Origin of the sequence: Propioniciclava sp. MC1683, assembly GCF_014164675.1 — a bacterium.
GTDB lineage: Bacteria > Actinomycetota > Actinomycetes > Propionibacteriales > Propionibacteriaceae > Propioniciclava.
Window position 1 is genome coordinate 57,549 of the sequence record NZ_JACJFX010000009.1, and the last position, 56,013, is coordinate 113,561.

Annotated in this window: 54 protein-coding genes, 1 tRNA gene, 6 pseudogenes and 1 riboswitch (2 of these 62 running past the window's edge); of the genes and pseudogenes, 28 read left to right on the forward strand and 33 right to left on the reverse strand. The window is 72.8% G+C overall.

From position 1 onward, the window contains the following. Together H5397_RS07905 and H5397_RS07910 are read right to left on the reverse strand one after the other, a co-directional pair. Positions 1–55: the start of a glycosyltransferase family 39 protein gene (locus H5397_RS07905; RefSeq protein WP_220492111.1), read on the reverse strand. It extends 1,451 nt beyond the left edge of the window; the window shows 55 of its 1,506 coding nt (coding positions 1–55); it begins with the start codon at positions 53–55; its stop codon lies beyond the left edge, outside the window. A 47-nt stretch (positions 56–102) separates the two neighbouring features. Continuing rightward, a complete protein-coding gene (locus tag H5397_RS07910; protein ID WP_182816333.1) occupies positions 103–2,109 on the reverse strand; it encodes a DUF6541 family protein in 2,007 nt (668 codons plus the stop codon). Between the two features lie 271 nt (positions 2,110–2,380). Here H5397_RS07910 and H5397_RS19085 point away from each other — a divergent pair. From H5397_RS19085 to H5397_RS07920, 3 genes and pseudogenes are all read left to right on the forward strand, one after another. Beyond that, positions 2,381–2,824 (forward strand): annotated as a pseudogene (locus tag H5397_RS19085) (chorismate-binding protein); the annotation flags it as partial. 16 nt (positions 2,825–2,840) lie between these two features. Continuing rightward, the gene (locus H5397_RS18110) at positions 2,841–3,275 is read left to right on the forward strand and encodes an MFS transporter (RefSeq protein ID WP_255438722.1); all 435 of its coding nucleotides are present in this window, start codon (positions 2,841–2,843) and stop codon (positions 3,273–3,275) included. 50 nt (positions 3,276–3,325) lie between these two features. Further along, positions 3,326–4,066, forward strand: a complete 741-nt coding sequence (locus H5397_RS07920; RefSeq protein ID WP_182816337.1) for an SDR family NAD(P)-dependent oxidoreductase — start codon at positions 3,326–3,328, stop codon at positions 4,064–4,066. Here the strand turns inward: H5397_RS07920 and H5397_RS17610 are convergent. The 3 genes and pseudogenes from H5397_RS17610 to H5397_RS18120 all read right to left on the reverse strand — a co-directional run bounded on the left by H5397_RS17610 (position 4,059) and on the right by H5397_RS18120 (position 5,945). Beyond that, entirely contained in the window at positions 4,059–4,829 is a 771-nt protein-coding gene (locus H5397_RS17610) for an aminotransferase class IV (protein WP_220492112.1), read from the reverse strand. The two genes, H5397_RS07920 and H5397_RS17610, sit on opposite strands and share 8 nt — an antisense overlap. Positions 4,830–4,953: 124 nt before the next feature. Beyond that, positions 4,954–5,229: pseudogene (locus H5397_RS19090) on the reverse strand (chorismate-binding protein); the annotation flags it as partial. A 17-nt stretch (positions 5,230–5,246) separates the two neighbouring features. After that, complete coding sequence (locus tag H5397_RS18120; protein WP_255438724.1) at positions 5,247–5,945, reverse strand: MFS transporter; 699 nt, start codon at positions 5,943–5,945, stop codon at positions 5,247–5,249. A gap of 75 nt (positions 5,946–6,020) precedes the next feature. Here H5397_RS18120 and H5397_RS07930 point away from each other — a divergent pair, with 75 nt between their 5' ends. After that, positions 6,021–6,566 (forward strand): GDSL-type esterase/lipase family protein, encoded by a 546-nt coding sequence (locus H5397_RS07930; protein ID WP_182816464.1) that lies wholly within the window; start codon positions 6,021–6,023, stop codon positions 6,564–6,566. Between the two features lie 9 nt (positions 6,567–6,575). Here H5397_RS07930 and H5397_RS07935 read toward each other — a convergent pair whose 3' ends face one another. The 5 genes and pseudogenes from H5397_RS07935 to H5397_RS07945 form a co-directional block, all read right to left on the reverse strand. Continuing rightward, complete coding sequence (locus tag H5397_RS07935) at positions 6,576–7,001, reverse strand: DUF2177 family protein (protein WP_182816339.1); 426 nt, start codon at positions 6,999–7,001, stop codon at positions 6,576–6,578. Then, complete coding sequence (locus H5397_RS17615) at positions 6,998–8,080, reverse strand: AMP-binding protein (protein ID WP_220492113.1); 1,083 nt, start codon at positions 8,078–8,080, stop codon at positions 6,998–7,000. The genes H5397_RS07935 and H5397_RS17615 overlap by 4 nt, the downstream gene beginning before the upstream one ends. A gap of 64 nt (positions 8,081–8,144) precedes the next feature. After that, positions 8,145–8,288: pseudogene (locus H5397_RS19095) on the reverse strand (hypothetical protein); the annotation flags it as partial. Between the two features lie 73 nt (positions 8,289–8,361). Beyond that, a pseudogene (locus tag H5397_RS19100) lies at positions 8,362–8,667 on the reverse strand (hypothetical protein); the annotation flags it as partial. Between the two features lie 166 nt (positions 8,668–8,833). Further along, on the reverse strand, positions 8,834–9,709 hold the full coding sequence (locus H5397_RS07945) for a MerR family transcriptional regulator (RefSeq protein ID WP_182816341.1): 876 nt from the start codon (positions 9,707–9,709) through the stop codon (positions 8,834–8,836). Positions 9,710–9,793: 84 nt separating this feature from the next. Here H5397_RS07945 and H5397_RS18800 point away from each other — a divergent pair, with 84 nt between their 5' ends. After that, a complete protein-coding gene (locus H5397_RS18800; RefSeq protein ID WP_309224316.1) occupies positions 9,794–11,965 on the forward strand; it encodes an ATP-dependent DNA ligase in 2,172 nt (723 codons plus the stop codon). Positions 11,966–11,967: 2 nt separating this feature from the next. On the opposite strand, the gene H5397_RS07955 is transcribed toward H5397_RS18800, so the two are convergent. Beyond that, a complete protein-coding gene (locus tag H5397_RS07955) occupies positions 11,968–12,312 on the reverse strand; it encodes a TraR/DksA C4-type zinc finger protein (protein ID WP_182816344.1) in 345 nt (114 codons plus the stop codon). A gap of 102 nt (positions 12,313–12,414) precedes the next feature. On the opposite strand from H5397_RS07955, the gene H5397_RS07960 reads away from it, so the two are divergent. Further along, positions 12,415–13,164 carry a phosphoglyceromutase gene (locus tag H5397_RS07960; protein WP_182816346.1) on the forward strand — a complete coding sequence of 250 codons (750 nt, stop codon included), beginning with the start codon at positions 12,415–12,417 and terminating at the stop codon, positions 13,162–13,164. Positions 13,165–13,224: 60 nt separating this feature from the next. Here the strand turns inward: H5397_RS07960 and phoU are convergent, their stop codons facing one another. Next, positions 13,225–13,890, reverse strand: coding sequence for a phosphate signaling complex protein PhoU (gene phoU, locus H5397_RS07965; protein ID WP_182816348.1), 666 nt, complete (start codon positions 13,888–13,890; stop codon positions 13,225–13,227). A 187-nt stretch (positions 13,891–14,077) separates the two neighbouring features. Here phoU and H5397_RS18805 point away from each other — a divergent pair, with 187 nt between their 5' ends. The 3 genes from H5397_RS18805 to H5397_RS07980 are packed head-to-tail and all read left to right on the forward strand — an operon-like array spanning position 14,078 to position 16,892. After that, entirely contained in the window at positions 14,078–15,208 is a 1,131-nt protein-coding gene (locus tag H5397_RS18805) for a cell wall metabolism sensor histidine kinase WalK (protein WP_182816350.1), read from the forward strand. 8 nt (positions 15,209–15,216) lie between these two features. After that, the gene (locus tag H5397_RS07975) at positions 15,217–15,894 is read left to right on the forward strand and encodes a response regulator transcription factor (protein WP_182816352.1); all 678 of its coding nucleotides are present in this window, start codon (positions 15,217–15,219) and stop codon (positions 15,892–15,894) included. Between the two features lie 41 nt (positions 15,895–15,935). Beyond that, positions 15,936–16,892, forward strand: coding sequence for a ribose-phosphate pyrophosphokinase (locus H5397_RS07980; protein ID WP_182816354.1), 957 nt, complete (start codon positions 15,936–15,938; stop codon positions 16,890–16,892). Positions 16,893–16,950: 58 nt separating this feature from the next. Here the strand turns inward: H5397_RS07980 and H5397_RS07985 are convergent, their stop codons facing one another. Then, complete coding sequence (locus H5397_RS07985; RefSeq protein WP_182816356.1) at positions 16,951–17,475, reverse strand: hypothetical protein; 525 nt, start codon at positions 17,473–17,475, stop codon at positions 16,951–16,953. 369 nt (positions 17,476–17,844) lie between these two features. On the opposite strand from H5397_RS07985, the gene H5397_RS07990 reads away from it, so the two are divergent. The 3 genes from H5397_RS07990 to ispF are packed head-to-tail and all read left to right on the forward strand — an operon-like array spanning position 17,845 to position 19,520. After that, a complete protein-coding gene (locus H5397_RS07990; RefSeq protein ID WP_182816358.1) occupies positions 17,845–18,330 on the forward strand; it encodes a CarD family transcriptional regulator in 486 nt (161 codons plus the stop codon). A 6-nt stretch (positions 18,331–18,336) separates the two neighbouring features. Further along, entirely contained in the window at positions 18,337–19,056 is a 720-nt protein-coding gene (ispD, locus tag H5397_RS07995; RefSeq protein ID WP_182816360.1) for a 2-C-methyl-D-erythritol 4-phosphate cytidylyltransferase, read from the forward strand. Beyond that, positions 19,053–19,520 carry a 2-C-methyl-D-erythritol 2,4-cyclodiphosphate synthase gene (ispF, locus tag H5397_RS08000; RefSeq protein WP_260519435.1) on the forward strand — a complete coding sequence of 156 codons (468 nt, stop codon included), beginning with the start codon at positions 19,053–19,055 and terminating at the stop codon, positions 19,518–19,520. Before ispD ends, ispF begins: the two co-directional genes overlap by 4 nt. A 3-nt stretch (positions 19,521–19,523) precedes the next feature. Here ispF and H5397_RS18810 read toward each other — a convergent pair whose 3' ends face one another. Continuing rightward, positions 19,524–20,750, reverse strand: a complete 1,227-nt coding sequence (locus tag H5397_RS18810) for a neutral zinc metallopeptidase (protein WP_182816363.1) — start codon at positions 20,748–20,750, stop codon at positions 19,524–19,526. A 36-nt stretch (positions 20,751–20,786) separates the two neighbouring features. Here H5397_RS18810 and H5397_RS08010 point away from each other — a divergent pair, with 36 nt between their 5' ends. Then, positions 20,787–22,460: a DUF2207 family protein gene (locus H5397_RS08010; protein ID WP_182816365.1), complete on the forward strand. Its 1,674-nt coding sequence runs from the start codon at positions 20,787–20,789 to the stop codon at positions 22,458–22,460. A 9-nt stretch (positions 22,461–22,469) separates the two neighbouring features. Here the strand turns inward: H5397_RS08010 and H5397_RS08015 are convergent, their stop codons facing one another. Then, on the reverse strand, positions 22,470–23,912 hold the full coding sequence (locus tag H5397_RS08015) for a glycine hydroxymethyltransferase (protein ID WP_182816367.1): 1,443 nt from the start codon (positions 23,910–23,912) through the stop codon (positions 22,470–22,472). 167 nt (positions 23,913–24,079) lie between these two features. Between H5397_RS08015 and H5397_RS08020 the strand changes: the two genes are divergently transcribed. Beyond that, positions 24,080–25,318: a S49 family peptidase gene (locus H5397_RS08020; RefSeq protein WP_182816369.1), complete on the forward strand. Its 1,239-nt coding sequence runs from the start codon at positions 24,080–24,082 to the stop codon at positions 25,316–25,318. A gap of 10 nt (positions 25,319–25,328) precedes the next feature. Here the strand turns inward: H5397_RS08020 and rlmB are convergent, their stop codons facing one another. The 4 genes from rlmB to H5397_RS08040 form a co-directional block, all read right to left on the reverse strand. Then, on the reverse strand, positions 25,329–26,327 hold the full coding sequence (rlmB, locus tag H5397_RS08025; protein ID WP_182816371.1) for a 23S rRNA (guanosine(2251)-2'-O)-methyltransferase RlmB: 999 nt from the start codon (positions 26,325–26,327) through the stop codon (positions 25,329–25,331). A 1-nt stretch (position 26,328) separates the two neighbouring features. After that, positions 26,329–27,765, reverse strand: a complete 1,437-nt coding sequence (cysS, locus tag H5397_RS08030; protein ID WP_182816373.1) for a cysteine--tRNA ligase — start codon at positions 27,763–27,765, stop codon at positions 26,329–26,331. 34 nt (positions 27,766–27,799) lie between these two features. Beyond that, entirely contained in the window at positions 27,800–29,179 is a 1,380-nt protein-coding gene (locus H5397_RS08035; RefSeq protein ID WP_182816375.1) for a DUF4032 domain-containing protein, read from the reverse strand. A gap of 68 nt (positions 29,180–29,247) precedes the next feature. Next, entirely contained in the window at positions 29,248–30,345 is a 1,098-nt protein-coding gene (locus tag H5397_RS08040) for an ABC transporter ATP-binding protein (RefSeq protein ID WP_182816377.1), read from the reverse strand. A gap of 190 nt (positions 30,346–30,535) precedes the next feature. Here H5397_RS08040 and H5397_RS08045 point away from each other — a divergent pair, with 190 nt between their 5' ends. Genes H5397_RS08045 through H5397_RS08055 form a run of 3 tightly spaced genes read left to right on the forward strand, consistent with a single transcriptional unit; the run spans position 30,536 to position 33,278 of the window. After that, entirely contained in the window at positions 30,536–31,282 is a 747-nt protein-coding gene (locus tag H5397_RS08045) for a DedA family protein (RefSeq protein WP_182816379.1), read from the forward strand. Positions 31,283–31,335: 53 nt separating this feature from the next. Further along, positions 31,336–32,619: a sensor histidine kinase gene (locus tag H5397_RS08050; RefSeq protein ID WP_182816380.1), complete on the forward strand. Its 1,284-nt coding sequence runs from the start codon at positions 31,336–31,338 to the stop codon at positions 32,617–32,619. Further along, on the forward strand, positions 32,580–33,278 hold the full coding sequence (locus tag H5397_RS08055; protein ID WP_182816382.1) for a response regulator transcription factor: 699 nt from the start codon (positions 32,580–32,582) through the stop codon (positions 33,276–33,278). Before H5397_RS08050 ends, H5397_RS08055 begins: the two co-directional genes overlap by 40 nt. A gap of 24 nt (positions 33,279–33,302) precedes the next feature. On the opposite strand, the gene H5397_RS08060 is transcribed toward H5397_RS08055, so the two are convergent. Then, positions 33,303–33,956 carry a class I SAM-dependent methyltransferase gene (locus tag H5397_RS08060; RefSeq protein ID WP_309224318.1) on the reverse strand — a complete coding sequence of 218 codons (654 nt, stop codon included), beginning with the start codon at positions 33,954–33,956 and terminating at the stop codon, positions 33,303–33,305. Between the two features lies 1 nt (position 33,957). After that, positions 33,958–34,030: transfer RNA gene (locus H5397_RS08065), tRNA-Thr, on the reverse strand. Positions 34,031–34,086: 56 nt separating this feature from the next. Then, positions 34,087–34,154: riboswitch (guanidine-III (ykkC-III) riboswitch) on the forward strand. A gap of 55 nt (positions 34,155–34,209) precedes the next feature. Between H5397_RS08065 and H5397_RS08070 the strand changes: the two genes are divergently transcribed. Then, complete coding sequence (locus tag H5397_RS08070; RefSeq protein WP_309224319.1) at positions 34,210–34,524, forward strand: SMR family transporter; 315 nt, start codon at positions 34,210–34,212, stop codon at positions 34,522–34,524. A 1-nt stretch (position 34,525) separates the two neighbouring features. Next, entirely contained in the window at positions 34,526–34,879 is a 354-nt protein-coding gene (locus H5397_RS08075) for a multidrug efflux SMR transporter (RefSeq protein WP_182816386.1), read from the forward strand. A gap of 24 nt (positions 34,880–34,903) precedes the next feature. On the opposite strand, the gene H5397_RS08080 is transcribed toward H5397_RS08075, so the two are convergent. Together H5397_RS08080 and manA are read right to left on the reverse strand one after the other, a co-directional pair. After that, positions 34,904–35,995 carry a DUF808 domain-containing protein gene (locus H5397_RS08080; RefSeq protein ID WP_182816387.1) on the reverse strand — a complete coding sequence of 364 codons (1,092 nt, stop codon included), beginning with the start codon at positions 35,993–35,995 and terminating at the stop codon, positions 34,904–34,906. Between the two features lie 118 nt (positions 35,996–36,113). After that, on the reverse strand, positions 36,114–37,301 hold the full coding sequence (manA, locus tag H5397_RS08085; protein WP_182816389.1) for a mannose-6-phosphate isomerase, class I: 1,188 nt from the start codon (positions 37,299–37,301) through the stop codon (positions 36,114–36,116). Positions 37,302–37,443: 142 nt separating this feature from the next. Between manA and H5397_RS08090 the strand changes: the two genes are divergently transcribed. Continuing rightward, complete coding sequence (locus H5397_RS08090) at positions 37,444–37,743, forward strand: DUF3263 domain-containing protein (RefSeq protein WP_182816391.1); 300 nt, start codon at positions 37,444–37,446, stop codon at positions 37,741–37,743. On the opposite strand, the gene H5397_RS08095 is transcribed toward H5397_RS08090, so the two are convergent. Then, positions 37,664–38,218: a hypothetical protein gene (locus H5397_RS08095; RefSeq protein WP_182816393.1), complete on the reverse strand. Its 555-nt coding sequence runs from the start codon at positions 38,216–38,218 to the stop codon at positions 37,664–37,666. The two genes, H5397_RS08090 and H5397_RS08095, sit on opposite strands and share 80 nt — an antisense overlap. Positions 38,219–38,400: 182 nt before the next feature. Here H5397_RS08095 and groL point away from each other — a divergent pair, with 182 nt between their 5' ends. Then, entirely contained in the window at positions 38,401–40,032 is a 1,632-nt protein-coding gene (gene groL / locus H5397_RS08100) for a chaperonin GroEL (RefSeq protein WP_182816395.1), read from the forward strand. Positions 40,033–40,226: 194 nt separating this feature from the next. Here the strand turns inward: groL and H5397_RS18140 are convergent. The 5 genes and pseudogenes from H5397_RS18140 to H5397_RS18815 form a co-directional block, all read right to left on the reverse strand. Continuing rightward, positions 40,227–40,454, reverse strand: a pseudogene (locus tag H5397_RS18140) (multicopper oxidase domain-containing protein); the annotation flags it as partial. Between the two features lie 64 nt (positions 40,455–40,518). Next, positions 40,519–40,923 (reverse strand): annotated as a pseudogene (locus tag H5397_RS18145) (multicopper oxidase domain-containing protein); the annotation flags it as partial. Positions 40,924–41,034: 111 nt separating this feature from the next. Next, positions 41,035–41,898 carry a Cof-type HAD-IIB family hydrolase gene (locus H5397_RS08110; protein ID WP_182816397.1) on the reverse strand — a complete coding sequence of 288 codons (864 nt, stop codon included), beginning with the start codon at positions 41,896–41,898 and terminating at the stop codon, positions 41,035–41,037. A 4-nt stretch (positions 41,899–41,902) separates the two neighbouring features. Beyond that, complete coding sequence (locus tag H5397_RS08115) at positions 41,903–43,207, reverse strand: M1 family metallopeptidase (protein WP_182816399.1); 1,305 nt, start codon at positions 43,205–43,207, stop codon at positions 41,903–41,905. Positions 43,208–43,234: 27 nt separating this feature from the next. Next, complete coding sequence (locus tag H5397_RS18815; protein WP_182816401.1) at positions 43,235–47,083, reverse strand: Pls/PosA family non-ribosomal peptide synthetase; 3,849 nt, start codon at positions 47,081–47,083, stop codon at positions 43,235–43,237. Positions 47,084–47,328: 245 nt separating this feature from the next. On the opposite strand from H5397_RS18815, the gene H5397_RS08125 reads away from it, so the two are divergent. From H5397_RS08125 to H5397_RS08135, 3 genes are all read left to right on the forward strand, one after another. Beyond that, positions 47,329–48,165: a helix-turn-helix domain-containing protein gene (locus tag H5397_RS08125; RefSeq protein WP_243760809.1), complete on the forward strand. Its 837-nt coding sequence runs from the start codon at positions 47,329–47,331 to the stop codon at positions 48,163–48,165. A 74-nt stretch (positions 48,166–48,239) separates the two neighbouring features. Further along, entirely contained in the window at positions 48,240–48,719 is a 480-nt protein-coding gene (locus H5397_RS08130) for a DedA family protein (RefSeq protein ID WP_182816405.1), read from the forward strand. A 10-nt stretch (positions 48,720–48,729) separates the two neighbouring features. Then, a complete protein-coding gene (locus tag H5397_RS08135; RefSeq protein ID WP_182816407.1) occupies positions 48,730–49,134 on the forward strand; it encodes a hypothetical protein in 405 nt (134 codons plus the stop codon). Positions 49,135–49,144: 10 nt separating this feature from the next. On the opposite strand, the gene H5397_RS08140 is transcribed toward H5397_RS08135, so the two are convergent. Genes H5397_RS08140 through H5397_RS08150 form a run of 3 tightly spaced genes read right to left on the reverse strand, consistent with a single transcriptional unit; the run spans position 49,145 to position 51,684 of the window. After that, complete coding sequence (locus H5397_RS08140) at positions 49,145–50,113, reverse strand: cation diffusion facilitator family transporter (protein WP_182816409.1); 969 nt, start codon at positions 50,111–50,113, stop codon at positions 49,145–49,147. A gap of 54 nt (positions 50,114–50,167) precedes the next feature. Next, complete coding sequence (locus tag H5397_RS08145; RefSeq protein WP_208090983.1) at positions 50,168–50,755, reverse strand: NUDIX hydrolase; 588 nt, start codon at positions 50,753–50,755, stop codon at positions 50,168–50,170. Continuing rightward, positions 50,752–51,684, reverse strand: coding sequence for a hypothetical protein (locus H5397_RS08150; protein ID WP_182816411.1), 933 nt, complete (start codon positions 51,682–51,684; stop codon positions 50,752–50,754). The genes H5397_RS08145 and H5397_RS08150 overlap by 4 nt, the downstream gene beginning before the upstream one ends. A gap of 127 nt (positions 51,685–51,811) precedes the next feature. Between H5397_RS08150 and H5397_RS08155 the strand changes: the two genes are divergently transcribed. The 3 genes from H5397_RS08155 to H5397_RS08165 are packed head-to-tail and all read left to right on the forward strand — an operon-like array spanning position 51,812 to position 54,540. Then, positions 51,812–52,198, forward strand: coding sequence for a cold-shock protein (locus tag H5397_RS08155; protein ID WP_182816413.1), 387 nt, complete (start codon positions 51,812–51,814; stop codon positions 52,196–52,198). Between the two features lie 2 nt (positions 52,199–52,200). After that, positions 52,201–52,998: a DUF3027 domain-containing protein gene (locus H5397_RS08160; RefSeq protein WP_182816414.1), complete on the forward strand. Its 798-nt coding sequence runs from the start codon at positions 52,201–52,203 to the stop codon at positions 52,996–52,998. A gap of 57 nt (positions 52,999–53,055) precedes the next feature. Next, positions 53,056–54,540, forward strand: a complete 1,485-nt coding sequence (locus tag H5397_RS08165; protein ID WP_182816416.1) for an NCS2 family permease — start codon at positions 53,056–53,058, stop codon at positions 54,538–54,540. Here the strand turns inward: H5397_RS08165 and H5397_RS08170 are convergent. Beyond that, entirely contained in the window at positions 54,537–55,193 is a 657-nt protein-coding gene (locus H5397_RS08170) for a hypothetical protein (protein ID WP_182816418.1), read from the reverse strand. The genes H5397_RS08165 and H5397_RS08170 overlap by 4 nt on opposite strands. Positions 55,194–55,260: 67 nt before the next feature. Here H5397_RS08170 and H5397_RS08175 point away from each other — a divergent pair, with 67 nt between their 5' ends. Further along, positions 55,261–56,013: the 5' portion of a hypothetical protein gene (locus H5397_RS08175; RefSeq protein WP_182816420.1), read on the forward strand. 213 nt of this gene lie beyond the right edge of the window; the window shows 753 of its 966 coding nt (coding positions 1–753); it begins with the start codon at positions 55,261–55,263; the stop codon falls past the right edge of the window.

Below are 56,013 nucleotides of genomic sequence, written 5' to 3' on the forward strand. Positions count from 1 at the left end.
CGACGCCCGCCACAAATACCGTCAGGACGGCACCCCCGGGCAACCACGTGCGCACGGTCAGCTGCTCAGCCCACTTGGACACGGACGCAGCCTATCGGGTCCTCATCGGCAGGCGACCACCTCATAGAGGGCCGCCGCGCCGTGGCGCTCCACCAGGCGGACTGCGGGGGACTCATCGAGATGGTCCAGACCGGGGGTCTCCACCCAGCGCGAGTGAACGTTTTGGCGTCCGAAATCGAGAACATGGGTGATGCCGGTCGACTGGATGGCCGGGCACACCCCGGGCTGTTCTGGGCCGGCTCGCAAGTGTTCGAGCAGTAGTTGCTCGGCGTCCGTGACGGTCGCGCCGATGTAGGGGCGGAGCACGCGGCGTCCGGTGAAGGCGTACGCGAGGGAGGCGCCGGTCTCGGGGTCGGCCAGCAGCACCGCGTCAGGAGGCGTGAGATTCTCCACGGCCCGCAGCATCTGGAACTCGTCAGGCGTGAGAAGACAGGTCACGTCGCCCTCGGCACACTCGAAGTCGGCGAAGTCGTACGCGGTGTGCGCATGCGTGACGGCGTGGTGGATGGAAGGGCTCCACTGGCTCGACACCACCAAGAGCGCTGGGATGATGGTCGTGGTGGCGAGCAGGCGGCGACGGAGCCGCGTGGTGGGCGCCATCGCCGCTCGATCAGTCTGGGCCCTGCGGGGAATGGGTGTGGGGTGCACCCACCGTACGGCGCGGTCGACCGCGTACGCGGCTGCCGGAACCGACAGCAGGGCGAGGATGGGGGCGAGGCGGTAAGAGTCGCTGTACCACGCACCGGTGAGCAGTTCGCGCACGGGTCCGTCCGGGGCGCCGGAGCCGACGACCCAGAGTGTGAGCCCGACCAGGGCCGCGCCGATGTACCACCGGTGCTGCGGGCGCAGGGCCAGCAGCGCGAAGCCGATCGCGGCCAGGAACGCCGGGATGGGCCCGGGCGGGCCCATGATCGGGTTGCCGTACAGCGCCTGCCCGAGGGCGGTCGGGATGTCGTGGAGGGGCTCCCAGGGCCGGCTGCTGGGCCGTGCGAACAGCCACAAGCGCACGAAGGCGGCCAGCGCGCCGGCGGCCACGACCCACCACACGGCGGCCCGCACCCAACTGGTTTCGCGTCGCCGGGCCAGGTGCCACGTGGTGAGCGCGCCGCTGCCGACGGCGGGCAGCGCGAGGGCGAGCACCAGCAGGGCGCCGTTGGGGTGCGCGACCGCGGTGCCGAGCACGGCCACCCCCGACACGAGCAGGAGCGGGACCAGCGGCGTCCGGGTGTCGGGCCCGGCACACACCAGCGCCGCCAGCAGGGCCAGCGTGGCGGGGATCACCGCGTACGACAGGAGGTTCGGGTAGAGCACGCCCCAATCGAGCATCAGGAACGGGTAGCTGGAGAAGGCGCCGGCCAGCACGCCGGCGCCCAGCAGCGCCGCGGGCGTGCGCACGCCCAGGGCGAGGCACAGCTCGAGCGCGCACAGGGGCCACACCACGGCGCACACGACGAACAGCAGCGCATTGGACGCCAGCTGCACCGACCCGCCGGTCAGCGGCATTGCCAGGGCGGCGAGCTGGTGCCAGGCCGTCGGGTAGAGGATCGTGCGGCCCTCGGCCGGGTTCAGGTCGCGCGGCAGCCACGGCCCGGGGTCGCCGGTGTCGGAGATGAACCGGATGACGTTGAGGTGGAACACGTTGTCATAGGTCTGCGAGATCGAGGTCGGTTCGGGCAGGACGTTGGTGAGGTGGCGGGCCCACAGCAGGAGGCTGCCGACCACCATGAGGGCGCCGGCCCACGCCGTCGGGTTGCGCCAACGCCAGGCGAGGTCCTGGGCCGCGCCCAGGTCGGGACCGGTCCATCGGCGGACGGCGAACGCGACGGCCGCGACGATGAGGCTCGTGAGCGCGATGGGCACCAACCCCCAGCGCCAGCCGGTGGCCTCCACCAGCAGGGCGGCGAGCACGACGATGCCCAAGGAGACCGCCGGTGCGGCGGTCAGCGCGGCCAGCCCCGAACGCCCCAGCAGCGTGAGCACCCCCCAACCCGGCACCACCAGCACGGCAATGAGGAGGATCGAGGGTGCTGCCAGTACCAGCCACTCCACCCTGCTCACTCCTCGCCTGGGCCCGCTCCTGCCCGCCGATGCTAGCGCACGGGTGGCGTGACACAACCCCTGCGTGACCAGCGCCCGCTTCGACGACCTGCGCCCGGGGAGGCGCCGGTCGTTCCAGCTCACGGGCCTGGTGGGGGAGTTCGCCGCCCACACGGTCGAGGGCGTGCTCCCCGCCTTGGAGCGTGCGGCGGACGCCGTGGCCGCCGGACGGTGGGTGGCCGGCTGGGTCGCCTATGAGGCGGCACCCGCGTTCGACCCGGCGATGGTGGTGCGCGCTCCCCGGGGGCCCGGTTCCTCCGCCGAGGGCTTGGGTTTTGCCGATCTCCCGCTGGTGTGGTTCGCCGTGTTCGAGCGGCGCGAGCAGGTGGGTGGCCCTGCGACAGGCTCAGGGACCCGTTCGACAGGCTCAGGGGGCTGGGCCCCGACCATCGACGCCGCCCGCCACGCCGCCGACGTCGCGGCGATCCGCGATCGGATCGAGCGGGGCGACACCTACCAGGTCAACCACACGTTCCGGCTCAGCGCCCCCTTCGACGGCGACCCGGCGGCCCTCTACGGGCGGATCGCGGCGGCCCAGCGCGGCGGCTACGGGGCGTTCCTGCAGACCGATCGTTGGGCGGTGGCCTCCGCCTCACCGGAGCTGTTCTTCGAGTGGGCCGACGGGCGCCTCACCACCCGCCCGATGAAGGGCACGCCGCGCGTGGCTGGCCACCCTCGGCCTGATGGCCCTGAGCGCGACGTCGGCGCTGACCCGCTGGCAGGTCGGGGGGCTGGCCGACCGCGTCGGCTCCGGACGCCTCACGTGGCCGTTCGTCCTCGTCTCCGTCGTGGGCCTGGGCGGGGTCGCTTGGATGGTTCGCACCCCGGTCGAGCCGGGCCAAGTGGTCGGGTGGCTGCTGGCGTGCGCGCTCGTGGGCGTGGGGTACGGCGGCCTGCAGAACCTCACGATGCTGCGGGCCTTCGAGGCCGCCGGCCCGCAATCGGTCGGCGTCGCCAGCACCGTGTGGAACGCCGGCTACGACACCGGGTCCGCCCTCGGCTCGGCAGCCATGGGGGCCGTGGCCGTGGCGTCCGGTTTCGGGGTCGGGATGGCGCTGACCGCCGCGTTGTGCCTGGCCACCCTGCCGCTGGCGTTGGCCGCCCGCCCGCGTCGCTAGGGTGAGGGCGAGGGCGCCCACCCGGCGCGCCCGGCCCTCGAGGAGGAGACATGTCCCAGCCCGTCGCGGTCGTCACCGGCGCCTCCAGCGGTATCGGTGCCGCCACCGCCCGCGCGCTCGCCGCCGCCGGCTACCGCGTGGTCTGCGCCGCCCGCCGGCTCGACCGCATGGAATCGCTCGCCGCCGAGATCGGCGGCGTCGCGGTCGCGTGCGACATCACCGACCCCGCGCAGGTGGCCGCGCTCGCCGAGGCCGTCGGCGACCGGTGCGACCTGCTGGTGAACAACGCCGGCGGTGCGGTCGGGCTCGAACCGCTCGCCGACGCCGACCTCGAGGCCTGGGAGACGATGTTCCAGACCAATGTGCTGGGCACCGGCCGGGTCACCAAGGCGCTCCTACCGGCCGTCGAGGTCGCCGAGGGCACGATCGTGTTCGTCACGTCGACCGCTGCCGAGGCGGCCTACGAGGGCGGCTCGGGCTACAACGCCGCCAAGGCCGGCGAGCGCATGCTGGCCGGCGCCCTGCGCCTCGAGCTCGTCGGACGCCCCGTGCGGGTCTGCGAGGTGGCCCCGGGCCTGGTGCACACTGAGGAGTTCTCGCTGGTCCGCTTCGGCGGCGACCAAGCCAAGGCCGACGCGGCCTACGCCGGCGTCCCCGGCCCGCTGGTCGCCGACGACGTGGCCGATGCGATCGCCTGGGTCGCGACGCGTCCGGCACACGTGAACATCGACCGGCTCGTCATCCGTCCCCGCGCCCAGGGGGCCAACCACAAGCTGCACCGGGTCAGCTGACGAGCACGACCTCTTCCCAGCCGCGCACCGCGTTCAGCCGCCCGAGGGCGGTGGCCCGGCGCAGGTCGTCGGGCGTGAGCGCGCCCTCCACCAGCCGTCCGGACGCCAGCGCCTCGGCCCGCGCCACCCCCGGCAGGCAGCCCGAGGAGAGCGGCGGGGTGACCCAGCGCCCCTCGACCCGGGCCGCGAGGGTGGCGATCGTGGTCTCGGTGACCTCGCCGCGCTCGTTGACGAGCACCACGTCGTCGGCACCCGGGTGGCGGGCGGCGGCGGCCTCGTAGACCGAGCGCTGGGTGGTCTTGTGGCGGGCGAACACGTCGTGGCTGGCGACCGGCACGGTGTCGATCGCGACGCGCACGGGCCCGCGCGGGGCCGGCGGGACGTCGGCCACCGTCACGTCCGCCTTGCCGTCGGCATCGACGACTAGGCGCACGCGGCTGGGCCCCGCGCGGTCGGCCACGGCAGCGAGCAGGGCCGTGCGCACGGCGTCCGGGTCGAGGGGGGTGCCGAAGAAGCGGGCGGACGCCGCGAGCCGGGCCAGGTGCCGCTCGAGGAGGGGGAAGCCGGAGTCGGGCCGCCACAGGAGCGTCTCGAGGAGGCCGACGTCGAGGGGCGGGCGGTGCAGCACCTCGGCCTTGAGCAGCGCCTCGGCGTACTCTCCGGCCGGCGTCGAGTCGTAGGTGATGCCGCCGCCGGTCCGTACCAGGCGGTGGCCGCGTCGCGGTCGACCAGCACGGTGCGGATGCCCACGTTGAACGCCCATTCGGGGCCGTTCGCGCCGGGCCCGCCGAACCCGATCGCGCCGCAGTAGACCCCGCGGGGGGGGGGGTGGTCTCGCGCTCGGCGATGATCCGCATGGTCGACGAGCGGGGGGCACCCGTGATCGACGCGCACGGGAACAGCGCGGTGAACACATCGGCCAACGTCGTGCCGGGCCGCGGCCGGGCGGTCACGGTCGAGGTGAGCTGCCACACCGTGTCGTAGCGCTCGGCGTCGAACAGGGCGGGCACGCCGACGGTCCCGGGCACGGCCACCCGGCCCAGGTCGTTGCGGACCATGTCGACGATCATCAGGTTCTCGGCGCGCTCCTTGGGGCTGGCCAACAGGGTGGCGCGGATCTGGGCGTCCTCGGCCTCGTCGAGCCCGCGCGGGGCGGGGACCATCTGGGGCGCGAACGTGATCAGGGCGCCGCAGGCCAGGGTGATCGCGAGCAGGGTGGCCGTCGGCGCCGCCAGGGCGCGCAGGGTCGCCCACGCGGGGCGTCCGCCGTCGGAGGGTGCCGGGGAGGCGGGGTCGTGCATGCTGCGGTGGGGCAGGTGCTGGGCGGCCTCGCGTAGCAGGCCGGCACCCCCAGCAGCGACAGACCGCTGACCGCGAAGACCGGCCAGAACCCCCACGCCTCGGCCACCCACACCCCGGTGGGCATGAGCGCCACGAGGGGCAGCGAGATCGCCAGCGAGTAGGCGCCCACGGCCGCGCCGCGGCGGCCTGGGGTCACCAACAGCACCGCGGCGGCGCTGATCGCCACCGTCAGGAGCCCGAAGCCGACCCCGCGGACCGCCGACAGCGACAGCACCGGGGCCAGGTCCGCGGTCACGCCGTGCAGCAGGGCGGGCACACCGAGCAGCACCATGGACGCGGCGAGCGTGTGTCCCCAGCCGATCCGCCGGACCAGCCCCGGCGTCCCGAACTGGGTGAGGACCGTCGCCACGAGCAGGACGAAGTTCACCAGGCCCGCACCCGCGGCGTCCGCCCCGCCACGGACGACCCACAGGGGCGCCACCGGCAGCAGGGCCGCGTACCCGCTGAAGCCCGTGAGCGAGACCCACGCCAGGGCGAGCATGCCCGGCACCTGCCAGATGCTGCCGCGTGGACCCATGGGGCCCGATCGTAGGCGGCCGGCCCGGGCCGGGGGTGGGCGTATCCCTGTCCGGACGTCGGCTTCGCGGACACCATCACGACCTGCCTCGGCACCGACACCACCGCCTGCCTGGCCAAGGTCGCCGCCGCGGAGGGTGTCATCGCCACGGGGCTGCCGGGACGGTTGGGCTCGCTGTTCGCCGAGGTGAGGGCGAAGGCCCCGGCGGCGAAGGTCGTCGCGACGACCTACCCGCGCCTGTTCAACGGGCGCACCTGCAACCTCTTCACGTCGTTCACGAGTGCCGAGATGTCGGCCATGAACGCGGCGGCCGACAAGCTGGCGGTGGCGATCCGCGACGCCGCGGCAGCAGCCGGTGTCGGGTTCGCCGACGTCCGGACGCCCTTCGACGGCCACGCCGTGTGCGACTCCGCGCCGTGGATCAACAACGTCGACATCCTGCGCCAGTACAACTCGTTCCACCCGAACGGGACCGGCCAGGCCAGCGGCTACTCCCCGACGGTGAAGGCGGCGCTCGGCCTCGGCGGCAAGACCGGCGGCGGCAAGGGCAAGCCCAAGGTCACCACGGGTGCGACGACGTCGACCGACACCCAGCGGGGCCAGGTCCGGGTGCAGGGCTGATCCCCCGGGTCAGCGTGACGAGCGGTTCGCCCACCTCGACCTGAGCACGAGGTGGGCGGCGCCGGCCATCGCCGCGCCGGCGAACAGTCCCCAGCCGATGTCGGCCAGGGCGGCGGGCCACGTCATCCGCTCGAGGATGGCCTTGCCCGTGAGGCTCCAGGTGGCGTAGGCGACGCCCCCGAGGACGGCGCCGTCACGCAGCCGGACGCCCAGGGTGCGGTCCTCGGTCGGCCGCACCGCCAGGTGGACGAGCGCGCAGGTGAACGCCGGGTAGAAGACCAGCGCCGGGACGGGGTCGAACGAGGACGCCAGCAGGTGCGGCACCTCCGCCCGGTACAGCGGCAGCGCGACCTGGCTGATCCAGACGGCGTCCAGCGCGCCGAACGCGACCGCGGCCGCGGCGACGGACCCCCCGATGCGACGGGTGGTGCTCATGGTGTGCTCCTTCGGTAGAGGTCCTCGATGTGGTGGGACGCCACGGACAGGAAGGCGTCCCGCCGCAGCTTGAGGGTCGGGGTGATGAACGGCGAGCCGGCCGACGTGTCGACGAGCAGGGCGACGAACCGGCGCACCTGCTCGGCGCGGGACACGGCCGCGTTCGCCCGGTCCACGGGGCGCTGGAGGCGGGCCAGCAGCGCGGGGTGGGCGAGGGCGAGGCCGTCGGCCGGGGGGTCCTGCGCGAGGAGGGCGGCCAGGTCGTGGTGCCCGGACCGCTGCGCCCAGCGCCGCACGGCGTCCGGTTCGAGGAGGAGGGCGGCGGTGAGGTGGCTGCGGCCCTCGCCGACCAGGATCGCGTGCGCGACGAGGGGCGAACGGCCCACGGCCGCCTCCCAGGGCTCGGGGGCGACGTTCTTGCCGGTCGCCGTGATGATCAGGTTCTTCCGCCGCCCATGCAGGGTCAGGCGGCCGGCGTCGTCGAGCGAGCCGAGGTCGCCGGTGCGGAAGAAGCCGTCGGTGAAGGCCCCGGCGTCCTCGTCCTTGTTCTGGTAGCCGGAGAACACCCCCACGCCGCGCACCAGCACCTCGCCGTCCTCGGCGATGCGGACCGTGGTGCCGGGGATGGGCGGGCCGACGCTGCCGGCCCTCAGGTCACCCGGGCGCAGGCCGGTCGCCGGCGCGGTCGTCTCGGTCAGGCCGTAGCCCTCGATGACCGGGATCCCGACGCCGCGGAAGAAGTGCGCCAGCGTCGGGTCGAGCGGTGCCGCGCCGGACAGCAGCCACTCGACGCGGCCACCCATGAGGCCACGCATCCTGCGGTAGAACAGCCGGTCGAACAGGGCTCGGCGCAGCGCCAGGCAGCGGGGCGGCCGGAGGGTCGGGTCGTCCTGAGCCGCCTCGAGGTGGCGCCCCCAGGCGACCGCCGTGGCCTCCGCCGCCCGGAAGAGGGGTCCGATCCGGGCCTGGCCGGCCCGGTCGCGGGCCGCTTGGCGGATGCGGGAGAGCAGTTGCGGGACCACGACCATGAAGGTGGGCCGCACCTCGGCGAACGCGTCGACCACCCCGGGAGCGGTCACCCTCGTGGACCACCTTCATGCCGGCGCCGATGGCCGCCAGTTGGAGGCCGCGGGCCAGGATGTGGGCCAAGGGGAGGGCGATGATGGTCACCGCCCTGTCGTGGACGACCTCCCCGTAGGCCTGCGCCACCGCCTGGACGACCCCGACCAGGTTGCCGTGGGTGATCCGGGCCCCCTTCTGCTCGGCCGCCGTGCCGGAGGTGTGCACGATCGTCGCGACGTCCCCCGGCCAGCCACGTGGCCAGGTCGGCCAGCGCCCACTCGAAGCGGGTCGGCGCCATCACCGCCACCCGGCCCCCGGGTTCGAGCCCCTGGGCGACCAGGCCGGCGGCCAGGGCCCGGCACTCCGCGTCGAACGCCGCGGTGGTCACGTCGACCGACCCCTCGGCGCCGCGACGGCCGAACGCGACGTGCTCCGGCGCCGTCCGGACGCGGTGGGCGAGGAGGTCGGTGACGTTGCGGTGCTGGTGGTCAACCAGTGCGGGTCCGGACGCCTCGCGCCTCACCGGGCGTTTTCTCCGGGGAGGACGGGGGAGGAAGCTGCTGGTGCTGGCCGCGTACTCGGCCCAGCCGGGTCGCCCGGCCATGCGCTGCTCGGTGAGCGGACGGCCCGTGCGGAAGGCGAGGGCCTACGTCATCAGGAGCGGTGACACGTTGACTCCGATCAGGTGGTCGAGGGGGCCGGGGTGGCGCGGCGCGCAGGTGAAGGCCATCGACTTTCGAGCTGCTTGTGTAAACTGTGTCCAAATTTGGTCAGGGAGTGCGGCCGGCCCTCAGTGAGGTGGCCACGAGCTCTGCCGCGGCGCCCACCTCGTGGGGGAGGGGGTCTGCCCGTACGACCTTCCCGGCCAGGCCGCCCCCCACCCACACCGCGATCGGGGGCGTCAGGGCGCGCAGTCGGTCGACCACGGCCTGGGCCTTCGCCGGGCGGGTGCTCTGGGGGACGCCGACCACGGCCGCGCGTGGGCGGAGCTCGGCGGCTGCGGCCTCCCAGTCCGGCAGGGGGACGTCGGTGCCGAGGTAGACCACGTTCACCCCCAGTCGGCGCAGGCAGGTGGCGAAGGCGAGCAGGCCCATCTCGTGGTGGGAGCCCTCGGGCAGCCCGACCAGGACCCCCGGCCCACCGGTGGGCGAGGCCTCGGAGAACGCCCGGCCCAGGGCCCGGGCCACGCCGGCGCTGGCGAAGTGCTCGTGGGCGACGGTGAGGTCCTTGGAGGCCCAGGCCTCGCCCACGCGGGCGAGTTCGGGGAGCAGCCAGGCGTCGGCGAGCGCTTCGATCGGCGACCGGTCGAGCGCCTCGGCGAGGACCGCGTCGAGGCGGGCGGGGTCGAGGCTGGCGGCAGCGGAAACGAGGTCGAGGCCCACGGCACCCGCGTTCTCCTCGGGTGCCGCGGCTGGGGCGCCGTCCAGGCTCCGGGCCGCCACCGACGCGGGAACGCCGCCGGCGACCAAGGCGGCCATCGAGCGCAACCGGGCGACGTCGGCGTCGCTGTAGAGGCGGTAACCGCCCGCCGAGCGGGTCGGTGACACGACCCCGTAGCGCCGCTCCCAGGCGCGCAGGGTGGTCTCGAGGACGCCCGTCAGCGCCGCCACCTGCTTCACGGTGTACGCACCGCTGGACCCGTTCACGGTCGTACGGTAGCAAACACTCGACAAACAATGGACGCCCCGTGGTTCAGCTGGTTGTCGTTGACGCCCGGGTTAGGCTCAGCCGTGGCCGAAGCAGAGATCCTGTCCATCGACGGTCCCAACGGCGTCCGCGAGGTGAAGCTGTCCAGTGCCGACAAGGTGCTGTGGCCGAAGCACGGTCGCGGCAAGCCGATCACCAAGCGCGACCTGGCCGACTACCTCCTCGCGGTGTCCGAGCCCTTCCTGCGCATCAACGGCGACCGGCCGATGACGCTGCAGCGGTTCCCCGACGGCATCGAGGGGGAGGAGTTCTTCGCCAAGCGGCCGCCGGCCGGCGCGCCGAAGTGGCTCAACCGGGTGACGTGCACCTACCCGAGTCGGCGCCGCCATGACCAGCTGACCTTCGACGAGCCAGCCGCCCTGGCCTGGGCCGCCCAGATGGCGACGATCACCTTCCACCCGTGGCCGGTGCGCACGGCGAACCTCGACAACCCCGACGAGTTCCGCATCGACCTCGACCCCCAGCCCGGCCGCGACTTCACCGACGCCGTCACCGCTGCCCTGGCGCTGCGCGAGGTGATGGCCGAGGTCGGCCTCACCGCGTATGCGAAGACCAGCGGCAACCGCGGCGTCCACGTCTACGCCCGCATCGCCCCGACGCACGAGTTCCAGGACGTCCGCCACGGCGTGATCGGCGTCGCCCGCGAGCTCGAGCGCCGGATGCCCGACCTCGTCACCACCAGCTGGTGGAAGGAGGAGCGCGGCGAGCGCGTCTTCGTCGACTTCAACCAGGCCAACCGCGACCGCACCATCGCCGGGGCGTACTCGCCGCGTCCGCTGCCGGGCGCGCCCGTCTCCACCCCGCTGACGTGGGACGAGCTTCCGGACGCCGACCCGCGCGACCTCACCGTGTGGAGGGTCCCGAAACTGCTCGCCGACCGGCCGTGCCCGTGGGCGTCCATGGACGCCGAGCCCGGCGACCTCGCCGGCGCGCTGGCGTTGTGGGAGGCCGACCTCGAGCGGGGCCTGGGCGAGCTGAACTTCCCGCCCGACTACCCGAAGATGCCCGGCGAGCCGCCGCGCGTGCCGCCCAGCAAGCGCAAGGCCGACCGGCCCGAGGAGGACTACCTCGCGCCCAAGGCCGAGCGCGACGCCGAGTGGGGGACGCCCATCGTGCCGCCGTTCGGGCCGATGCTGGCCAAGTCGGTGAAGGAGTTCCCCAAGGCGGACGTGCTGTTCGAGCCCAAGTGGGACGGCTTCCGCACGATCATCTGGCGCTCGGGCGACATGGTGGAGCTGGGCTCGCGCAACAGCCGCCCGATGACCCGCTACTTCCCCGAGCTCGTCGAGGCGGTGAAGGAGAACTTCCCCGACCCGTGCGTGATCGACGGCGAGATCATCCTCATCGACCCCGACTCCGGCGATCGGCTGAACTTCGACCTGCTGCAGCAGCGGATCCACCCCGCGGCGTCCCGGATCAAGAAGCTGTCGGAGGCCATGCCGGCCAGCTTCGTCGGGTTCGACCTGCTCGCCTGGGGCGAGGAGAACTGGGCCGAGAAGCCGTTCGCCGAGCGGCGCAAGGGGCTGGAGAAGGCCCTCGCGAAGGCGAAGCCGCCGATCTACCTCACTCGCGCCACCGGCGACCGTGAGCTCGCCAAGCAGTGGTTCGAGCAGTTCGAGGGGGCGGGCCTGGACGGCGTCATCGCCAAGCCGCTGGACGCCCCCTACGCCGAGGACAAGCGCGTCATGTGGAAGATCAAGCACGAGCGCACCGCGGACTGTGTCGTGGCCGGCTACCGCCTCTACCGCGACGAGACGGACGCCATCGGCTCGCTCCTGCTCGGCCTGTACACCGACGACGGCACGCTCAACTCGGTCGGCGTCATCGGCGCGTTCACCATGGAGCGCCGCCGCGAGCTGTTCGCCGAGCTGCAGGAGCTCGTCTCCGACTGGGAGGGCCACCCGTGGGCGTGGGCCGAGCCCGAGGCCGACACCCCGGACAACCGCGACCAGTCCTTCCCCCGGACGCCGACCGCCGCGGCCCACTCGCGCTGGAACGCCAAGAAGGACCTCTCGTTCACGCCCCTGCGCCCCGAGCGCGTGGTGGAGGTGCGCTACGACCACATGGAGGGCAACCGGTTCCGGCACACCGCCCAGTTCGTGCGCTGGCGCCCCGACCGCGAGCCTGCGTCGTGCACCTACGCGCAACTCGACGAGCCGGTCAGCTACGACCTGGGCGACGTGCTGGGAGGCTGACGTCAGCGCGGGGCGTCTGCGTGCGCGAGGCAGGTGGTCGACCAGGGCCGGAACTCCAGCCGGTCGGGGTCGATGGGTTCGTCGCACACCTCGCAGCGCCCCCACGTGCCGTCGTCGAGGCGGGCCCGCGCGCGCAGCACGGCGTCCAGCGTCTCGGCGATGACCTGGGCCGACCCGGCGTCCTCCATCTGCTGGATCGCCTGGGTGGTGCCGTCGCCGATCCGCTTGCCGAAGCCGATCGTGCTGCCGTCCTCCACGGGGGCGGTCAGGCGTGCCAGCTTGCGCCGCAGCTCGGCCTCCTTGGCGGCCAGCTCGGCGGCCGCGTCCTCGGGGCCGTACTCCGTCATCGGGCCATCATGCCCCCGAATGAGGAATTTCTCACGTGTCACTCACGACCATGTGCCGACAAGGGGTGCCCCCGGCCGGGCCTTGCTCGGTAGGCTCAGCCCATGACGTACAAGTTGATCCTCCTTCGCCACGGCGAGAGCGAGTGGAACCAGAAGAACCTGTTCACGGGCTGGGTTGACGTGGACATCAACGAGAAGGGCGTCGGCGAGGCCAAGAAGGCCGCGGACCTCCTCAAGGCCGAGGGGCTGCTGCCCGAGAAGCTGCACACGTCGCTGCTGCGCCGCGCCATCCACACCGCCTACCTCGCCCTTGACGGCTGCGACCGCCACTGGATCCCCGTCGAGCGCTCCTGGCGCCTCAACGAGCGCCACTACGGCGGCCTGCAGGGCCTCGACAAGGCCGAGACGCTGTCCAAGTACGGCGAGGAGCAGTTCATGCTCTGGCGCCGCAGCTACGACACCCCGCCGCCCGTGCTCGACAAGGACAACGAGTACAGCCAGTGGAACGACCCCCGCTACGCCGACATCCCCGAGGACGAGCGCCCCCAGACCGAGTGCCTGGCCGACGTCGTCGTCCGGATGCTTCCCTACTGGGAGTCGAGCATCAAGCCCGACCTCGCCGCCGGCAAGGTCGTGCTGGTCACCGCCCACGGCAACTCGCTGCGCGCGCTGGTCAAGCACCTCGACGGCATCTCGGACGCCGACATCGCGGGCCTGAACATCCCCACCGGCATCCCGCTGTACTACGAGCTGGACGACGACTTCCAGCCCGTTACCAAGGGTGGCCGTTACCTGGACCCCGAGGCTGCGAAGGCCGCCATCGAGGCCGTGAAGAACCAGGGCAAGAAGTAACCCCCTGACACGTTCGAGGGGCCCCATCCGTCACGGATGGGGCCCCTCGTCACGTGCGGGTCAGGCGATCGTCCAGTTCTCGCCCTCGGGGTGCAGGCCGGTGACGATGTAGATCACGCGGCTGCCCATCAGCACGGCGTGGTCGGCGATGCGCTCGTAGTAGCGGCCCAGCAGCGCGCAGTCGACGGCCGCCTCGACACCGTGGCTCCAGGCGTCGTCGAGCAGGATGCGGAACTGGTGGCTGCGCAGCTCGTCGACCTCCTCGTCGTGGTCGGCCATCTTCTCGGCGTCGAGCACGTTGCGCTCGCGCAGGGTGCGGCCGGCGATCTCGACCATCTCGGACGCCAGCGCCGCCATGCGCTGGAAGTTGGGCTGCATCGACTCGGGGACCGCACCGCGGGGGTAGCGCATGCGGGCGATCTTGGCGATGTGGGCGGACAGGTCGCCCATGCGGGCCAGGTCGGCCACCATGCGCAGGGCTGCGACGAGCGTGCGGAGCTCGCCGGCGACGGGCGCCTGGCGGGCCAGCAGGACGAAGCAGCGCTGCTCGAGGTCGTCGTGGAGCTGGTCGAGGATGCTGTCGTCGCTGATGACCTTCTCGGCGGCCGCCAGGTCGGAGGTCAACAGGGCCTTCGTGGCCTCCGTCACCGCGACCTGCACCCGGTCGGTCATCGTGATCAGGTCGGTGACGACCGAGCTGAGTTCCTGCTGGTAGCTCTCGCGCATCTGCGCTCCTTCGCGTTCGATGGGGTGTGGCCCTCCGGGCACGGGGCGCCACGTTACGTCCCCCGAACGATCTTAGGCGTGCCTCCCCGCGAACGCCGGGTGAACACTCGGTGAACCCTCGGGGACGCCCGGCCGGGACGACCTCCGCGCGCGGCCCCGGCGGCCGTGTCAGGCCTATGCTGAGGGCGTGTCCCCCGCTCTCGCCGCCCTCATCGGACTCGTCGCCGGGGTGTTCGCGGGCTACCTCGTGGCGTGGTTCGTGCTGAGCCGCCGCGCCGAGCCCGAACCGGTCGACCCGCACCTGGAGCGCCGCCGCATCCTGGACGCCCTGCGGTCCGGGGGAGCGCTCATCGGCGACGTGGACGACATCCTCGCCAGCAACGAGCTCGCCACCGAGCTGGGGCTGATCCGCGGCAACCGGGTCGCCATCCCCGCCCTGCTGGACCTCGTCCGTGAAGTGCGCCGCACCGGGGAGTCGGCCTCGGTCAACCTCGACCAGGTCCGCGCCGGCCGCGGGGGTGTCGGGCGGTCCGAGCAGCGGCTCGCCGTCCGGGTGCTGCGCCTCGACGACGGCACCGTCCTCGTCGTGGCCGACGACCGCGGGGCGGCGCTGCGCGTGCAGGCGTCCGCCCGCGACTTCATGGCGAACGCGACCCACGAGCTCAAGACCCCGGTCGGTGCGATTACGCTCCTGTCGGAGGCCGTCGAACAGGCCGCGGACGACCCCGAGGCCGTGGCGCGCTTCTCGCGCAAGATCCAGGCGGAGTCCTCGCGGCTGTCGCAGCTGGTCACCCAGATCGTGCAGCTGTCCCGGCTGCAGGGCGAGCCGGTCAGCAACGCCGAGGAGGTGTCGGTCGACGAGGTCGTCGGCCTGGCCCTCGACCGCAGCCGCCAATTGGCCGAGCAGCGGCAGGTCAGCCTCACCCGCGGCGGGGAGGAGGGGCTGGTCGTCCGCGGCAAGCACGAGCAGCTCGTGACCGCCGTGGTGAACCTCGTGCACAACGCCATCACCTACTCCGGTGAGAAGGCGCGGGTCGTCGTCACGACCCGTGCGGTGACCGACGGGCCCGAGCCGCGGGTCGCGATCGCCGTGACCGACAACGGCATCGGGATCGGCGCGGAGGACACCAAGCGCATCTTCGAGCGGTTCTACCGCGTCGACTACGCCCGGAGCCGCCAGACCGGCGGCACGGGGCTGGGCCTCTCGATCGTGGCCGAGATCGTGGAGGGCCACGGCGGCGAGGTCACCGTGTGGAGCAAGCTGGGCAGCGGGTCGACGTTCACGATCACGCTGCCCGCGGCGGCCGAGGAAGAGTAGGAAGTCGCATGAGCGTGGTCCTGATCGTGGAGGACGAGGAGAGCTACCGGGACGCCCTGGGCTTCATGCTCGCCAAGGAGGGGTTCGAGGTCATCCTGGCCGCCGACGGCGAGGAGGGGCTGACCCAGTTCGAGCGCCACGGCGCCGACATCGTGCTGCTGGACCTGATGATGCCGGGCCTGTCGGGCACCGAGGTGTGCCGCCGGCTGCGCCAGCGCAGCACCGTGCCGATCATCATGGTCACCGCCCGCGACGCCGAGATCGACAAGGTCGTCGGCCTGGAGCTGGGCGCCGACGACTACGTCACCAAGCCGTTCAGCCACCGCGAGCTGCTCGCGCGGGTGCGCGCGGTCCTGCGGCGCGGGGCCGACACCGAGCTGATGCCCGACGTGATCGAGGAGTCCGGCGTCCGGATGGATGTCGAGCGCCACGAGGTGTGGGTCGGCGGCGACCCCGTGCGGCTGGCCCTGAAGGAGTTCGAGCTGCTCGAGATGCTGCTGCGCAACGCCGGACGCGTGATGACCCGCGGCCAGCTGATCGACCGCGTGTGGGGGGCCGACTACGTGGGGGACACCAAGACCCTCGACGTCCACATCAAGCGCCTGCGCGGCAAGATCGAGGCCGACCCGGCCGACCCGCAGCTGCTGGTGACCGTGCGGGGGCTGGGCTACAAGTTCAACGGGTGAGTGGCCCGGGGCGTACGCCCGGGCGCCCGTAGGATGCCGTCGTGACCAACGATGTCGTCGTGTTCTCCGGCCAGGCCCATCCCGAGTTCGCCCGCGAGATGTGCGACCTCTTGGACGTCGACCTGTCGCCCGCCCGCGTCCAGCGGTTCAGCAACGACTGCCTGCAGGTGCAGCTGCGCGCGAACTGCCGGCAGCGGGACGTGTACATCGTGCAGCCGGTGGCCCCGCCGACCCAGGAGAACCTCATGGAGCTCCTGATGATGGTGGACGCCGCGCGCGGGGCCTCCGCGTCCCAGGTCAACGTCGTGATGCCGCACTACGCGTACGCGCGCTCCGACAAGAAGGACGCCCCGCGCATCTCGCTGGGCGGCCGGCTGGTCGCCGACCTGCTGGCCACCGCCGGCGCCACCCGCGTGCTCACGATGACGCTGCACGCCGAGCAGGTGCACGGCTTCTTCTCCATGCCGGTCGACCACCTGACCGCGCTGCCCGTGCTCGCCGAGCACTTCCGGGGCCGCGACCTGTCCAACACGGTCGTGGTGTCGCCCGACTTCGGCAACGCCAAGGCCGCCAACCGGTTCGCCCGCGCCCTCGGCGTCGAGGTGGCGGCCGGTTCGAAGCGACGGCTGGCCGACGACACCGTCGTCATCGACGCGATCGTCGGCGACGTGCAGGGCAAGGACTGCATCGTGCTCGACGACGAGATCGCCACCGGCGGCTCGACCATGACCCTCATCGACTGCATCCGTCGCTACGACGCTCAGGGCGTGTCGGTGGTCTGCACCCACGGCCTGTTCACCGGCAACGCGGTCGAGACCTTCAACGCCCGCGACGACATCGACGAGATCGTCACCACCAACACCGTCCCGCAGGACAAGCCCATCGACCGGCTCGTATCGTTGTCGGTGGCACCGCTGTTCGCCGAGGCCGTGCGCCGGATCCACCTCGGGGAGTCGGTGAGCACCCTGTTCTCGGAGGAGAACACCTACGGCGCCTGAGCCCCCGGACACGACGAAGGGCCCCCTCCGCCGCGGAGGGGGCCCTTCGGTGCTCGGGTCAGGAGGTCGGCTTGGCCGAGGCGTAGATCGGGTCCTCGGCGCTCATCACCGGGGCGATGGCCTTGGCCTGGAGGCCGGACTCGAAGTTCAGGACCAGGTCGACGGTCAGGCCCGGCTTGAGGTCGGGGCTGGAGACCGTGAAGGCGGGGCTCGGGTCGGTCAGCACGGTGAGCCGGTTGGGCTCGAGGTCGACGCCGCTGCCCGTGACCGTGAGGGGTGCCCCCACGGAGTTGTCCATCTTGAGCGCGTAGCCCTCGACGCTGACCAGGCGGTCGGCGACGGGCGACACGATGGAGGCGGACAGCACGCCCTTGCCACTCTCGTCGGCGACGACGAGCAGGTTGCGCACCTTGAGCTGGCGGTTGGCCTCGCCGGCCTGCAGGTCGACGTTGACGCCGTGGGCCGGCGTGTACTGCTGGAGGGTCTGCATGTTGAACCCGCACCCGGTGAGGAGCAGGCTGGCGCACACACCGGCGGCGAACGTGCTGACGGCCCGGCGACGGCGACGGGTGCTGGAATCCATGGCAGGAGCCTCCTGGGTCGAAACCTTGGTGTCGCAGCACACAATAACGAAACCCGGTGTCGGATGGTTAGCCGCATCAGCCCGCGGTGAGAACGTTGCGAAAACGGGACCGTCGCGGCGCTCGGGCCCGGCGGTGCTCCGTGCCCGGAAACCCGGGGCAACCGGGCGCGCGTGTTGGCGTCCGGGCCAGTTGCGGCCTAGTGTGTGCATGACCCGCTTGGATGGGGAGGACCCTACCCCCAGCCCGCGCGCGGAGCACACTCCTGAGCGCTTGTCAAGACCCCCAATGTGGCGCTGACAACGGGTGATACCCCTGCAGCCCCCTGAGGACCCGTGGTATGATGGTGGGCGGGAAAGGGGTCAATGAATATGACTTTTCAGGTCGGCGAAACGGTTGTCTACCCGAACCACGGTGCGGCCGTCATCGAAGACATCGAAACCCGGACGATCAAGGGAGAGGAACGTCTCTACCTCGTCCTCCGCATTGTGGGGCAGAACGACCTGGTGGTGCGGGTCCCGGCCTGCAACCTCGACCTGGTGGGCGTCCGCGACGTCGTCGACGCCGAGGGCCTCGAGCGCGTGTTCAGCGTGCTGCGTGCGCCCCACGCCGAGGAGCCGACGAACTGGTCGCGCCGCTACAAGGCCAACCTCGAGAAGCTGCACTCCGGCAACGTCATGAAGGTCGCCGAGGTCGTGCGCGACCTGTGGCGCCGCGAGCGCGAGCGCGGCCTGTCCGCGGGAGAGAAGCGCATGCTGGCCAAGGCTCGCCAGATCCTGGTCTCCGAGCTCGCCCTGGCCGAGAAGGTCTCCGACGACCGCGCCGAGGTCATGCTCGACGAGGTGCTGGCCTCGTAACCACCCATGGGTGAACACATCAACAATCCCGTACCGGTCGTCGCCATCGTGGTGGCGGCCGGTTCCGGTTCCCGGCTGGGGGCCGAGGTGCCCAAGGCGCTGGTCCCGGTGGCCGGCGTCCCCCTGCTGACCCGCGCGGTGGCCCAGCTCGCCGCCGGCGGCGTCGACGAGGTCGTCGTTGTGGCGCCCGTCGAGGGCCGCGAGGCGTTCGTGGACGCCCTGGCCGGCGCCCCCGTCCCGGTGACGTGGGCCGACGGCGGCGCCGAGCGTCAGCACTCCGTGGCCCACGGCATGGGCGTGCTGCCCGACCTGCCCGAGGCGGACGCCGACGCCCAGGTCGTCCTCGTGCACGACGCCGCCCGGGCGTTCCTGCCCGCCGACATGGTCGCTCGCGTGATCGACGCCGTCCGCGCCGGTGCCGACGCCGTCGTGCCGGTGGTGCCCGTCACCGACTCCGTGCGCGAGCTGGTCGAGGACGGGTCGACGGTGGTCGACCGGGCCCGGCTGCGAGCGGTCCAGACCCCGCAGGGGTTCCGTCGCGGCGTGCTGGAGGAGGCCCACCGGGTTCTGGCCGAGAGCGACACGATCGTCACCGACGACGCCGCAGCCGCCGAGTACATCGGCTGCACGGTGACGCTGGTGGAGGGATCGCGCGACGCCTTCAAGGTCACCGAACCCCTGGACCGGGTCCTGGCCGAGGCCCTCGTGGCGTGGGGCGTCTCGTGAGGGTCGGGATCGGCACCGACGTCCACGCGCTCGAGCCGGGCGTCCCGATGTGGTGCGCCTGCCTGCACTTCCCCGACGAGCCGGCCGGCCTGTCCGGGCACTCCGACGGCGACGTGGCCGCGCACGCGGCGTGCGACGCGCTCTTCTCCGCCAGCGGCCTGGGCGACATGGGCAGCAACTTCGGCACGTCCGAGCCCGAGTGGGCCGGGGCGTCCGGGGTCGCGTTCCTCACCGAGGCGGCCCGCCGCGTGCGCGCGGCCGGGTTCGAGATCGGCAACGTCGCGGTCCAGGTGATCGGCAACCGGCCCCGCCTCGCTGCACGCCGGGCGGAGGCCGAGGCCGTGATGTCCGAGGCGGTCGGCGCACCGGTCACGCTGTCGGGCACCACCACCGACGGGCTCGGCCTCACCGGCCGCGGCGAGGGGGTCGCCGCCGTCGCCACCGCCCTCGTGGTGGCCCGGTAGGGGTCAGCGCACCTCGTCCTCGCTCGCCACGAACGCGTTGCACGCGGCGATGGCGTCGCTGCCAAGACCGCGGTCGAACCAGTCCTGTCGGGCTGCCCCCGTGCCGTGTCCGCCGGACCAGCCGGGGCGTCCGGACAGCACGTCGTCGCCGAGGTTGTACGCCAGCCCGCTGAGCCGCTCGAGCTCGCCCGGGCCGAGGTTCTGGCTCTGCGCCACCGAACGCACGTACTGGCCGGCCAGGCAGTCGGCCTGCACCTCGGTGCGCCGCGACAGGTCCTGCGCGGCGCGCTCGGAGCGGGCGTCCTGTTCGAGATACTTCTCCGAGATCAGGATCGCGGTCCGCGCCTGGACCGCGTGGCCGAACTCGTGGGCGAGGATCATCTCGGCCGCGTACGGGGCCGAGGCGACGTTGGCGGGGAAGGCCCGCAGCAGCGTGTTGGCGTAGTACACGCGCTGGTCGCCGGTGCAGTAGGCGGCGTTCACCTCGGCGAAGTCGCCGCACGCGGTCTTGATCGGCCGGGTGTAGACCACGACCGGGGGCCGTGGCATCTCGAAGCCGGCCGCCTCGACGGGCTCGGCGAAGACCGTCATCAGGCAGCCCATCAGCTCGTTGAAGTGCTCCTGCTTCTCGGCCGCCGACGCCGAGGGCACGTCCACCGCGGCCATCCGGCAGTTCGTGGGGGTCGGGACCTGCTGGTCGTAGAGCGGGTTCGACCGTACGAGGCGACCCGCGGCGTCCATGTTGCGCGGGCCGGGCACGGCGGGCGGGTTCCGGTCGGCGGGCGGCGGCGTGTAGTCCTCGTTGAGGTACGGCGAGGTGGGGTCGCCCGGCACCTGCGGGGCGGGCGCGGGGGCGTCCGGTCGCGTCGGGTTCGCCGGGGCGTCGGGGACGCCGGGGAGCTGGGCGCCCATCACGTCGTCCATCAGCCCGCGCAGGAACGAGGCGATCATCAGGATGGCCACCACGGCCATGACGATCCGCACGAGGTTACCCAGGCCGCTGCGGCGGCGCTGGGGCGGGCGGGGGGCCGGACGCGGTGCCGGCCATGGTTGCTGGGCCTGCGGCGGCCACCCCTGGGGCGCCCGCTGCGGGGCCGGCCACTGCTGGGGAGGGGGCCACTGCTGCACCTGGCGCGGCGGCCACTGCTGCGGCGGTGGCCAGGCCTGCTGGGGCGTCCCGGACGGCCCGCGGCGCGGTGGCGGCGGGGCTCCCCAGGGCGTCTGGCTCACGCGCCCACCCTAGCCGGGTGCGGTAGGTTCACGATCGTGACCACCGCACGCACCCTCCTCGGACGCCTCGCGGCCGCCCTCGCGCTCACCCTGGCGCTCGTGGCCGCGCCGATCCCCGCGCACGCGGTGACCGAGGTGGAGTCCTACCTGGTCGACGCCCGGATCGACGCCGACGGCACGCTGCACGTGGACGCCACGATCACCCCCACCGGCGGCCCGGGCGAGCTGGTCCAGCGGTTCGCCACCACCCTGCCCACCTCCGAGGCGCGCGAGTTCCGCTTCACCCTCGACGACGTGCGCGCCAGCGCCTCCGGGACCGACGTGCCCGTCGAGGTCGCCACCGACGGCGCCTACCGGGTGGTCACTATGCCGGTCGACGACGCGCCCGTGGTGCTCAGCTACTCCGTCCGCGGCGCCGCGATCGAGACCGCCGACACCACCACCGTCACGTGGCGCCTGCTGCAGGGGCTCAACCTGCCGGTGCGCACCTTCGAGGCGACGGTCGCCGTGCCCGGCCCATTCACCATGGTCGACTGCGCCGCGGGCGCCCCCGGCGCCCCGGGCGCCTGCGGGTGGTACGCCGGCGGCACGCACGACAACCCGACCCCCACCTTCCACGACGGGCCGCGCGGTGCGGGCGAGGTCGTCCAGGTGGTCGTGCGCTTCCCGCGCGACGCGGTGGCCAGCAACCAGGACGTCGTCCAGCGCTGGTCGCTCGACCGCGCGTTCTCGCTGGCCCCGGTGCCGCTCGCGGTCGCCGCGGGCCTGGCCGCGCTCGGCCTGGCCGGCCTGTGGCTGCTGCGCCGCCGGTTCCTGTCCGATGCCGAGGCGGACGCCACCCCCACCATCGTCGGCACCTTCCGCCCCGTCGGTGCGGGCCACAGCGCGTTCGAGGTGGGCGAAGGCGTCCGGCCCGGCCAGATCGGCACGCTGGTCGACGGCACCGTCGACCCGGTCGACGTGACCGCCACCGTGGTCGACCTCGCCGTCCACGGCCACCTCCTGATCCGCGAGCTGCCGCACCGCAGCGCCTACGCGCGCGCCGAGTGGGAGTTCGAGCGCCGCGACTCCGACCGGCCGCTGCGCCCCTACGAGCGGACCCTCCTGGAGGCCATCGCCCCCGCCGACGGCTCGGGGTGCTGCGCCAACCTCGGCCCGCACGTGGGGGAGGTCCTCCCGACCGTGCAGTCGCAGCTGTACGACGACGTGGTGGAGCGCGGCTGGTTCTCGCGGCGTCCGGACGCAACCCGCTCGGCCCTCACCCGCCTCGGTTGGGGCCTGCTCGTCGCCGCCGCGGTCGTCGCCCTCGCGCTGGTCGCGCTCACGACCTTCGGCGTGGCCGGGCTCGTGCTCGTCGCGCTGGCGGCCGGCTTCGGACTCGTCGCCCAGGACACCCCGGCCCGCACGAAGGCGGGCGCGGGCGTCCTCGCGGGGCTGGGCCTGCTGCGCGGCCACCTGCTCACCCAGCCGGTCGAGGAGATGCCGCCGGGGCAGGAGGTCCACGAGCTGTCGGAGGTGCTGCCCTACGCGATCGTGCTCGGCGGCGCCGACCGGTGGCTGGACGGGCTGGCCGCCACGGACCGCGACGACACCCCCGACGAGACCGAGCTCGACTGGTACCACGGCCCCGAGGGCTGGCACCTCGCCGACCTGCCCGACTCGCTGCGCAACTTCATCACCACCGTGGAGGGGGCGCTCCTCCAGCGGTGACCGGCTGCCTCAGAGCTCCAGGCCGGGGTACAGCGGGTTGGCGTCCAGCAGCTCGGCCGCGGCGGCCTTGGTGCGGTCGGCCACGCCGTCGGCGAGGGTGTACTTCGCCTTGCCGGGCTGGCCGTTGGACGCCGTGACCGGCGTCGTCTGCTTGAGCACGTCCACCATCAGCTCCGCCACGCGGTCGAACTCGTCGGCGCCGAAGCCGCGCGAGGTGAGCGCGGGCGTCCCGATGCGGACGCCGGAGGTGTACCAGGCGCCGTTCGGGTCGCGCGGGATCGAGTTGCGGTTGGTGACCACGCCCGAGTCGAGCAGGGCCGACTCGGCCTGGCGGCCGGTGAGGCCGAACGAGGTCGTGACGTCGAGCAGCACGAGGTGGTTGTCGGTGCCGTCGGTGACGAGCTTCACGCCGCGCTTCATCAGGCCCTCGGCCAGCGCCTTGGCGTTGTCGGCCACGTCCTGCGCATAGGTCTGGAAGGACTCGGTGCGCGCCTCGGCGAAGGCCACCGCCTTGGCGGCCATCACGTGCGACAGCGGGCCGCCGAGCACCATCGGGCAGCCCTTGTCGACCGCGTCGGAGTACTCCTTGGTGGCGAGCACGAAGCCACCGCGCGGGCCGCGGAGCGACTTGTGGGTGGTGGAGGCGACGATGTCGGCGTAGGGGACCGGGTTCTCCTCGCCGGTGAACACCTTGCCCGCCACGAGGCCGGCGAAGTGGGCCATGTCGACGAACAGGGTCGCGCCCACGGCGTCCGCGATCTCGCGCATCTTCGCGAAGTTCACCCGGCGCGGGTAGGCGGAGTAGCCGGCCACGATGACGAGCGGCTTGAACTCCTTCGCGTCGGCCAGCAGCTGGTCGTAGTCGATCAGCCCGGTCTCGGGGTCGGTGCCGTAGCTGTGCTGCTCGAACATCTTGCCGGAGATGTTGTGGCGGAAGCCGTGGGTGAGGTGGCCGCCGGCGTCCAGGCTCATGCCCATGACGCGCTGCGAGTTGAACTCGCGGCGCAGCGCCTCCCAGTCCTCATGCGAGAGGTCGTTGACGTTCTTCGCGCCGAGGCGGGCCAGCGTCGGAGACTCGATGCGGGTGTTCAGGATCGCCCAGTAGGCGACGAGGTTGGCGTCGATGCCGGAGTGGGGCTGCACGTAGGCGTACTCGGCGCCGAACAGCTCACGCGCGTGCTCGGCCGCGACGGCCTCGACGGTGTCGACGTTCTGGCAGCCGGCGTAGAAGCGGTGCCCAACCGTGCCCTCGGCGTACTTGTCGCTCAGCCAGTTGCCCATCGTCAGCAGGGTGGCGAGCGAGGCGTAGTTCTCCGACGCGATCAGCTTCAGCGAGGCGCGCTGGTCGTCGAGCTCGGAGCGGATCGCGCCGCTGATCCGCGGCTCCACCGACTCGATGACGGACAAGGCCTGCTGGTAGGCGCTGGACACGGTGGCGGTGAGGTCGGACACGACAGGGCTCCTCGAGGGTTCGGCGTACGCCTCAAGATAGCGCGTCGGGTCGGGTGGGCACCGACCTTGGTCTGGCCCCGGGACGGTGGGGCATCGACCAAGTGTCGATGGCGGACGCCGCGGGCCCGGCTAGCGTGGGGGGCACCCCAGACGCGAGGAAGGCCACCATGGACGAGAACACCCGCCCCGACCCGACGACCGCCCCGGGCACCCCGCCGGACGCGACGTTCGGCGTCCCCCCGACCCAGCCCTACCGGCAGCCCGCACCGCTGCCGTACGCCCCGGCTCCCGCGCCCGCCGCGCGGCCGGCGTCGTTCAAGCGCGGCTTCGGGCTCGGCGCCGGCGCCGGCCTCGGCTTCGGTGGGGCGATGTTGGTCTTCTCCCTCGTGGCCAGCCTGCTGACCGGCCTGGTGCTGATGGGCTTCGCCGGTGCGGCGTCCACGCTGGCCGGCAGCGGGCAGACCGCGGTCGAGCCGCTGGCCACCGTGTGGGGCCCCGACACCGCCACCAAGAAGCTCCGCGCGATCCCCGTCGCGGGTGCCATCCAGACCCGCGGCGCCGACGGCTTCGCCCTCGCCGAGGGCACCTACGGCTACGAGGTCGCCGACGTGCTCGACGGGCTCACCGCCGAGGACGCCGACGGCATCGTGCTGATGCTCGACACCCCCGGCGGCACGGTCACCGGCTCGAAGGCGATCGCCGACGCGGTCGACCGTTACCGCGAGCGCACGGGCAAGAAGGTATTCGCCTTCGTCCAGGGGATGTCGGCCTCGGGCGGCATGTACGCGATGGCGGGCGCCGACGAGATCGTCGCCGACCACGGCACCACCGTCGGCAGCGTGGGCGTCATCATGGGCCCGATCGAGCGCTACCGCGACGTGACCGGCATGGGCAGCATCATGGGCGCCGTCGAGGCGGGCGAGATCACCCAGGAGTACATCACCGCCGGAAAGGGCAAGGACGCCGGGCAGCCGTTCCGCGACCTGACCGCCGAGGAGCGCGCGAACCTGGTCGACATCGCCAACGAGATGTACGACGACTTCGTGACCCACGTCTCGACCAAGCGCGGCATCGACCGCGCCGTGATCGTCGAGCAGCTCGGCGCGGGCATGTTCACCGGCCAGAAGGCCAAGGACGTCGGCTACATCGACGAGGTCATGGGCCGCGACGAGGCGCTGCGCCACTTCGCGACCGCCGCCGGGCTCGACCCGGCCGACACCAAGCTGGTGCAGGCGACGGCCCCCGGCCTGTGGGCGAGCCTGTTCGGCGTCGAGGCCCGCCCGTGGGGCGTCGCCCCTGCGGCCCAGCCGGTCGGTGGCCAGCCGGCCCGCGCCACGGCGCAGATGTGCACCGACCCCACCACCCCGCTGGCCTGGCACGGCCCGACGGTGGGGGTCTGCGGCTGATCCGCGCCGCTCAGCGGCTGCGCGCCACCTCGTAGAGGGCGATGGACGCCGCCACGGACGCGTTCAGCGACTCGACCTCGGAGGCGATCGGGATGGACGCCAGCACGTCGCAGTTCTTGCGCACGAGCTGGCTCAGCCCCTCGCCCTCGGAGCCGACGACGAGCAGCACCGGGCCGTCGACGCCGGGGATCTCGGCGATGTCGACCTCACCCTCGCCGGCCAGGCCGACCACGACGAAGCCGGCCTCGGCGTAGTCGCGCAGCACGCGGTTGAGGTTGGTGGCCAGTGCGACCGGGACGCGCACGGCGGCGCCGGCCGAGGTCTTCCAGGCCGCGGCCGTCATGTGGGCCGAGCGGCGCTCCGGCACGATCACGCCCACGGCGCCGAAGGCGGCCGCCGAGCGGATGATCGCGCCCAGGTTGCGGGGGTCGGTGACCTGGTCGCAGGCCACCACGATGGGGGCGTCGTCATCGGCGAGGGCGTCCTCGAGCAGGTCGCCGGGGTGCGCGTACTCGTACTCGGGAAGCTGGATCGCGACGCCCTGGTGCACGGCACCGGCGGTCAGCCGGTCGAGCTCGGAGCGGGACGCCTGCAGCAGCGTGATGCCCTTCTCGGCGGCGATCTTCAGGATGTCGGCGATCCGGGTGTCGCGGTCGGCGCCCTCCATCAGGTAGGCGCGGCGCACCGGCAGGTCTGCCTGCAGGGCCTCGAGCACGGGGTTGCGGCCGATCACCCAGTCCGCCCCGGGAGCCTTCGCGGCGCCCTGGCGGACACGCTGCTCGCCGGGGGGCGTGCGGCGGCCGCGCGGCTTGTTCCCCGAGATCGGCGACTCCTCCGGGCGACGCTTGCGGTACGCCTTGTGGTACGGGCGGTCCTCGGCCTTGGGCGTGGGGCCCTTGCCCTCGAGCCCGCGCTTGACGCGCCCGCCCGAGCCTGCGGTGCGGCCCGTCGGGCCGATGCCCTTGCCGCGCTTGCGCACGGCTCCCTTGCGCTGCGAATTGCCGGCCATGTCATCCCCTCTCGCGGGACCAGCGGGCCCCGTCCTTGGTGTCGGTGATCGTCAGGCCGGCGGCCGCCAGCGAGTCGCGGATCGCGTCGGCGGCGGCCCAGTCCTTGTTCGCGCGCGCGGCCGCACGCTGCTCCAGCATCGTGCCCACGAGCGCGTCGACCACGCCCGTGAGGTCGTCGGACGCCGCACCCTGAGTGTGCGCCCACTCGGGCGCGGCCGGGTCGAGGCCGAGGATGCCGAGCATCCACGTCACGTCGACGGCGGCCCAACCGACGGCGTCCCGGTCGCCCGAGGCGATCGCCTGGTTGCCGTCCTTGACCCGGCCGAACAGCGCGGCCAGGGCGGCCGGCGTCCCGAGGTCGTCGTCCATGGCGGCGGTGAACGCCGCGCGGGCGTCCCGCCGGTCGCCCGTCGTGCCCTCGAACGCGACCTCGCCGAGCACCTCGCCCGCCCGGGCGAGGAAGGAGTCGATGCGCTCCAGCTGGGCGGCGGACTCGGCCAGCGAGGCGTCCGAGAGCTCGATCGCCGAGCGGTAGTGGGGGCCGGCCAGGTACAGCCGGACCGCGCGGCCGCCGTACTGCGCGACGGCGTCCCCCACGTCGGCGGTGTTGCCGAGGCTCTTGCTCATCTTCTCGCCGGCCATGGTGACCCACGCGTTGTGCATCCACACCCGCGCGAACGGACGCCCCGCCGCCTGGCTCTGGGCCATCTCGTTCTCGTGGTGCGGGAAGCGCAGGTCGAGGCCGCCGCCGTGGATGTCGAACTCGGGGCCGAGGTACTTGCCCGCCATCGCGGAGCACTCGATGTGCCAACCGGGTCGGCCGCGGCCCCACGGGGCCGGCCACGACGCGGTCGCAGGCTCGCCGGGCTTGGTGCCCTTCCACAGCGCGAAGTCGCGGGGGTCTCGCTTGCCGCGTAGGTCGGCCTCCTCGTCGGACGCCATCTCGTCGGCGCGCATGCCCGACAGCGACCCGTAGGCGGGCCAGCTGGCCACGTCGAAGTAGACGTCGCCCGAGCCGTCGTCGGCCGCGTAGGCGTGCCCGGCATCGATGAGCTCGGCGATCAGCTCGACCATCTCGGGGATGTGGCCGGTCGCCTTCGGCTCGTATGTCGGCGGGCGGACGCCCAGGGCGCGGATCGCCTCGTGGAACTGCCCCTCGACCCGGTAGCCCAGCGCCCACCAGGGCTCGCCGGTCTCGGCCGAGAGCGCGAGGATCTTGTCGTCGATGTCGGTGATGTTCGCCACGAGGGTGACCTCGTGGCCCGCGTGCTCCAGCCAGCGGCGCAGGACGTCGAAGTTGACCTCCTTGCGGACGTGGCCCAGGTGCGGGGGCTTCTGCACGGTAGGACCGCACGCGTAGATCGAGACCTTGCCCTCGACGAGGGGCTTGAACTCGGTCTTGGTGCGTGTCGCGGTGTCGTACAGGTGCAGGCTCACCGGGCAAGCGTACCGAAGGCGACCTCGGGTCCGTTCACCCCTGCGAGCGCCGCCGCAGGGCCTCGATGTCGAGGAAGTCCGGCAGCACCTCGGTGCCGGGGGCGAACGCCTCGGCCTCCCACGGGTCCTCGGGCATCTCCTCCTCCTCGACGAACCCCTGCGAGGGGTCGAGGGGGTTGGCCAGCTGGCGCTGCTCGCCCAGCGGCGAGAAGGCCTCGTGGGAGATCACCTCGTCGGGCAGTGCGCTGAGCACGTCGTGGATGTAGCCCTGCACCGCCTCGGTCAGCGGCACGTCGCGGTGCTCGCGCTGGCTCTGGTACCAGCGGTAGTCCAGCACCTCGTGGAAGATCTGCGCGGGCTCGCGCTTGCCGGCCAGGTGCCCGGGGATCGCCGTGATCACCGGCTCGAACGCGTGGGTCAGCCACTGGTGGGCGACGACGGACTCCTCGACGTGGCCCTGGTTGGTGCGGGCGCGGTAGGTGTCGAGGTCATTGAGCAGGCGGCGGGCCTGGTTCTCCTCAGTGTCGAGGCCGGTCAACCGCAGCAGGCGCCGGGAGTGGTGCCCGGCGTCCACGACCTTCGGCTGGATGGTGATCGAGTCGCCGGTGGGGGAGGTGCTGATGTCGAGCTCGGCGACGTCGAAGCCCAGCTGGTTGAGCCGGCGCACGCGCGACTCGATGCGCGCGAGCTCGGAGCCGGCGAACTTCTCCAGCCCGGTGAGCTCGCGCCACAGGTCGCGGTAGCGGGACTCGATCTGCTGCACCAGCTGCAGCGGGTCGAGGGCCTCGTCGAGCATCCGGCCGGCCTCGAGGTCGGAGAACTCGCCGAACAGGTTCACCATCGCGATCTCGAGGTCGTGCAGCCGCTGGCCGTCGGACAGCTGCTCGTGCAGCTCGGCGGTCTCGGCGTCGACCAGGTAGGCGGCGAACTCACCCGCGTCGCGCCGGAAGAGGATGTTCGACAGGGACACGTCCCCCCACAGGAACCCGATCAGGTGCAGGCGGGCCAGCAGCACCACCATCGCGTCCAGGAGGCGGGAGACGGTGTCGCGGCGCACGCCGGTGGAGAACAGCGAGCGGTAGGGCAACGAGAACTGCAGGTGCCGGGTGAGCAGGATCGAGTCCAAGGGGTCGCCGTCGGCGTCCAGGCGGTTGGTGACCACGCCCATCGGCTCGACGGCGGGGGTGTCGAGGCGGCTGAGGTCGGTGAGCATTCGGTACTCGTGGACGGCCGCGGCCTCGATGACCTCCTTGGCCGCGTACACCTCGTCGCCGACCTGGATGAACCGCACCACGTGCCGGGAGATGCCCCGGGGGAGCGCGACCAGGTGCTCGTGCGGCCACTCGGCCAGCGGGATGTGCCAAGGGAGCGGGAGGAGGCGGGCGTCCGGCTGGGCCGCCAGAAATCGAGGCACGGGGTGATCCTCTCACAACGGCACAGGCCCCCGGCGGGTGCCAGGGGCCTGTGCGACGGGGGCTGGCGTCAGCTGATGCGGTCGCCGGTCTTGTTGCTGAACACGTGCATGCGGCCGTGGTCGGGCTCCAGGCGGACCACGTCGCGCTTGGTGAGCGGGTGGCGGGACTGGAGGCGAGCCACGATCTGGTTCGCGTTGAGCTTCTCGTCGGCCGAGAGGCCGGCGAGGGTGCCGTACAGGTACGAGTCCGCACCCAGCTCCTCGACCACGGCGACGTCGATGGCGATGCCGTTGCCGTCCTGGGTGGTGTGGAAGTGCTCGGGACGGATGCCCAGCGTCAGGTCGGCCTCGCCCTGGGCCTTGGCCAGGATCTCGCGCGCGACGGGCACGACGTGGTCGCCCACCTGGACACCGCCGTCGACGACCCTGCCGGCGATCAGGTTCATGGCCGGGGAGCCGATGAAGCCCGCGACGAAGAGGTTCTTCGGGGCGTCGTACAGCTCGAGCGGGGACGCCACCTGCTGCAGCAGGCCGTCCTTCATGACCGCGACGCGGTCACCCATCGTCATGGCCTCGACCTGGTCGTGGGTGACGTAGACGGTCGTGACGCCGAGGCGCTGCTGGAGGGCGGCGATCTGCGTACGGGTCGACACACGGAGCTTCGCGTCGAGGTTCGACAGCGGCTCGTCCATGAGGAAGACCTGCGGCTGGCGGACGATCGCGCGGCCCATGGCGACGCGCTGGCGCTGACCACCGGAGAGGGCCTTCGGCTTGCGGGACAGGAAGGACTCCAGGCCCAGCAGCTTGGCGGCCTCGAGGACGCGCTTCTCGCGGTCGGCCTTCGGCACGTTCTGCATCTTGAGGGCGAAGCCCATGTTGTCCGCCACCGTCATGTGGGGGTACAGGGCGTAGTTCTGGAAGACCATCGCGATGTCGCGGTCCTTGGGAGGCAGGTCGGTGACGTTGCGGTCGCCGATGTGGATGGCGCCCGCGTTCACCTCCTCCAGGCCGGCGAGCATGCGCAGCGAGGTCGACTTGCCGCAACCGGAGGGGCCGACGAGGACCATGAACTCGCCGTCGCCGATCTCGAGGTTCAGCTTGTCGACGGCCGGGTGGTCGGCACCGGGGTAGACGCGCGTGGCGTCCTTGAACGAGACAGTGGCCATGCCACAACATCCTTTCCACGGGCAGGTACGTGCCCGACGATCCGTAGTGGAAACGCGGACCGCGTTCGCGGTCCGACTCCCATTCAACCCTCGCCCCGCCCGACCTGCAAGTTGGGGCCCCGCCTTCGTGACCTAGTCGCAACGTTGAGCCGCTGAACGAGTGCGGTGTCCGCTTGGGTATCCTCGCGGGGTGACCTCGCAGCCCGCCCCCGAGACCCCGGACGCCGCAGCCGCGGCGTCCGAGCCCGAGTGGTGGGACGACCCCGCCCTGCCGTGGAAGCACAAGCCGGGCCGCGCCGACCTGATCTGCATGTCCGCGCTGTCGGTCGTGGCCATCTACGCGCTGGTGATGCTGCCGCTGCGCCCGATCATCCTGGGCCTGGCGCCGCACCTGCTCGGCTCGCTCGGTTACCGCACCGGCCTGGTGCTGGTCGGCGCGCTGGCCGCCGTGGGGGACCGCTGGTGGCCGCTGGTCCTGGTCGTGGGGTCGCTGATGGCGATGAAGTTCGACTGGGTCTACTGGTGGGCCGGCAAGCTCTGGGGCCGGAACATCATGGACGTGTGGTCGGCCAACAAGTCGGAGCGCACCCAGCGCCGCTGGGAGAAGATCTGGAACGGCGCCCGCCGGTTCGAGACCTTGGCCATCTTCGTGACCTTCCTGCCCATCCCGATCCCGGCCGGCGTGGTGTACGCCGCCCTGGGCGCGGCCGGCACCAAGCTGTGGAAGTTCCTGGCCGTCTGCTTCGGCAGCGCCCTGCTCACCACTGCCGGCTACATGGCGGTGGGCTACTGGATCGGCGAGCCGGCCGTGCAGGTCGTCGACACCTACGGCCGCTACCTGTGGTACCTCTCGATCGCGATCCTCGTCGGCATGTTCGCCGTGTTCTGGTACCGCCAGCGCGGGGCCCAGCAGCAGGCGTCGACCGAGGACCGGTGATCGCTGGCCGAAGGTCGGTCCCGACCGGTCGCCCGGCCTCTTAGGCTCACCCCATGCCCTTCCGCCCCACCTGGGCCGCGATGTTCGAGCCCGAGCTGTACCCGCCCCCGCCGCTGACCGGCTTCGGCTTCGCGTGGCGCTACGCGGTCGCCATCGGGTCCTTCTTCGCCATGGCCGCCGTCTGGGTGCTGGCCTTCCAGGCCCGCTCGACCGGTGTCCTCCTCGACATCCCGATCACCCCCGAGGAGATCGGCAGCCTGCCCCCGGTCTGGTGGGCGGTGCTGGACCCGGTCCTGGGCGCCATCGGGCTGGCCACGATCCACCTGCGTCGCCGGTTCCCGCTGGTGCTCGCCGTGGGCACCGCGGTCTTGTCGTTCGCGTCCGCCTCCATCGCCGCGGTCGCGGTCTGGGCGTTCATCTCCAACGCGTCACGGCGCAACCTGCGCAACACCCTCATCGCCTGGGCGGCCACGCTGGCGACGGGGCTGGCCGGCTTCCTGCTGCCGTGGTCGGTCCCCTTCACCTGGGGCAACCTGATCGGGGTCGCGCTGCTCAGCACCGCGATGGCGCTGCTGGGGATGTACCTCGGCGTCCGGCGCGACCGGGCGGCCGGCTTCCTGCGCCGGGTCGAGCAGGCCGAGGCCGACCGCCAGTTCGCCGTCCTCGCCGAGCGCAACCGGATCGCCCGCGAGATGCACGACGTGCTCGCCCACCGCATCTCGCTGGTCTCGATGCACGCCGGCGTGCTCGCCTACCGCAGCGACCTGCCGCCCGAGAAGACCCAGGAGATCGCCTCGATCATCCAGGAGAACGCGCACGCGTCCCTGACCGAGCTGCGGTCGGTGCTGTCCACCCTCCGCGAGATGCCGACCGTGGACGCCGCGGGCGCGGTGGTCGGGGCCGGGGCCACGGCGTCCGGGCCGGTCGCCGCGCCGCAGCCGACGCTCGCCGACCTGCCCGCCCTGATCGAGGAGGTGCACGCCTCGGGGCAGCGGCTCGAGGTGGTCGACACGCTGGACGCGGCGTCCGTGCCCCTGGTGCAGCAGCGCCACCTCTACCGGATCGTGCAGGAGTGCCTGACCAACGCCCGCAAGCACGCGCCGCGTGCGCTCGTGCGGCTGGAGCTGTCGGGCAACCGCCGCGAGGGCATCACCCTGCGGTGCGGCAACGACCTGACCGACCTGACCGCGGCGATCCCTGGCTCGAAGCTCGGGCTGGTCGGCATCACCGAACGCGCCCACATGCTGGGCGGGCGCCTCGACGCCGGCGTGAGAGGCGGCCGGTTCGAGGTCGAGGCATGGCTACCGTGGGAGACGGACTTCAGGAGGACCCCGTGACCGAGAACACCATCCGCATCGTGCTGGTCGACGACGACCCGCTGGTCCGAGCCGGGCTGGGGCTGATCCTCGGCGGCTCGCCCGACCTCGAGGTGGTCGCCGAGGCCGCCGACGGTGTCGAGGCCGTGCAGGTCGTGGCCGAGCACAAGCCCGACATCGTGCTCATGGACATCCGGATGCCGCGGCGCGACGGCATCGCCGCCACCGCCGAGATCCTCGCCCGGCCGGATGCCCCCCGGGTGGTCGTGCTGACGACGTTCGACTCCGACGACATGGTGCTGAAGGCGCTGCAGGCGGGCGCGTCGGGCTTCCTGCTCAAGGACACCCCGCCGCCGAAGATGGTCGAGGCGATCCGCGCCGTGGATGCCGGCGAGACCACCCTGTCGCCGTCGGTCATCTCGCAGGTCATCGGGCTGGCGACGAAGTCGGCCGACGACGGCCGCGGCGAGGCCGCGCTGAAGCAGCTGGACGCCCTCACCGAGCGCGAGCGCGAGGTCGCCGTCGCCATCGGGCAGGGCAAGTCGAACGCCGAGATCGCGGGCGAGCTGTACATGTCGATCGCGACCGTGAAGGCCTACGTCACGCGCATCTTCTACAAGCTGGGCGTCGACAACCGCGTCCAGGTCGCGATGCGGGTCCACGACGCGGGGCTGGTGTAGCCCGCAGGGGTGGCGGGGCCGGGCTCACGCCCGGTGCAGCACCGCCACCAGGAACTGCGACTCCTCGGTGAACAGCTGCAGGTCCCACGTCGAGAACGCCTGCTTGAGCAGCAGGCCGGAGCTCGCGGCGTCCGTCACGAAGTCGTCGAAGTCGTAGCCGCGGCCGGCGCCGTAGCCGATCACCGCGCGGCCCTCGGGCTTGAGCCAGGAGGCGATGTTCGCCAGCACGTCGCGGCGCGTCCCGGGGTGCAGGAAGCCCATCACGTTGCCCGCCGAGAACACCAGGTCGTAGGCCTGAGGTGCGTCGGCCGGCAGCACCACGTCGGTGAGGTCGCCGACCACGTAGCGCGGGCCGGGGAAGTCCTCCTCGGCGGCCTGGATGAGGACCGGGTCGAGGTCGACGCCGACGACGGTGTGGCCCGCCGCGTGCAGGTAGCCGGCGTGGCGGCCGGGACCGCAGCCGGCGTCGAGGATCGTGGCGCCGCGCGGGGCCATCGCGTCGATCAGGCGCGCCTCGCCGACCAGGTCGGTGCCGCCTGCGGCCATGTCGCGGAACCGCTGCACGTACCAGGCCGAGTGGTTGGGGTTGTTGGCCACGGCGTCGGCCCACTTGCTGCGCCGCGCCGCGCGCAGCATGGCGGCGGTGAGGTTGGTCGGGGCGAGCTTGCTGGGGTCCACGAGCCTCCGACAGGATTCGAACCCGCGACCATCCGCTTACAAGGCGGGCGCTCTACCAACTGAGCTACGGAGGCATGGCCCGGGTGGGCCGGGGTCCATTGTGCCCGAATCGCTGCCCGTCGCGCGCGTTGCTAGGCTGGTGGCGGCTCCCAGCCCCGGACGACGGTTCAGTACCCGGTGACGACAAGACTGGCCAACGGTGTGTTCGCTTCACGGACGCCCACGGCGTCCGATGTCTTGTGGAGGAGTCTTCGTGGACTGGGTGATCCTGCTGGCCTCGGGCGTGCTCGAGGCGGTGTGGGCGACGGCGCTGGGCGCGTCGGGCGGCCTGAGGAAGTGGAAGCCGACCCTGGTGTTCGTGGTCGCGTCCGTGCTGAGTCTGTACGGGCTGGGGGTGGCGATGGTCACGATCCCGGTCGGGACCGCCTACGCCGTCTGGACCGCCACCGGCGCGACCCTGACCGTGGTGTGGGCGATGGTGCGCGGCGTCGAGCCCGCCACGCTGCGCCGCGTGCTGCTGCTGATGGGCATCGTCGCCTGCGTCGTCGGCCTGAAGGTGGTGGGTTGACGTGCCGTGGATCGTGTTGGTCGTGTCGGCCGTGCTCGAGGCCGTCTGGGCGACCGCCCTCGCGCAGTCGGCCGGGTTGACCCTGCTGGGGCCGACCGTGGTGTTCTTCGTGGCGACCGTGCTCTCGGTCGTCGGGCTGGGCTGTGCGATGAAGTCGATCCCGACCGGGACGGCCTACGCCGTCTGGACCGGTATCGGCGCCGTGCTCACCGTCGCCTGGGCCGCCGCGACCGGGGCCGAGCCGCTGTCGCCGGTCAAGGTGCTGCTGCTGGCCGGGATCATCGGCTGCGTGATCGGCCTGAAGTTCTCCACGCCCGCTGCGCCCGACCCGGTGGCCGGCTCGACCGAAGCCTGAGCCCGAACGGCGGACGCCGCGGGCTCAGTGGCCCTCGTGCTCCTCGCGCTCCGCGCGGCGCTCGGCCGCCTGCAGGGCGGCGAGCCCGCCGAGGGAGTTGCCCTGGGCCGAGCCCGGGACCATCCGGTCGTGGTCGGCGGGGCGGGCGGTCTCGGGGCTGCCGTGGCCGGACGCGTCGCCGTGGCCGCCCTTGCGGGGGATGACGTGCATGATCGCGACGATGATGCCGCCCACGAACAGGCCGACGAGGAACGAGAAGAAGGTGTTCGTCAGCCAGCCCATGAACCCGCCGAGCGGGCCGGTGGCGCCGGCGACCAGCACCTCGGCGTCGTGGACGAAACCGTACGGGGCGTGCCAGCCGAGTTCGTCGACGCCGACCAGCAGGATGTGGCCGCCGACCCACAGCATCGCGATGGTGCCGATGATGCCGAGGGCGGTGAGCAGCTTGGGCATGCCCTTGACCAGGGCGTTGCCGATGCCGGGCCCACGACCGCTCTCCACGAGGTGGAGGCCGATGTCGTCCATCTTCACGATGAGGGCGACCACGCCGTAGACGCCGATCGTGATGGCGAGCGCGACGACGGCCAGGATGATGGCGCGGGAGACGATCGGCTCGTTGGCGACCTCGTTGAGCGCGATCACCATGATCTCGGCCGACAGGATGAAGTCGGTGCGGATCGCGCCCGACGTCATCCCCTTCTCCTGGTCGCCGCCCTGCAGCGCGACGGGCGTCTTGTTCTTGGGGTTGTCCTTGCCGTGGCCGGAGACCTTCTCCCAGATCTTCTCGGCGCCCTCGTAGCTCAGGTACAGGCCGCCGAGCATGAGCAGGGGCGTGAGGATCCACGGCACGAACTGGGACAGCACCAGGATGGCCGGGAGGATGAACAGGAACTTGTTGCGCAGCGACCCGATCGCGATCGTCCTGATCATCGGCAGCTCGCGCGCCGGGCTGAAGCCGGTCACGTAGCGGGGGGTCACGGCCGCGTCGTCGATGACGACGCCGGCGGCCTTGGCGCCCGCGCGCCCGGCGGCCGCGGCCACGTCGTCGACCGAGGCTGCGGCCAGCTTGGCCAGCGCCGCGATGTCGTCCAGCAGTGCTGCGAGGCCGCCGCTCATGGTGTCTCTCCTTCTCCGCTCGGTGATGCGCGTCCACCAGAGTAGGGGGAGGACCGCAGCCCGCGCACGGGTCGCGGCCGGGGCCCGACACCGGTCGGGGGCCGAATGGATCGCTCGGTCAGGCCAGCCCGGGGGCGGCGAGGAAGACCTGGGCGTCGCCGGACGCCGTGATCGCAGGGTTGGTCGCGGGGACGAAGACGGAGTCCCCCTTCGACAGCTCGAGGGTGCGCTCCTCGTCGCTCAGCACGACCGTGCCGCGGGTGACCAGGACGATCCGGGCCCCCTCGGGGGAGGGCAGCTCCAGCGGCGCGTCGGCCGCCAGCTCCAGGCGCCAGACGTCGAACTCGTGGCAGTGCGTGGGGTAGTCGAACACGCCGGGGGCCGTCTCGGTGGCGTCGATCACCTCGGGCTCGCCCCAGCCGAAGTCGACGACCCGGACCAGCTCGTCGACGGCGATGTGCTTGGTCGTGAGCCCGCCGCGGATGACGTTGTCGCTGGACGCCATCACCTCGACGCCGGTGCCCCGGAGGTGGGCGTGCATGACGCCGGCCGGGGTGTAGAGGCCCTGGCCCGGCTGGAGGGTGACGCGGTTGAGCAGGAGCGCGGCCAGGATGCCGGGGTCGCGCGGGAACACGTCGTCCAGCTCGAGGGCGGTGCGGGCGAAGTCGCCCAGCTCGCCCGGCTCGTCGCGGCGCTCGACGGCGGCGGCCAGGACGGCGTCCACGATGTCGACCTGCTGCTCCTTCATGGCGAGCAGCTGCAGGAACACCTCCTGCAGCCCGGCCTCCCCGCCGCGCGAGCGCAGGGGACCGATGACCCGCTCGATCGACGGGCCCACCTCCAGCGCCTCGAACAACGCGATCGTGATCGACGGGTCGCGGAACCCGCACAGCGCGTGGAACTCCTCCAGCGCCACGAGGATCTCGGGCTTGGGCCAGTCGTCCTTGTACACCCGCTGCGGGGCGGTCAACGGGACGCCGGCGGCCTCCTCGGCGGCGAAGCCCTCCTCGGCCAGCGCGCGGGAGGGGTGCGCCTGCAGCGACAGGGGGTGGCGGGCGGACAGGACCTTCATCAGGTACGGCAGGTAGGGGCCGAACTCGTCGACGCTGCGCGCGCCGAGCAGTTCCGGGCGCTGGGCCAGCGCCCGGTCCAGCGTGGCGTCGGCCAGCGACGAGGGGGCGAGGGTGTGCGCGCCGAGCCAGAACTCCGCCACGGGGCGCCCGTCGGGCTCGGTGCCGAGCAGCTCGTGGATGGTGTCGAACGTGCCCCACGGGTAGTGGATGAGCGTGCCCCGCAGGTGCTCCATCAGCTCTCGGTCCTCCTCAGATCTCGGACCAGGGTGGGTGAGTGGTCCATCGTCCATTCAACTCGGCGGGACGGGTTCGGGCAAGCAGGGAGGCACCGAGGGCGAATGACACGGCTGTGATTCGTGGCGTACAGTGGTCGGCATGTCCGACGCGCTGGCCCGCACCGAAACCGGTACCACCGAGTCCGGCCTCACCGCGTTCGAGGCCGACCTGCTCGCGTTCGAGGCGACCGGGCACCTCGCCCCCGAGGGCAAGGAGGCGGCGATCCTACGCCGCTTCGACCTGTCGGTGCCGCGGTACTACCAGGAGCTCAACGCCCTGATCGACAAGCCCGAGGCGCTCGCCCACGCGACCCTGCTGGTCAAGCGCCTCCGCCGCCAGCGCGAGAGCCGCCAGCAGCGCCGTTCGGCCCGCCCGCTGTCGGCCGCCGCGGCCGTCTGACCGGCCGCGCGAGACGCACGCCCGTCAAGCCGGGCGAACCACGGAACATCCAGATGGCCCCGATCGGGGCCCCGTCCGCGTGCGCGTACCCGCCCGTGACCAGCCCGGCGTGGCGCTCCAGCGGGTTGCGCAGGGCCGGGCTGCCCGTCCGGGCCAGCGACCAGGCCGACGCGACCAGGTAGGCGGGCAGGAACCAGACCCCCGTGGCCGCGAACTGCCACGCGTGCCGCACCTCGTGGGCGTACACCCCCGGCACGCGCGCCTCGAGCCGGTCCATCGTGGACGCCGTGGTCACCACGTCGCCGATGGTGAAGGCCCCGGCGACCGGGAAGGCGAACCGGTAGCCCTCGGCGACGAAGATGCCGTCGGGGCGGCGTCGCACCCGCGCGCCACCGGCCCCGGCCACCAGCAGCCCGACCGGGGTGCTCAGGTTCAGCCAGTTCGCGAGGTGGCGGATGCGATCACGTCGACGCATGCCGCCAACACTAGTGCGCGATGGCACTCGCTTGTCTCGAGTGCTAATCGGCTGGTAAACATGTAGCTGGCACTCTCGGGTCGAGAGTGCCACACGTTCCGGCCGTGTGAGACCTGCCGATCAGGTCGTCCGTCGCGGGCACCGTCCGGGGCAACGCAAAGACATTCGAAAGGGCTGCCGCAGTGGCAAAGCTGATTGAATTCAACGTCGAGGCCCGCCGCGGGCTCGAGCGGGGCATGAACACCCTCGCCGACGCGGTGAAGGTGACGCTCGGCCCGAAGGGTCGCAACGTCGTCCTCGAGAAGAAGTGGGGCGCCCCCACGATCACCAACGACGGTGTCTCCATCGCCAAGGAGATCGAGCTGGAGGACCCGTTCGAGAAGATCGGGGCCGAGCTCGTCAAGGAGGTCGCCAAGAAGACCGACGACGTCGCGGGTGACGGCACCACCACCGCCACCGTCGTGGCGCAGGCGATGGTCCGCGAGGGCCTCCGCAACGTCACCGCCGGTGCGAACCCGATGGGCCTCAAGCGCGGCATCGAGAAGGCCGTCGCCGCCATCGCCGACGAGCTGGCCGCCCAGGCCACCTCGGTCGACACCAAGGAGCAGATCGCGGCCACGGCGTCCATCTCGGCCGCCGACACCACGGTCGGCGACATCATCGCCGAGGCGATGGACAAGGTCGGCAAGGAAGGCGTCATCACCGTCGAGGAGAGCAACACCTTCGGGCTCGACCTCGAGCTCACCGAGGGCATGCGCTTCGACAAGGGCTACATCTCGCCCTACTTCGTGACCGACGCCGAGCGCATGGAGGCCGTCCTCGACGACCCCTACATCCTCATCGTCAACAGCAAGGTCTCCTCGCTGAAGGACCTGCTGCCCGTTCTCGAGAAGGTCATGCAGGGCGGCAAGCCGCTGCTGGTCATCGCCGAGGACGTCGACGGTGAGGCCCTCGCCGGCCTGATCGTCAACAAGATCCGTGGCACCTTCAAGTCCGTCGCCGTCAAGGCCCCGGGCTTCGGCGACCGCCGCAAGGCCATGCTGGGCGACATCGCGATCCTGACCGGCGGCCAGGTCATCTCCGAGGAGGTCGGCCTCAAGCTGGACGCCGTGACCGTCGAGCTGCTCGGCCGCGCCCGCTCGGTGCGCATCACCAAGGACGAGACCACCATCGTCGACGGTGCCGGCGACGCGCAGCAGATCGAGGGCCGCGTGGCCCAGATCCGCCGCGAGATCGAGAACTCCGACTCCGACTACGACCGCGAGAAGCTGCAGGAGCGCCTCGCCAAGCTGGCCGGCGGCGTGGCCGTCATCAAGGTCGGCGCGGCCACCGAGGTCGAGCTCAAGGAGCGCAAGCACCGCATCGAGGACGCCGTCCGCAACGCGAAGGCGGCCGTCGAGGAGGGCATCCTCCCCGGTGGTGGCGTCGCGCTGCTCCAGGCCGCCGCCGCGGTCAAGGAGAAGGTGTCCGGCGAGCTGTCCGGCGACGAGCTGGTCGGCGCGCAGATCGTGTTCACCGCTGCCTCGGCCCCGCTGAAGCAGATCGCCGAGAACGCCGGCCTCGAGGGCGGCGTCGTGGCGGAGAAGGTCGCGGGCCTCGAGCCCGGCAAGGGCCTGAACGCCGCCACCGGTGAGTACGTGGACATGCTCGAGGCGGGCATCCCCGACCCGGCCAAGGTGACCCGCTCGGCGCTGCAGAACGCGGCGTCCATCGCGGCGCTGTTCCTCACCACCGAGGCCGTCATCGCCGACAAGCCCGAGAAGGCGCCGGCCATGCCGGCCGGCGGCGACGACATGGGCGGCATGGGCTTCTGACCACGCTCGACCCCGTCGAGAACCACACACAGGGCGTCCCGCACACGCGGGGCGCCCTGTGCGTTGCGCGGGCATCGCTCCGGTTCGTTCCCGGACGCCGTCCCGAGCAGGAACGGCGTCGTCACCCCCTCGTCCATGAGGTGGGTCATCAGTCCCTCCACCGCGTGGGGCAGGTTGTGGCAGTGGTCCATCCAGATGCCGGGGTTGTCGGCCAGGAAGACCACGTCGTAGGTCTCGCCGTGGCCGACGTCGAGGCTGTCGACGACCCAGGGCGCCCCGGTCGCCGGCACCCCGTTGCGGGCCACGACCGTGAGGTGGTGGCCGTGCAGGTGCATGGGGTGGGCCTCGCCGCTGGCGTTGGTGATCCGCATCGCCACGCGGTCGCCCTCGCTCACCATGTACATCGGCACGTGCGGGACCATGCGACCGTTGATCGTCCACCACGAGCGCGCCGAACAGGCCCCCGATGACCTGCACGTGCGAGACCTGGTGGGAGTGGTACCAGAAGGTGCCCACCTGGTCGGCGGGGAAGCGGTAGGTGAACGACCCCCCGGCCTGCACGGCGTCCTGAGTGACGCCGGCGACGCCGTCCATGCCGCCCGGCACGTCGTAGCCGTGCCAGTGCAGGGTCACGCCCGCGGGCACGTCGACGTTGCGCAGCGTGACCTCGACGCCCTGGCCCTCCCGCGCGCGGATGGTAGGCCCGGGGGTGGAGCCGTTCAGGGTGTAGCCCGTGAATGTCGTGCCGTCGGCGAGGGTGACCGGCCCGTACTGTGCCCCGCCGGCGGCGAGGAAGTTCACCAGGCCGGCGGACGCCCACGCGTGGGCGGCGGCCTGCAGGGCGACGAGCGCGCAGATCAGGAGGGCGAGGGATCGGTACACGGTGCTCATGGGCGACTCCTTGGTCGAGGTGACGCTGGTGGGATGAGCACAGTGAACGCCGTTGCGGGGCGGCGCGGTGGATCCGTTTCCGATCGGGAAAGGGGCGGCGGTCGGGCGGGGTCAGGCCCCGATGAGGCCGTGTCGGACGAAGGCCGCGTGCAGGCCGTCCTCGTCGACGCGGCCGGTGACCTCGTCGGCGATGGCCTTGACGGCGTCGGGGGCGTTGCCCATCGCGATGCCGACGCCCGCGGCGCGGAGCAGTTCGACGTCGTTCCAGCTGTCGCCGATGGCGATGGAGTCCGCGCGGTCGAGGCCGAGGTGGGTGAGGGCGGCCACCATGCCGGCGGCCTTGTCGAGGCCGGCGACGGTGACCTCGCCGCAGCCGGGGCCGAAGGCCTCGACCGAGCTGGCCACGACCTCGAACCGGCCCGCGAGGGCCTCCTGCACGGCGTCGACCGGGAGCGGGCAGCCGAGGTAGACCAGCTTGGTGACCAGCACCCCGCTGCGATCACCGTCGGTGCGCACCCGGTCGATGAAGCCGAACGAGCCCCGGGCGAACTCCTCGGGGGTCTGGCCGAGGTCGGGTAGCGAGGCGCGCATGCGGTCGCGGATGGCGACCGGGGCGAGGATCGCGTCGTCGGCCTGCAGGACGACGCCGGTGTCGTGGCGGTCGAACCAGGCCAGGGCGAAGGCCAGGTCGTCCTCGGGGATCGCGCGGTGCACGACCACCTCGCCACCCACCGCGACGAATGCCCCGGAGGCCCCGATCACCCCGTCGAAGCCGATGTCGAGCAGGTCGGGCCACAACTCGGCCCGCGACCGGCCCGTGCACACGAACACGGCGTGGCCGGCCGCGCGGGCGCCGCGCACGGCCTCCACCGTGCTCGCGGGGATCCGACCGTCCCAGCCGACGAGGGTGCCGTCGACGTCGAGGAAGACGGCCCGGCGCCGCCGGGCGGGTTCGGGGCTGCGCGAGCGGGTCATCGAGTCACGCCCGCAACCGGGGGCAGGCCGGCAGCTTGACCGCGTCGAGCCAGATGGCCAGCAGTGCGGACTGGTCGGTGCCCGTGACGCGGGCCACGTGGTCGACGAACGTCGTGGTGGAGGCGACCGAGTGCTCGGCGACCCACGAACGGCACACGGCGAAGAAGGCCGCGTCGCCGAGCGCCACGCGCAACGCGTGCAGGGTCAGCGCGCCGCGCTTGTAGACCCAGTCGTCGAACATCGCCGGCATGCCGGGGTCGGCCAGCGGGGTGGTCTGCTGCTGCATCGGCAGCGCCTTGTGGTGCCGCGCCGCGCGCTCGTCGGCGGTCAGCAGGCCGCGGGCCTCCGACCACAGCCACTCGGTGTAGCAGGCGAAGCCCTCGTGCAGCCAGATGTCGCGCAGCAGCCCGGAGGTCACCTTGTTGCCGAACCACTGGTGGGCGAGTTCGTGCACGACGAGGCGCTCGTTGTCCCAGTCGTCGACGAGGTGGTTGGTGCCGAAGCTGGCCATGCCCTGCGCCTCGAGCGGGATCTCCAGGGGCTCGTCGACCACCACGGCCCTGAAGTCGGGCAGGGGATAGGGGCCGAACCAGCCCTCGAGGGCGTCCAGCATCGCCGGCAGGCGCAGCAGGGGCGAGGCCGGCGGCACGGCGCGTCCGCGCGGGCGGTGGAGCGTGACCCGGCCCCCGGAACCCGGCAGGGGCTCGGCCGCGAGGCGTCCGATGACGATGCTGACGAGGTAGGACGCCGTGGGCGCGGCCTCCTCGAACACCCAGGTCGTGCGGCCGGCGCGCGTGGACGTGCCGGTGGGGCGTCCGGTCGCGACGACCGCGTACTCGGGGTCGGTGGTCACGGCGATGCGGTAGGAGGCCTTGTCGTCGGCCCGGTCGTTGCACGGGTAGAACGACGGCGCGCCGTAGGGCTGCGAGGCGACCAGGACGCCGTCGGTGAGCTCCTCCCAGCCGGCCGGGCCGTGCGCTCCCGGCACCGGGCCGGGCTTGCCGGCGTAGGCGACCTCGACGGTCGTGGGCTCGCCGGCGGCCAAGGGGTGGGCCAGCTTCAGCGTGAGGACGCGGTCCTTGTGGGTGTACTTCTTCGGCTTCGCCCCGCCGACCCGCACCCGGGAGACGTGCAGCCCGCTCAGGTCGAGGCGCAGGGTGTCGGTGGCCTCCCGGGCGACCACGCGCAGGGTGGCGACCGCGTCCAGGCGGTTGGTGGTCAGGCGGTAGTCGAGGGCGAGGTCGTAGTGCTCGACGGTGTACCGGAGGTCCCCGTGGCCGGGCAGGTAGGGATCAGGGACGACGCGCACCACTCGATCCTGCCACACGGGGCCGGGTCACGCGGTCCACGGCCCGATGGGGTTGCCGATCCAGCGCGTGCGGCGCGGCACCGACTCGCCGCGCATCACCAGTGAGGCGGGGCCGATGGTGGAGTGCCGGCCGACGGTCGCGCCCGGCAGGACGACGCCGTTGGGGCACAGGGTCGCGCCCGCCTTGATGACGACGGTGTCGAGGGCGAGCACACGGTCGTGGAACAGGTGGGTCTGCACGACGCAGCCCCGCGAGATGGTCGCGCCGGGACCGACCTCGACCAGGTCGGGTTCGGGCAGCCAGTAGGACTCGCACCACACACCCTTCCCGATGCGGGCGCCCATGGTGCGCAGCCAGACGTTGAGCAGGGGCGTCCCGGTGGCCCAGCGCACGAACCACGGCGCGGTGACCAGCTCGACGAACTGGTCGGCCAGCTCGTTGCGCCACACGAAGGAGCTCCACAGGGGGTGCTCGCCCGGCTTCACCCGCCCCACGAGCAGGCGCTTGGGCAGCACCGACAGCCAGGCCGCGAGGTACCCGGTGGCGACCAGGACGACCCCGCCGAGGCCGACCGCCCACCACCACGACGCGGACGCCAGCGCGAGCAGCGCGGCGACCACCAGCACCGCGAGGGCCATGGACACCATCACCGCGACGATCCGGAACGCCTCGACCAGCGCCCGCAGCACGCGGAGCCGGGTGGGCGGGTCGTAGGTGAGCGAGGTGTCGGCCTGCTGCACGGCGCGGCGCAGCGGGGCGGGCGGGGAACCGATCCACGAGGTGGTCTTCTTGGCCCGGTCCCGCGGTGGGGCCGAGCTGAGCACGGCGACGAGGCCGCGCGCAGGCACCTTGCGCCCGGGGGCGGCCATGCCGGAGTTGCCGAGGAAGGCGCCCTTGCCGACGCGGGTGCGGCCGGTGCGGAGCCAGCCGCCGCCGAGCTCGTAGCCGCCGACGAGGGTGTCGTCGGCCAGGAACGAGCCCTCGCCGACCGAGGCCAGCTTCGGGATCATCAGCACGGTCGACGCCTCGGCGTCCTTGCCCATCTCGGCGCCGAGCAGGCGCAGCCACACGGTGGTGAACCAGCCGGCGTACAGGGGGTAGAGCCAGGTGCGGGCCTCGTCGAGCACCCGGACGGTCGCCCAGGCGGCCAGCCCGCGGCCGGAGTGCACCGGTGCGGGGCCCTCGACCACGAACAGCCCGGCCAGACGCACGAACCCGAGCACGAGCAGGGCCACCACCGCGAACCCGGCGAGCACCGCCGGCGGCAGCCAGACCAGCGCGTGGCCGAGCAGGGCCGCGATGCCGACCCCGGTGGGGGCGGTGGCGAGCACGATCGCGGCGCCGCTGGCGAGCCCGGCCGGCGGGATCGCGGCGATGACCAGCGAGGCGAGCAGGTAACCCAGCCACCAAGCGGGACGCCGGGGCGGGGGTGCCTCCCACGGGCCGCGCGCCCGGGCGCGGGAGGGCTGGGCGGGGGAGCCCGTCCAGTACTCGCCCGCGGGCACCTCGCCGACCACGGCCGATCCCGGTCCGATCTCGGCGCCCGCACCGACGACGGAGTCGGGGCCGAGCGTGGAGCGCATGCCGATGCGGGCGTCCGGGCCGATGGTGACCGAGCCGACGACGAGGGTGTCGCCGTCGAGCCAGTACCCGGCCAGGTCGGCCTCGATCTCGATGCTGGCCCCCTCGCCGACGGTCAGGAAGCCCGTGACCGGGGGGACGGTGTGCAGGTCGACGCCCTTGCCGATGCGCGCGCCGAGGAGGCGGGCATACCAGGTCATGCCGGGGGCCGAGGCGGTCGAGGTGGCGCCGAGTTCCTCGGCGAGCCGCTCGGCCAGCCACAGCCGCAGGTGGGCGCGGCCGCCGCGCGGGTAGCGACCCGGGACGACCGGGGCGAGCAGCAGCCGCGCTCCGAGCGCCGACAGGACCATCCGTCCGGGCGGCAGCACGAACAGGACCCAGCCCACCGCGACCAGCCACCAGGGCACGGGGGAGACGGGCAGCGCGAGCCACCCGGCGAGGTTCACGCCGGTCGCCAACAGCGTGACCCAGCGCAGCGCCCCGATCGTGCGCAGTGGCACGATGGCGAGCAGCTGGCCCACCTTCGTGCGGCGGCGCACCGGGGTGACACGCTCGTTGAGCGGGACGTCGGGGGCCTCCATCGCGGTCAGGTGGGCGGCCATCGCACCCAGGCGCGGGTGGTCGTAGATGTCGGTGACGCCGGCCTCGGGGAACCGCCGCCGGATCGCGGCGAGCAGGTGCGCCACGGCCAGCGAGGTGCCGCCCAGGTCGAAGAAGTCGGACGCTGGGTCGGCCACGGCGGCCCCGAGCGTGTCGGTCCACAGGCCAGCCAGCCACGCCTCGTGCTCGGTCAGCGCCGCGGTCTGCCCGGACGCCGCGGGCTCGGCCGGGCCGCCGGGGAGGGGCCACGGGAGGGCGTCCCGGTCGATCTTGCCGGACGTGCGGGTGGGCAGGTCGTCGACGACCGCCAGCCGGGGGACCAGGGCGGCCGGCAGCTGCTCGCGGAGGGCCGCGGTGGCGGCGTGGATGTCGAAGTCGGAGTCGGCGGCGAGGTAGCCGACCAGCACCTGGGTGCCGGCGCCCGTGGTGCGCACGGCCGCCGCGGCGCCCCGGACCCCGGGCAGGGCCGTGAGCGCGGCGTCCAGTTCGCCCAGCTCGATGCGCCGCCCGCCGACCTTGACCTGGTCGTCGGCGCGGCCGAGGAACAGCAGCCCCTCGGGGTCGTCGACGACGAGGTCGCCGGAACGGTAGGCGCGCTCCCAGCCCAGCGAGGGCATGGGGGCGTACTTCTCGGCGTCCTTGGCGGGGTCGAGGTAGCGCGCCAGGCCGACGCCGCCGATGACGAGTTCGCCCGGCTCGCTGGCGGCGACGGGCTCCCCGGTGGCGGGGTCGACGACGGCGAGGTCCCAGCCGTCCAGGGCCCAGCCGATGCGGACGGGCTCGTGGGCGAACACCTGCGCGGCGCAGGCGACGACGGTGGCCTCGGTCGGGCCGTAGGTGTTCCAGACCTCGCGCCGCTCGGTCGCGAACCGGATGCCGATCTCGGGCGGGCAGGCCTCGCCGCCGAGGATGAGCAGCCGCACGCGGTCCAGCGCCTCGGCCGGCCAGAGCAGCACCAGGGTCGGCACCGTCGAGACGATGGTGAGCCGGTGGGCGACCAGCCAGGGGCCGAGGTCCATGCCGGAGCGGACCAGTGAGCGGGGGGCGGGCACGAGGCAGGCGCCGTAGCGCCAGGCCAGCCACATCTCCTCGCAGGAGGCGTCGAAGGCGACCGACAGGCCGGCCATGACCCGGTCGGTCTCGTTGATGGGGTCCTGTTGGAGGAAGAGCCGCGCCTCGGCGTCCACGAACGCCGCGGCCGAGCGGTGCTGGACCGCGACGCCCTTCGGCTTGCCGGTGGAGCCGGAGGTGAAGATGATCCACGCGTCGTCGTCGAGCTGCACGTCGGGCAGGGGGGCGCGTGCGGCGCGCCGGGCCCCCCGGGTGGTGATCGCCAGGCCGTTGCCCAGGATGGCGGCCACCCCGGCCTCGTCGAAGACGGTGCGGGCGCGCTCGTCGGGGTCGTCGGCGTCGACGGGCACGTACGCCGCGCCGGCGAGCAGGATGCCCATGATCGCGGTGTAGAGCGTGGTCGTTCCCGAGGCGATGCGGACGCCGACCCGGTCGCCGCGCCCGATCCCGTGGGCGGCCAGTTCGGTGGCCACCTCCTCGGCCGCGTCGGCGAACTCCGCGTAGGTCAGCACCTCGACGCCGTTGTCGAGCGCGTGGGCGTCACCGAAGGTCTCGACGGTGGCCCGGAACACGTCGACGAGCGTGCGGGCGGGGGGCGCGAGGTGCGCGCGGAGCTGCGACACGGGTGGGGGTCTCCTGGCGGGATTGCAGCGCTACAGATGTATCGCCAGCGATGCATCCTACCCCACAAGGGAGCCCGGGCCAGCGTGGCTGCCCGCAACCGGGCCATTGGTCACCTCCGGGGCCCCAACCTACACACCCGCTGCGGGTCGCCGGCGGCCGAACGCCGCGAACGATGAATAGACTGAGGAGAGTCCTCACCCTTGGAGCCTCGTTGAACCCCTCCCTCGGACTTCCCCTCTGGGTTGTGTCGCTTTCCCTCATCGCCGTCCTCGTCGGCTCGTTCGCGTTCGGTTCGATCGCGCGCTGGCTGCTGCGAAACCGGGCAACGCTCTCGACGACGGCTTCGGTCGTGATGTCGATCCTTGGCTCGGCGGTCGGGTTCACCCTCGCCTGGGCCATCAAGCCAGACGTCCTTCTGACCAGCCCCCTGGCCATCGCCCTCGCCCTCGGCGCCTCGGTGCTCGCGGTCGCCGCCTACGCCGGCGTCGCGGCACACCTGCAGCGCCCGCTGCGGGCGACCACCGCCGAGCTGGTGCGGGCGGGCGAGTCAGACCGGGTGGAGTTCAAGTCCACGGCGCGGGTGAACCTCCACACGGGAGCCAAGGACGACAAGATGGAGCAGGTGACGGCGAAGACCCTTGCCGCTTTCCTGAACGCCGACGGCGGCACGCTCATCATCGGCGTCGACGACGCCGGCACGCCGCTGGGCCTCGACCGCGACCTCGGGACCATGAAGGCCCCCGACCACGACCGCTTCCAGCTCTGGCTCCGCGACCTGCTGACCACGACACTCGGCCCCAACGCCGCCGCGCTGGTCGCCGTCGAGTTCGAGGCGCTGCCCGACGGCGACGGCGTCGCCCGCGACGTCTGCCGGGTGACGGCCGCGGCCTCCCCGCGCCCGGTGTACCTGCGCCCGAACAAGAACGCGGCACCGGAGCTGTGGGTGCGCACCGGGAACTCGTCGCGGCAGCTCGCCGTCGACGCCGCGAGCGAGTACGTGATGCACCGCTGGCCCCTTGGCCCGGGCGCCGGGATCGCGGCGCAGTTCCGCGCGGCGATCCGCTTCTCGCAGGGCCACTGATCGGGACACCGCGTCGCCCCGTGGCCACTGGCTAGACTGGCCCCCCGCTGAAGACCCTCGTGGCAAGGAGCACCATGTTCGATCCCACGAGCTGGGACGCCCCCTACGCCATCGTCGTCGCCGCGCTGTGGGTGATCGTGATGCTGCGCGCCAACGGGACCTACTGGCTGGGCCGCGGGATCGCGGCAGGCGCGCGGAGGACGAGGGCTGCGAGGCTCCTGGAATCCAAGCACTACGAACGCGGCGCCTCCTGGCTGAACCGTTGGGGCGCGCCTGCCGTGTCGCTTTCCTTCTTCACCATCGGCGTCCAGACCATGGTGAACCTCGCCGCCGGCGTGACCCGGATGCCGCTGCGCCGCTACCTGCCCGCCGTCGCCGTCGGGTGCGTCGCGTGGGCGTTCATCTACGGCACGGTCGGCTTCATGGGCTGGGTCGGCCTCCAGGAGCTGTGGGTCCGCTCCCCCGCCGCGGTGATCGTCGTGGGCGTCGTCGGGGTCGGCGCGCTCGCCTGGGCCGTGCTGTCGCGCGACAAGAAGCCCACGCCCGCTGGTTGATTTCGACGAGGTGGACGCCGAGGTCATCGGCGCACTGCTCGACGGCTTCACCTGCCCGTGGACCTTCTCCCGCGCGTTCGACACCGTGCTGGACACCGACGAGGCCTGGCGGGCCGTGGCGCGGCTGCCGGGGATCGACGGCGTCCGGACGGCGGGCTCGGCCCGTGCGCTGGAGCACGGGCTGGACGACCTGGTCCGGCGGGCCCGGGCGGATGCCCGGGTCGCGGCCCTGGTCGTGGCCGACGGTGAGCTGCACCCCGACCACGTGCCCTGGCTGGCCCGCGCGGGCGTCCGCCAGTTCCACGTCGCAGACCAGGTGCGCCCCGGTGGCTCGCGGAAGGCCTACGTCGATGAGGGCCTCGTCCGTTCCTGGCGGCGCCTGGTCGACACCGAGGTCGCCCACGCCCGCCGCTGAGTGGGGCGCGTCAGATCGAGTGGTGGTCCGGGTACCGCTCCGGCGGGGGCGGGGCGGGTTGGGGCCGCGGGTGCGCGGTCGGCCCGGGTTCGATGTGGACCACGGTCTGGGTGTCGGGGAACACCCGGGCGATGGCGGCCTCGATGTCGTCGGCCAGCCCGTGGCTGCGGGCGACGGTCCACAGGCCGGGCACGACCACGGTGGTCTGGACGAACCGTTGGCGCCCCGACTCGCGGGTGCGCAGGTCGCTGACCGTGACGCGGTCGTCGCCGATGACCCCGTCCATGGCGGCGCGGATGGCCGCGACCTCGTCGGCGGGGAGGGCGGCGTCCAGCAGGCCGACCGCGGAGCGGCGGACGAGCCGCGCGCCGGTCCACAGGATGTTGAGGCCCACCACGAGGGCGACCAGCGGGTCGATCCACAGTTGGGTCGGGAAGAGCAGCAGCAGGCCGATACCGATGATGACGCCGACGGTCGTCCACACGTCGGTCATCAAGTGGTGGCCGTCGGCCTCGAGGGTGATCGAGCGGTGCTTGCGCCCCTGGCGGATCAGCACGAGGCCGACGACGAGGTTCAGCACGGTGGCGAGGACCGACAGCAGCAGGCCGATGCCGATCTCCTCCAGCGGCTGCGGGTGCACGAACCGGTTGATCGCCGAGACGATGATGCCGGCTGCGGCGACGAAGATGAGGGCGCCCTCCACGAGGGAGCTCATGTACTCGGCCTTGCCGTGGCCGAAGTCGTGGTTGTGGTCGGCCGGCTTGCCCGAGACGGCCAGCGCCCACAGCGCGACGAGCGCGGCCACGAGGTTGACGATCGACTCCAGCGCGTCGGAGAGGAAGCCGACCGAGCCCGTGATCCAGGCCGCCGAGGCCTTGATGGCGACCGTGAGCACCGCGGTCACGACCGACAGCATCACGAACTTCATCAGGAACTTCGTCGACACCGTCTCCTCGGGTGTCGACACATTGCTCTGCATGGGGGACTCTTCCTTCCTCGCGGCGGGGCCGCTGGGGGCCGAGCCTCGAAAAGGTTAGTCCTGCCGGGAAGCCGGGTCCACGAGGTTGCCAATCGGGACCGTGGACTCCTCGACCCGGCCCACGTCGCCCGGCCACGCGGACGGGTCGCCGGTGGCGGCGGCGACGATCCCCGCGAGGCACGCCGGCCACACCGGCTCGGGCAGGTCGTCGAGCCCGGTCAGCGGCACCCAGGCGTGGCCGTCGAGGGTCACCTGCTCGTCAGCGGTGTGCCCGGCCGTGTCGACCTCGAACCGGGGGGTGGTCACGACGTAGAAGCACTCGGACTGCTCGCACACCTGGTCGGAGTACCCGTGCGCCGCGACCCGGCGCAGCACCGGCCCCACGAGGTCGGACGCCTCGACGACCAGCCCGGTCTCCTCCGCGAGTTCCCGGATCGCGGTCTGCTCCTCGGTCTCGCCGGGGTCCATCCCGCCGCCGGGCGTCGTCCACCAGCGCGAGCCCGGGACGCCGGGGTCGGTGTCGGCGAACAGCAGCACGTGCGTCCCGTCGGTCACGACGACCCGGACGCCGCGGCGCGTCTTGCGCGGCCGCAGTTCGGCCGGGACGGGGGTGAAGTCGCGTGAGCGGAAAGGCTCGCTCACAGGAACTGCTCCGGCTCCTCGCCGCGGCGCATCGCGTCGCCGACCACGAGCGGGACCGCGACGAACAGGATCAGGCACGCCAGCTGCGCCCACCCGGTCGAGGCGTCGTACCACCCCAGCGGGTCGAGGGCGCCCTGGTAGTCGAACATGCCGGCCATCCCGAGCAGGAAGCTGAGGAGGATCGAGCCAGTGAACATCCGGCCGACGATGCGCCGCCGGTACCGGATCCGGGTGGCCAGCACCGAGGCCAGCACGAGCATCGCCATCGAGAAGGGGAAGACGATCGCCCCGAGGCCGAGGCAGATCAGCACCGCGGGCGTCGTGTTGCGCAGCATCGTGCCCAGCGTCACCGGCTCGAAGGCACGCTGCGGCGGGGGCTGCTCCCACGGGGCCGGGCCGGCCTGGGGGAAGCCGCCCGGGTTCACCTGCGGCGGCGGCCAGGCCGGGGGAGGACCCGGGACATTGCTCGGCGCGGGGGCCACGCCGGGCGGGAACGGCTGGTCCGGCGCCCAGGCGGGCGGGGCCGGCCGGCCGAGGCCCTGCGGCGCGTGGGCGTGCCCCCATGCGGACGGCGTGGGTGCCGGCAGCGCGGGGAAGCCGTCCGGCCCCATCGGCGGCGGCTCGAGGGGCACCGGGTCGCCCTCGGGCGGGGGGAGCGTTGCGGGAGACCACGACATCATCGGCGTCGCGGCCACGTCGAAGGCCTCGTGTGGATCCCGCTCGGGGGCACTGGCCGGGACGAGCGCGTCGAGGGGTGGGGCGTCCGGGGCGGAGAAGCCGTGGGGCGGGGGAGCGACCTCGGCGCGCGGCGGGCGGGGCGCCGCGTCGGGCTCGGGGTCCGCGTGACCCAACTGCGGGGCGTCCGGCTCGACGAAGACGTCGGGGCGCTCGGTGGGCGCGTACTCGGGGCCGTCGGTCCAGTGGGCCACGGTTTCCCTCCCTCCGCGCGGTGCCCCCACAGGTTACCCGAGGCGGAGCGGTGGACACGGGTGCCGACTTGCGGGGGTCCGGTACGCTGGCACGGTCCGAGAGTGTGACCTGCCAGGAGTGTGTGAGATGCCGACCGGCCGCGTGCGGTTCTTCGATGCCGACAAGGGCTTCGGGTTCATCGCGAAGGATGGCGGGAGCGACGAGGTGTACGTGCACGCCTCCGCGCTGCCCGCGGGCGTGCCGACCCTCAAGAAGGGCCAGCACGTCGAGTTCGGGGTGATCGACGGACGCCGGGGCGAGCAGGCCATCTCGGTGCGCCTCCTGGAGGCCCCCGTGTCGCTGTCGAAGGCGCAGCGCAAGTCGCCCGACACGATGGCCGTCATCGTCGAGGACCTGATCAAGATGCTCGACTCGATCGGCAACGGCTACCGCCACCACCGGCACCCCGACGCGAAGCACGCCGCGAAGACGGCCCAGGTCCTGCGCGCCGTCGCCGACGAACTGGAGCTGTGAGCGTGACCGTCCCCACCGTCAAGGCGCCCCGGGCGAAGGCCCCCGAACTCGACGCCGCGTGCGCCGAGGCGGTCGACCTCGCGCGGGCCGCGGCCGAGGGCCGCGCCGACGTGGCGGGGGTCGGTGACCACCTGGGCGTCGTCGCCGAGGGCGCGCGCGTGGCCACCCACTACTTCGAGGTCCTGCACCCCGGCTACACCGGGTGGCGCTGGGCCGTGTCCGTGGCGCGCGCCTCGCGCGCCCGGGTCGTGACGGTCAGCGAGGTCGTCATGCTGCCCGGCGAGGGCGCGCTCGTCGCCCCCGCGTGGGTGCCGTGGTCCGACCGGATCCAGGCGGGCGACGTCGGCCCTGGCGTGCTCATGCCGACGTCCGACAACGACCCCCGCGTCGAGGCCGGCTTCACCGGCGGCGACACCGCGCGGGACGCCGATCCGGCCGAGTGGGCCGCCACCCGGGCCGTCGTGGCCGAACTCGGCCTGGGCCGCGAGCGCGTGCTGAGCGTCTACGGGCGCGACGAGGCCGCCGACCGCTGGGTCGAGGGCGAGGGCGGCCCGCACAACGCGATGACCAAGCAGGCGCCCGGCAACTGCCTGGACTGCGCCTACTTCGTGCGGCTCACCGGTTCGCTCGGCCGCCAGTTCGGCGTGTGCGCGAACGAGTTCTCCCAGCGCGACGCCCAGGTCGTCACGGTCGACCACGGCTGCGGCGCCCACTCCGACGTCGTCGAGCCCCAGCGCGGGGTCGACCTGCCGCGTCCGGTGTGGGACACCATCACGACCGACGACCTGCTGTTCGACTGACCGCCGGCCGCGAGACGGCGCGATCCATCGGTGGCGATGGGCCCTAGGCTGCGTGCCATGTCTTCCAGCACCACAGCCCCGGCACCTGCGCGGTCCGGGCTCGACTCCTACTTCGGCATCTCGCGCCGCGGGTCGAGCATCGCCCAAGAGGTCCGCGGCGGCCTCGTCACGTTCTTCACGATGGCCTACATCATCGCGCTGAACCCGCTGATCATCGGCACCACGCCCGACAAGGACGGGAACCTCGTGAGCGGCCTGTCGGCCGCCGACCCGGCCAACATCGGGCCCACGATCGCCATGGTCGCGGCCGCGACGGCCCTGATCGCCGGCATCATGACGATCCTCATGGGTGTCGTCGGGCGGTTCCCGCTGGCGCTCGCCACCGGCCTCGGCCTCAACGCGATGCTCGCCTACGTGATCGCCCCGCAGGTGACCTGGCCGCAGGCCATGGGCCTGGTCGTGTGGGAGGGCATCATCATCCTCGTCCTGGTGCTGACGGGGTTCCGTGAGGCCGTCTTCCGCGCGGTCCCGCGCCCGCTGCGCACCGGCATCGCCGTCGGCATCGGCCTGTTCATCACGCTGGTCGGCCTGGCCGACGCCGGCATCGTCCGCCCGGGCAACCCGCTGCTGCAGCTGGGCGTCAACAACCACCTGCTCGGCTGGCCGATGGCCGTGTTCATGCTCGGACTCATCGTGCTGGTGCTGCTGTTCGTGCGCCGCACGCCCGGCGCCATGCTGATCACCATCGTGGGCATGACCGTCGTGGCCGTCATCCTCGAGGCCGTGCTGAAGGTCGGGGCGAAGCTCCCCGACGGCACCAACCCGACCGGGTGGATGCTCAACGTCCCGGCGATCGAGGGCTCCTTCTTCAGCCTGCCGGACCTCTCGCTGCTCGGCCGCGTCGACCTCTTCGGCGCGTTCACCGTCGGCCCCGAGGTGACGATCGCCATGCTGATGACGGTCTTCGCCCTGCTGCTGGCCGACTTCTTCGACTCGATGGGCACCATCGTGGCGGTGGGCGCCGAGGGCAACCTGCTCGGCTCCGACGGCAACCCCGAGCGCACCCGCGAGATCCTCGTCGTCGACTCGGTCGCCGCGATCGCCGGTGGCCTGGGCTCGGTCTCGTCGAACACCTCCTACATCGAGTCGGCCGCCGGTGTCGGTGAGGGCGCCCGCACCGGTTTCGCGTCCGTCGTGACCGGCATCGCCTTCCTGCTCAGCCTGTTCCTCGCGCCGCTGGTCAAGCTCGTCCCGTCCGAGGCCGCCGCGCCCGCGCTGGTGTTCGTCGGCTTCCTGATGCTGAGCCAGGTCATCCACGTCGACTGGACCGACCCGGAGGAGGGCTTCCCCGCCTTCATCACGATGATCGCCATGCCGTTCACCTACTCGATCACGGTGGGCATCGGCGCCGGCTTCATCTTCTACGTCCTCATCAAGCTCGCCCGCGGCAAGGCGCGCGAGGTGCACCCGCTGCTCTACGTGGTCGCGGCCGCCTTCGTGCTCTTCTTCGCCGAGGGCGTGATCGGCGCGCTGATCAGCTAGTCGGGGCGGTACCACACGACGAGGTCGGGCGCGGGGCGTCCGGCCTCGTCGGCGCTTGCGGCCCAGACCGGGAACCCGGCCAGCCACTGGGTGATGCGCCGCGCCAGCGGGGCCGCGGACGGGGCCAGATCCGGCAGCGCCGCGGTCCACGCGGACGCCATCGCCTCGGCCCGGTCGCGGCGGAGGTACCCGTCGGCCATGCCGGGCAGCTTCTTCACCGGGATGCCGGTGGGCCGGTCGAACAGCTGGCGCAGGCCGAAGCGGCTGGGCAGCCCCGCGGAGGCGAGCGCGAAGTCCAGGTCGTCGATCGTCCGGTCGTCGGCGGGCAGCGCCAGGCTGTCCCAGGCGGTGTCGGCGATCACGGCGTCCACGAGCGCCCACGCCGCGGTGCGCCGGTCGGGCGGGACCTCGCGCCCGTGGGCCACGTCGTCGACGTCGCGACCGGTGGGGATCTCGGGTCGCACGACGGGGGCGCCGACCGCCTGCCGGCTGAACGGGCCCAGCTTCGACAGCAGGCTGCCCCGGCCCGGCCGGTCCTCGGGCGGCCACGTCGCCAGGGCGAGCGACCGCAGCCGCCCGACCGCGGCGTCCGTGCCCGCGAAGGCGTCCCGCAGCTCGTCGATCCCGATCGCGTGGAGGCTCACCGTGCCCATGGGTCCAGCCTTGGCCATGGGGCCGCGATGGGCAAGGGGGGCGGGGCCGTGCGGATAGACTGGCCGGGTGAGGCTCAAGGCGCGCAACCGCATTGTGACCGGCGCGTTGCTGCTGCTGGTCCTGCTCGTGGTTTTCGGCGCCCTGCTCAGCGGCGCCCCGCCCGCCCGCGCGGCCGAGGCGTTCACCCTCGAGGGCCGCGCCGCGCCGCTCGGTATGGCCACCGACCACGCGCGCGACCGCTACTGGGTGCTGGAGAGGGCCTCCGGGCGCCTGCAGATCACCGCGATCGGCGCCGACGGCATGGTCCAGGGCCGGATGAGCTCCCGGGACACCGTGTCCAGCGCGCAGGGGCTGGCCTTCTGGGACGGCGAGGCGTGGGTCGGTGACATCGGCGGGCGCCGCGAACAGGTGGTCGTCCTCCGCATCACCGAGCCGTGGCCGGGCACCGAGATCCGCAACGCCGTGCCCTACGCGCTGACCTACCCCGACGGCCGCCACGACGCGGCCGCGCTGCTGGTGGACGGGGACCACCGCCTGCACGTCGTCACCCGGGGCGAGGGCGCCGGCGTCTACCGGGCGCCCGCGGACCCCTCGTCGAGCGGTCCCAACGCCCTCGAACGCGTCGCCGACGTGCCGTCGGCGGAGATCACCGACGGCGTGGTCCTCCAGGACGGTCGCTGGGTGCTGCGCGACGCCACGACCCTCTACACGCTCGACCCGGCGTCCCTCGCGGTCGTCGACGAGTCCGCGATCGGGGTCGAGGAGCGGGGGCGCAGCGTCACCGAGTCCCTGACCCTGGGTTCGGTGCTGACCGCGCTC

Bases quoted from the DNA above. Each gene is read 5' to 3' on its own strand.
- H5397_RS18110 (WP_255438722.1), top strand. From the start codon at position 2,841: ATGGCCCTGAGCGCGACGTCGGCGCTGACCCGCTGGCAGGTCGGGGGG.
- H5397_RS07920 (WP_182816337.1), top strand. From the start codon at position 3,326: ATGTCCCAGCCCGTCGCGGTCGTCACCGGCGCCTCCAGCGGTATCGGT.
- H5397_RS17610 (WP_220492112.1), bottom strand. From the start codon at position 4,829: ATGGGCGTTCAACGTGGGCATCCGCACCGTGCTGGTCGACCGCGACGC.
- H5397_RS18120 (WP_255438724.1), bottom strand. From the start codon at position 5,945: ATGGGTCCACGCGGCAGCATCTGGCAGGTGCCGGGCATGCTCGCCCTG.
- H5397_RS07935 (WP_182816339.1), bottom strand. From the start codon at position 7,001: ATGAGCACCACCCGTCGCATCGGGGGGTCCGTCGCCGCGGCCGCGGTC.
- H5397_RS07955 (WP_182816344.1), bottom strand. From the start codon at position 12,312: ATGACGGAGTACGGCCCCGAGGACGCGGCCGCCGAGCTGGCCGCCAAG.
- H5397_RS07960 (WP_182816346.1), top strand. From the start codon at position 12,415: ATGACGTACAAGTTGATCCTCCTTCGCCACGGCGAGAGCGAGTGGAAC.
- phoU (WP_182816348.1), bottom strand. From the start codon at position 13,890: ATGCGCGAGAGCTACCAGCAGGAACTCAGCTCGGTCGTCACCGACCTG.
- H5397_RS07975 (WP_182816352.1), top strand. From the start codon at position 15,217: ATGAGCGTGGTCCTGATCGTGGAGGACGAGGAGAGCTACCGGGACGCC.
- H5397_RS07985 (WP_182816356.1), bottom strand. From the start codon at position 17,475: ATGGATTCCAGCACCCGTCGCCGTCGCCGGGCCGTCAGCACGTTCGCC.
- H5397_RS07990 (WP_182816358.1), top strand. From the start codon at position 17,845: ATGACTTTTCAGGTCGGCGAAACGGTTGTCTACCCGAACCACGGTGCG.
- ispD (WP_182816360.1), top strand. From the start codon at position 18,337: ATGGGTGAACACATCAACAATCCCGTACCGGTCGTCGCCATCGTGGTG.
- H5397_RS08020 (WP_182816369.1), top strand. From the start codon at position 24,080: ATGGACGAGAACACCCGCCCCGACCCGACGACCGCCCCGGGCACCCCG.
- rlmB (WP_182816371.1), bottom strand. From the start codon at position 26,327: ATGGCCGGCAATTCGCAGCGCAAGGGAGCCGTGCGCAAGCGCGGCAAG.
- H5397_RS08040 (WP_182816377.1), bottom strand. From the start codon at position 30,345: ATGGCCACTGTCTCGTTCAAGGACGCCACGCGCGTCTACCCCGGTGCC.
- H5397_RS08050 (WP_182816380.1), top strand. From the start codon at position 31,336: ATGCCCTTCCGCCCCACCTGGGCCGCGATGTTCGAGCCCGAGCTGTAC.
- H5397_RS08055 (WP_182816382.1), top strand. From the start codon at position 32,580: ATGGCTACCGTGGGAGACGGACTTCAGGAGGACCCCGTGACCGAGAAC.
- H5397_RS08080 (WP_182816387.1), bottom strand. From the start codon at position 35,995: ATGAGCGGCGGCCTCGCAGCACTGCTGGACGACATCGCGGCGCTGGCC.
- manA (WP_182816389.1), bottom strand. From the start codon at position 37,301: ATGGAGCACCTGCGGGGCACGCTCATCCACTACCCGTGGGGCACGTTC.
- H5397_RS08090 (WP_182816391.1), top strand. From the start codon at position 37,444: ATGTCCGACGCGCTGGCCCGCACCGAAACCGGTACCACCGAGTCCGGC.
- H5397_RS08095 (WP_182816393.1), bottom strand. From the start codon at position 38,218: ATGCGTCGACGTGATCGCATCCGCCACCTCGCGAACTGGCTGAACCTG.
- H5397_RS08110 (WP_182816397.1), bottom strand. From the start codon at position 41,898: ATGACCCGCTCGCGCAGCCCCGAACCCGCCCGGCGGCGCCGGGCCGTC.
- H5397_RS08130 (WP_182816405.1), top strand. From the start codon at position 48,240: ATGTTCGATCCCACGAGCTGGGACGCCCCCTACGCCATCGTCGTCGCC.
- H5397_RS08140 (WP_182816409.1), bottom strand. From the start codon at position 50,113: ATGCAGAGCAATGTGTCGACACCCGAGGAGACGGTGTCGACGAAGTTC.
- H5397_RS08155 (WP_182816413.1), top strand. From the start codon at position 51,812: ATGCCGACCGGCCGCGTGCGGTTCTTCGATGCCGACAAGGGCTTCGGG.
- H5397_RS08165 (WP_182816416.1), top strand. From the start codon at position 53,056: ATGTCTTCCAGCACCACAGCCCCGGCACCTGCGCGGTCCGGGCTCGAC.
- H5397_RS08170 (WP_182816418.1), bottom strand. From the start codon at position 55,193: ATGGGCACGGTGAGCCTCCACGCGATCGGGATCGACGAGCTGCGGGAC.